General features: G+C 45.9%; 56 protein-coding genes, 1 tRNA gene and 1 pseudogene (1 of these 58 running past the window's edge). 27 read left to right on the top strand and 31 right to left on the bottom strand.

From position 1 onward, the window contains the following. Nucleotides 1-694: the 3' portion of a glycosyltransferase family 4 protein gene (locus H528_RS0106335; protein WP_022853499.1), read on the top strand. It extends 437 nt beyond the left edge of the window; 694 of the gene's 1,131 nt are visible here — the last part of the coding sequence; its start codon lies off the left edge, out of view; the stop codon is at nt 692-694. Here the strand turns inward: H528_RS0106335 and H528_RS0106330 are convergent. Together H528_RS0106330 and H528_RS0106325 are read right to left on the bottom strand one after the other, a co-directional pair. After that, a complete protein-coding gene (locus tag H528_RS0106330) occupies nt 658-1,455 on the bottom strand; it encodes a sugar phosphate isomerase/epimerase family protein (RefSeq protein ID WP_022853498.1) in 798 nt (265 codons plus the stop codon). The genes H528_RS0106335 and H528_RS0106330 overlap by 37 nt on opposite strands. Next, nucleotides 1,452-2,579: a DegT/DnrJ/EryC1/StrS family aminotransferase gene (locus H528_RS0106325; protein WP_028845822.1), complete on the bottom strand. Its 1,128-nt coding sequence runs from the start codon at nt 2,577-2,579 to the stop codon at nt 1,452-1,454. Before H528_RS0106325 ends, H528_RS0106330 begins: the two co-directional genes overlap by 4 nt. 84 nt (nt 2,580-2,663) lie before the next feature. On the opposite strand from H528_RS0106325, the gene H528_RS0106320 reads away from it, so the two are divergent. Both H528_RS0106320 and H528_RS0106315 read left to right on the top strand, forming a co-directional pair. Continuing rightward, a tRNA-Arg gene (locus H528_RS0106320) sits at nt 2,664-2,740 on the top strand. A gap of 218 nt (nt 2,741-2,958) precedes the next feature. After that, nucleotides 2,959-3,570 (top strand): ANTAR domain-containing response regulator, encoded by a 612-nt coding sequence (locus tag H528_RS0106315; RefSeq protein WP_022853496.1) that lies wholly within the window; start codon nt 2,959-2,961, stop codon nt 3,568-3,570. A gap of 57 nt (nt 3,571-3,627) precedes the next feature. On the opposite strand, the gene rgy is transcribed toward H528_RS0106315, so the two are convergent. After that, the gene (gene rgy, locus H528_RS12955; protein WP_022853495.1) at nt 3,628-7,137 is read right to left on the bottom strand and encodes a reverse gyrase; all 3,510 of its coding nucleotides are present in this window, start codon (nt 7,135-7,137) and stop codon (nt 3,628-3,630) included. Continuing rightward, nucleotides 7,137-7,934, bottom strand: coding sequence for a DUF3786 domain-containing protein (locus H528_RS0106305; protein ID WP_022853494.1), 798 nt, complete (start codon nt 7,932-7,934; stop codon nt 7,137-7,139). Before H528_RS0106305 ends, rgy begins: the two co-directional genes overlap by 1 nt. Before the next feature lie 50 nt (nt 7,935-7,984). Here H528_RS0106305 and H528_RS0106300 point away from each other — a divergent pair, with 50 nt between their 5' ends. Beyond that, the gene (locus H528_RS0106300) at nt 7,985-8,353 is read left to right on the top strand and encodes an FmdB family zinc ribbon protein (protein WP_022853493.1); all 369 of its coding nucleotides are present in this window, start codon (nt 7,985-7,987) and stop codon (nt 8,351-8,353) included. On the opposite strand, the gene H528_RS0106295 is transcribed toward H528_RS0106300, so the two are convergent. Further along, complete coding sequence (locus H528_RS0106295; RefSeq protein WP_022853492.1) at nt 8,334-10,742, bottom strand: hybrid sensor histidine kinase/response regulator; 2,409 nt, start codon at nt 10,740-10,742, stop codon at nt 8,334-8,336. The genes H528_RS0106300 and H528_RS0106295 overlap by 20 nt on opposite strands. A gap of 135 nt (nt 10,743-10,877) precedes the next feature. Between H528_RS0106295 and selD the strand changes: the two genes are divergently transcribed. Further along, nucleotides 10,878-11,918: a selenide, water dikinase SelD gene (gene selD / locus H528_RS0106290; protein WP_084677665.1), complete on the top strand. Its 1,041-nt coding sequence runs from the start codon at nt 10,878-10,880 to the stop codon at nt 11,916-11,918. On the opposite strand, the gene H528_RS0106285 is transcribed toward selD, so the two are convergent. Both H528_RS0106285 and H528_RS0106280 read right to left on the bottom strand, forming a co-directional pair. Beyond that, a complete protein-coding gene (locus H528_RS0106285; protein WP_022853490.1) occupies nt 11,915-12,409 on the bottom strand; it encodes a TlpA family protein disulfide reductase in 495 nt (164 codons plus the stop codon). The genes selD and H528_RS0106285 overlap by 4 nt on opposite strands. After that, nucleotides 12,409-13,143: a creatininase family protein gene (locus tag H528_RS0106280; RefSeq protein ID WP_022853489.1), complete on the bottom strand. Its 735-nt coding sequence runs from the start codon at nt 13,141-13,143 to the stop codon at nt 12,409-12,411. Before H528_RS0106280 ends, H528_RS0106285 begins: the two co-directional genes overlap by 1 nt. 204 nt (nt 13,144-13,347) lie before the next feature. Between H528_RS0106280 and H528_RS0106275 the strand changes: the two genes are divergently transcribed. The 4 genes and pseudogenes from H528_RS0106275 to H528_RS14035 all read left to right on the top strand — a co-directional run. After that, complete coding sequence (locus tag H528_RS0106275) at nt 13,348-14,892, top strand: sigma-54 interaction domain-containing protein (protein WP_022853488.1); 1,545 nt, start codon at nt 13,348-13,350, stop codon at nt 14,890-14,892. 131 nt (nt 14,893-15,023) lie between these two features. Then, on the top strand, nt 15,024-16,268 hold the full coding sequence (locus tag H528_RS14040; protein ID WP_022853487.1) for a tRNA nucleotidyltransferase/poly(A) polymerase-related protein: 1,245 nt from the start codon (nt 15,024-15,026) through the stop codon (nt 16,266-16,268). Continuing rightward, nucleotides 16,261-16,998 carry a SagB/ThcOx family dehydrogenase gene (locus tag H528_RS0106265; RefSeq protein WP_022853486.1) on the top strand — a complete coding sequence of 246 codons (738 nt, stop codon included), beginning with the start codon at nt 16,261-16,263 and terminating at the stop codon, nt 16,996-16,998. The genes H528_RS14040 and H528_RS0106265 overlap by 8 nt, the downstream gene beginning before the upstream one ends. Further along, nucleotides 16,995-17,738: pseudogene (locus H528_RS14035) on the top strand (glycosyltransferase family 9 protein); the annotation flags it as partial. The gene H528_RS0106265 and the pseudogene H528_RS14035, both read left to right, overlap by 4 nt. Before the next feature lie 121 nt (nt 17,739-17,859). On the opposite strand, the gene H528_RS14710 reads toward H528_RS14035, so the two are convergent. Genes H528_RS14710 through H528_RS0106245 form a run of 3 tightly spaced genes read right to left on the bottom strand, consistent with a single transcriptional unit; the run spans nt 17,860 to nt 21,354 of the window. Further along, nucleotides 17,860-18,855, bottom strand: coding sequence for a CsgG/HfaB family protein (locus H528_RS14710; RefSeq protein WP_033396345.1), 996 nt, complete (start codon nt 18,853-18,855; stop codon nt 17,860-17,862). Nucleotides 18,856-18,911: 56 nt separating this feature from the next. Next, complete coding sequence (locus H528_RS0106250) at nt 18,912-20,867, bottom strand: hydantoinase/oxoprolinase family protein (protein WP_022853483.1); 1,956 nt, start codon at nt 20,865-20,867, stop codon at nt 18,912-18,914. Next, nucleotides 20,851-21,354 (bottom strand): metallophosphoesterase, encoded by a 504-nt coding sequence (locus H528_RS0106245; protein ID WP_022853482.1) that lies wholly within the window; start codon nt 21,352-21,354, stop codon nt 20,851-20,853. Before H528_RS0106245 ends, H528_RS0106250 begins: the two co-directional genes overlap by 17 nt. A 158-nt stretch (nt 21,355-21,512) precedes the next feature. On the opposite strand from H528_RS0106245, the gene H528_RS0106240 reads away from it, so the two are divergent. The 7 genes from H528_RS0106240 (at nt 21,513) to mnmA (ending at nt 26,199) form a co-directional block, all read left to right on the top strand. Continuing rightward, on the top strand, nt 21,513-21,980 hold the full coding sequence (locus H528_RS0106240) for an Hsp20/alpha crystallin family protein (protein WP_022853481.1): 468 nt from the start codon (nt 21,513-21,515) through the stop codon (nt 21,978-21,980). A gap of 23 nt (nt 21,981-22,003) precedes the next feature. Further along, the gene (locus H528_RS0106235; RefSeq protein WP_022853480.1) at nt 22,004-22,399 is read left to right on the top strand and encodes an Hsp20/alpha crystallin family protein; all 396 of its coding nucleotides are present in this window, start codon (nt 22,004-22,006) and stop codon (nt 22,397-22,399) included. A gap of 96 nt (nt 22,400-22,495) precedes the next feature. Next, nucleotides 22,496-22,714 carry a hypothetical protein gene (locus H528_RS0106230; RefSeq protein ID WP_022853479.1) on the top strand — a complete coding sequence of 73 codons (219 nt, stop codon included), beginning with the start codon at nt 22,496-22,498 and terminating at the stop codon, nt 22,712-22,714. Beyond that, the gene (locus H528_RS0106225; protein WP_022853478.1) at nt 22,714-22,983 is read left to right on the top strand and encodes a type II toxin-antitoxin system RelE family toxin; all 270 of its coding nucleotides are present in this window, start codon (nt 22,714-22,716) and stop codon (nt 22,981-22,983) included. Before H528_RS0106230 ends, H528_RS0106225 begins: the two co-directional genes overlap by 1 nt. 26 nt (nt 22,984-23,009) lie before the next feature. After that, the gene (locus H528_RS0106220; RefSeq protein WP_022853477.1) at nt 23,010-24,728 is read left to right on the top strand and encodes a YcaO-like family protein; all 1,719 of its coding nucleotides are present in this window, start codon (nt 23,010-23,012) and stop codon (nt 24,726-24,728) included. Continuing rightward, nucleotides 24,721-25,152, top strand: coding sequence for an NIL domain-containing protein (locus tag H528_RS0106215; RefSeq protein ID WP_022853476.1), 432 nt, complete (start codon nt 24,721-24,723; stop codon nt 25,150-25,152). The genes H528_RS0106220 and H528_RS0106215 overlap by 8 nt, the downstream gene beginning before the upstream one ends. Beyond that, nucleotides 25,153-26,199, top strand: coding sequence for a tRNA 2-thiouridine(34) synthase MnmA (gene mnmA / locus H528_RS0106210; protein WP_022853475.1), 1,047 nt, complete (start codon nt 25,153-25,155; stop codon nt 26,197-26,199). Here the strand turns inward: mnmA and H528_RS0106205 are convergent. Continuing rightward, on the bottom strand, nt 26,196-26,420 hold the full coding sequence (locus H528_RS0106205) for a DUF2283 domain-containing protein (RefSeq protein ID WP_022853474.1): 225 nt from the start codon (nt 26,418-26,420) through the stop codon (nt 26,196-26,198). The genes mnmA and H528_RS0106205 overlap by 4 nt on opposite strands. Then, nucleotides 26,417-26,647: a hypothetical protein gene (locus H528_RS14840; protein WP_022853473.1), complete on the bottom strand. Its 231-nt coding sequence runs from the start codon at nt 26,645-26,647 to the stop codon at nt 26,417-26,419. Before H528_RS14840 ends, H528_RS0106205 begins: the two co-directional genes overlap by 4 nt. A gap of 162 nt (nt 26,648-26,809) precedes the next feature. Between H528_RS14840 and H528_RS0106195 the strand changes: the two genes are divergently transcribed. The 6 genes from H528_RS0106195 (at nt 26,810) to H528_RS0106170 (ending at nt 33,343) form a co-directional block, all read left to right on the top strand. Further along, entirely contained in the window at nt 26,810-27,178 is a 369-nt protein-coding gene (locus tag H528_RS0106195) for an Hpt domain-containing protein (protein WP_084677663.1), read from the top strand. Next, complete coding sequence (locus H528_RS0106190; protein ID WP_022853471.1) at nt 27,168-27,815, top strand: phosphatidylserine decarboxylase; 648 nt, start codon at nt 27,168-27,170, stop codon at nt 27,813-27,815. Before H528_RS0106195 ends, H528_RS0106190 begins: the two co-directional genes overlap by 11 nt. After that, entirely contained in the window at nt 27,800-28,564 is a 765-nt protein-coding gene (gene pssA / locus H528_RS0106185) for a CDP-diacylglycerol--serine O-phosphatidyltransferase (protein WP_022853470.1), read from the top strand. The genes H528_RS0106190 and pssA overlap by 16 nt, the downstream gene beginning before the upstream one ends. 84 nt (nt 28,565-28,648) lie before the next feature. Next, complete coding sequence (locus H528_RS0106180) at nt 28,649-30,304, top strand: 2-isopropylmalate synthase (RefSeq protein ID WP_022853469.1); 1,656 nt, start codon at nt 28,649-28,651, stop codon at nt 30,302-30,304. Nucleotides 30,305-30,324: 20 nt separating this feature from the next. Then, complete coding sequence (locus H528_RS0106175; RefSeq protein ID WP_022853468.1) at nt 30,325-33,075, top strand: hsp70 family protein; 2,751 nt, start codon at nt 30,325-30,327, stop codon at nt 33,073-33,075. Beyond that, nucleotides 33,068-33,343, top strand: coding sequence for an HU family DNA-binding protein (locus H528_RS0106170; protein WP_022853467.1), 276 nt, complete (start codon nt 33,068-33,070; stop codon nt 33,341-33,343). The genes H528_RS0106175 and H528_RS0106170 overlap by 8 nt, the downstream gene beginning before the upstream one ends. On the opposite strand, the gene H528_RS0106165 is transcribed toward H528_RS0106170, so the two are convergent. The 7 genes from H528_RS0106165 to rho all read right to left on the bottom strand — a co-directional run bounded on the left by H528_RS0106165 (nt 33,333) and on the right by rho (nt 37,250). Beyond that, complete coding sequence (locus H528_RS0106165; RefSeq protein WP_022853466.1) at nt 33,333-33,683, bottom strand: Mth938-like domain-containing protein; 351 nt, start codon at nt 33,681-33,683, stop codon at nt 33,333-33,335. The two genes, H528_RS0106170 and H528_RS0106165, sit on opposite strands and share 11 nt — an antisense overlap. Then, a complete protein-coding gene (gene prfA / locus H528_RS0106160) occupies nt 33,683-34,786 on the bottom strand; it encodes a peptide chain release factor 1 (protein ID WP_022853465.1) in 1,104 nt (367 codons plus the stop codon). Before prfA ends, H528_RS0106165 begins: the two co-directional genes overlap by 1 nt. Nucleotides 34,787-34,905: 119 nt before the next feature. Further along, entirely contained in the window at nt 34,906-35,079 is a 174-nt protein-coding gene (locus tag H528_RS14300; RefSeq protein WP_022853464.1) for a type II toxin-antitoxin system HicB family antitoxin, read from the bottom strand. A 5-nt stretch (nt 35,080-35,084) separates the two neighbouring features. Beyond that, a complete protein-coding gene (rpmE, locus tag H528_RS0106150) occupies nt 35,085-35,318 on the bottom strand; it encodes a 50S ribosomal protein L31 (protein WP_022853463.1) in 234 nt (77 codons plus the stop codon). 5 nt (nt 35,319-35,323) lie between these two features. Further along, complete coding sequence (locus H528_RS0106145; RefSeq protein ID WP_022853462.1) at nt 35,324-35,620, bottom strand: DUF2442 domain-containing protein; 297 nt, start codon at nt 35,618-35,620, stop codon at nt 35,324-35,326. A 4-nt stretch (nt 35,621-35,624) separates the two neighbouring features. Next, complete coding sequence (locus H528_RS0106140) at nt 35,625-35,882, bottom strand: DUF4160 domain-containing protein (RefSeq protein ID WP_022853461.1); 258 nt, start codon at nt 35,880-35,882, stop codon at nt 35,625-35,627. 9 nt (nt 35,883-35,891) lie between these two features. Then, nucleotides 35,892-37,250, bottom strand: a complete 1,359-nt coding sequence (rho, locus tag H528_RS0106135) for a transcription termination factor Rho (RefSeq protein ID WP_022853460.1) — start codon at nt 37,248-37,250, stop codon at nt 35,892-35,894. A 191-nt stretch (nt 37,251-37,441) separates the two neighbouring features. On the opposite strand from rho, the gene hisA reads away from it, so the two are divergent. Both hisA and H528_RS0106125 read left to right on the top strand, forming a co-directional pair. Beyond that, nucleotides 37,442-38,173, top strand: a complete 732-nt coding sequence (gene hisA, locus H528_RS0106130; protein ID WP_022853459.1) for a 1-(5-phosphoribosyl)-5-[(5-phosphoribosylamino)methylideneamino]imidazole-4-carboxamide isomerase — start codon at nt 37,442-37,444, stop codon at nt 38,171-38,173. Next, on the top strand, nt 38,170-40,155 hold the full coding sequence (locus tag H528_RS0106125) for a ribonuclease catalytic domain-containing protein (protein ID WP_022853458.1): 1,986 nt from the start codon (nt 38,170-38,172) through the stop codon (nt 40,153-40,155). Before hisA ends, H528_RS0106125 begins: the two co-directional genes overlap by 4 nt. Here the strand turns inward: H528_RS0106125 and H528_RS12935 are convergent. From H528_RS12935 to argJ, 8 genes are all read right to left on the bottom strand, one after another. Beyond that, a complete protein-coding gene (locus H528_RS12935; RefSeq protein WP_022853457.1) occupies nt 40,133-41,110 on the bottom strand; it encodes a GGDEF domain-containing response regulator in 978 nt (325 codons plus the stop codon). The genes H528_RS0106125 and H528_RS12935 overlap by 23 nt on opposite strands. Continuing rightward, complete coding sequence (locus tag H528_RS0106115; RefSeq protein WP_022853456.1) at nt 41,052-41,546, bottom strand: NUDIX domain-containing protein; 495 nt, start codon at nt 41,544-41,546, stop codon at nt 41,052-41,054. Before H528_RS0106115 ends, H528_RS12935 begins: the two co-directional genes overlap by 59 nt. After that, nucleotides 41,543-42,310 carry an inositol monophosphatase family protein gene (locus tag H528_RS0106110; protein WP_022853455.1) on the bottom strand — a complete coding sequence of 256 codons (768 nt, stop codon included), beginning with the start codon at nt 42,308-42,310 and terminating at the stop codon, nt 41,543-41,545. Before H528_RS0106110 ends, H528_RS0106115 begins: the two co-directional genes overlap by 4 nt. Nucleotides 42,311-42,312: 2 nt before the next feature. Then, nucleotides 42,313-43,344, bottom strand: a complete 1,032-nt coding sequence (mtnA, locus tag H528_RS0106105) for an S-methyl-5-thioribose-1-phosphate isomerase (RefSeq protein WP_028845813.1) — start codon at nt 43,342-43,344, stop codon at nt 42,313-42,315. Nucleotides 43,345-43,383: 39 nt separating this feature from the next. Then, nucleotides 43,384-44,811, bottom strand: a complete 1,428-nt coding sequence (gatB, locus tag H528_RS0106100; RefSeq protein ID WP_022853453.1) for an Asp-tRNA(Asn)/Glu-tRNA(Gln) amidotransferase subunit GatB — start codon at nt 44,809-44,811, stop codon at nt 43,384-43,386. A gap of 149 nt (nt 44,812-44,960) precedes the next feature. Next, a complete protein-coding gene (locus H528_RS0106090) occupies nt 44,961-45,197 on the bottom strand; it encodes an HTH domain-containing protein (RefSeq protein ID WP_022853452.1) in 237 nt (78 codons plus the stop codon). Nucleotides 45,198-45,279: 82 nt separating this feature from the next. Further along, entirely contained in the window at nt 45,280-46,035 is a 756-nt protein-coding gene (gene surE, locus H528_RS0106085) for a 5'/3'-nucleotidase SurE (RefSeq protein WP_022853451.1), read from the bottom strand. Between the two features lie 157 nt (nt 46,036-46,192). Then, nucleotides 46,193-47,368 carry a bifunctional glutamate N-acetyltransferase/amino-acid acetyltransferase ArgJ gene (gene argJ / locus H528_RS0106075; protein ID WP_022853449.1) on the bottom strand — a complete coding sequence of 392 codons (1,176 nt, stop codon included), beginning with the start codon at nt 47,366-47,368 and terminating at the stop codon, nt 46,193-46,195. A 230-nt stretch (nt 47,369-47,598) separates the two neighbouring features. Between argJ and H528_RS12930 the strand changes: the two genes are divergently transcribed. Genes H528_RS12930 through H528_RS12925 form a run of 3 tightly spaced genes read left to right on the top strand, consistent with a single transcriptional unit; the run spans nt 47,599 to nt 51,576 of the window. Further along, nucleotides 47,599-47,874 (top strand): hypothetical protein, encoded by a 276-nt coding sequence (locus H528_RS12930; protein ID WP_022853448.1) that lies wholly within the window; start codon nt 47,599-47,601, stop codon nt 47,872-47,874. Continuing rightward, entirely contained in the window at nt 47,874-49,562 is a 1,689-nt protein-coding gene (locus H528_RS0106065) for an ABC-ATPase domain-containing protein (RefSeq protein ID WP_022853447.1), read from the top strand. The genes H528_RS12930 and H528_RS0106065 overlap by 1 nt, the downstream gene beginning before the upstream one ends. Further along, nucleotides 49,555-51,576: a penicillin-binding protein 1A gene (locus H528_RS12925; RefSeq protein WP_022853446.1), complete on the top strand. Its 2,022-nt coding sequence runs from the start codon at nt 49,555-49,557 to the stop codon at nt 51,574-51,576. The genes H528_RS0106065 and H528_RS12925 overlap by 8 nt, the downstream gene beginning before the upstream one ends. Here the strand turns inward: H528_RS12925 and H528_RS12920 are convergent. The 4 genes from H528_RS12920 to H528_RS0106040 all read right to left on the bottom strand — a co-directional run. Then, a complete protein-coding gene (locus H528_RS12920; protein WP_022853445.1) occupies nt 51,542-52,261 on the bottom strand; it encodes a CBS and ACT domain-containing protein in 720 nt (239 codons plus the stop codon). The genes H528_RS12925 and H528_RS12920 overlap by 35 nt on opposite strands. A 68-nt stretch (nt 52,262-52,329) precedes the next feature. After that, nucleotides 52,330-53,079 (bottom strand): TlyA family RNA methyltransferase, encoded by a 750-nt coding sequence (locus H528_RS0106050; RefSeq protein ID WP_022853444.1) that lies wholly within the window; start codon nt 53,077-53,079, stop codon nt 52,330-52,332. A gap of 3 nt (nt 53,080-53,082) precedes the next feature. Continuing rightward, nucleotides 53,083-54,786 carry a proline--tRNA ligase gene (locus H528_RS0106045; RefSeq protein WP_022853443.1) on the bottom strand — a complete coding sequence of 568 codons (1,704 nt, stop codon included), beginning with the start codon at nt 54,784-54,786 and terminating at the stop codon, nt 53,083-53,085. A 476-nt stretch (nt 54,787-55,262) separates the two neighbouring features. After that, nucleotides 55,263-55,850 (bottom strand): PD-(D/E)XK nuclease domain-containing protein (locus H528_RS0106040; protein ID WP_022853442.1); only part of this gene is annotated, 588 nt, incomplete at its 5' end.

The following is a 55,850-nucleotide window of genomic DNA, read 5'->3' as shown; positions in this document are numbered from 1 at the left end:
TCTCTCACGAGAACTCTACCAGGGGCTTACCGGTATCCCGGGGCTTAAAAGAAAACTTCGCTTAATCGTAAACGCGGTGGATCTCGCAGAAATAGATGCGGTGAAAGAAGTCCCCGAAGTAGTGGCTAAAAAGCGTAAAGAGGGCTTTTTTATCCTGGGCTACATTGGCCAGCTTATCCACCGTAAAGGGCTTGATGTCTTGTTTAAAGCCCTTGCCAAACCCGGCCTTGAAGAATGCTTTCTTTTTATCGTAGGCGAAGGGCCCCTGCGTGCTCAGCTTGAACAAATGGCCAAAGACTTAGGGATTTTTGAAAGGGTAGTCTTTACTGGTTATCGGGCGGATAGGCTTAATTTTTTGCGGGGCTTTGATGTCTTTGTTTTGCCTTCGCGTTTAGAAGGCATCCCACGCTGTCTTATGGAAGCCATGGGCATGGGGAAACCTGTTGTTGCCTCTGATATCGAAGGTGTAAAGGATTTAATTCCAAAGGATGGTGAAGGGGGGCTTCTTTTCCCTGTGGAAGATAGCAACGCTCTTTCTGAAAAAATTTTGCTTCTCAAAGAAAATAAGCTTCTCGCAAAAAAGCTTTCGGAAAAGGCGCGCAAAATTGTGGCCCAAAATTTTTCTGCCGAAAGAATGGCGCAAGAATACCAGGCCCTCTACCAGGAGGTTTGGGAAAAGATCTCCTCAAGATAGACAAGCCCTGGGAGGACGTCTTCTTTCCGGTGGGCTTCGAAGGTTACCAAGGGTTTTATTCCTTTTCTTGCTAGGTAGGAAAAAATTTCCGCAAAGGGGATTTTCCCTTGTCCAGGAGGTAAGTGAAGGTCCCAGGAGCCGTCGTTATCGTGTACGTGGAGTTCAAAAAGGCGTGGGCCAAAGGCGTAAAGCCAGGGTTCCCAGGTAGTTTTGGCAAAGGCATAAGCATGGCCTGCATCAAAACAATACCCAAGGGCGGGGCTTTTTATCTCTTCCACGATAGGAGTAAGCCAGGAAGGGTCCGGCTCAGAGACATTTTCAAGGGCAAGCTTAAGCCCGAGTTTTTCAGCGTGTGTGGTAACTTCAGCAAAGCCCTCCCTGGCATAACCAAGCCAGGAGTCTTTTCTTTCCAGGTGATAAGGGGCATGAAATCCCGTGTGCAGGACAACTATTTCGGGGCTAAAGATAGCAGCTGTCTCAAGGGCTTGTTTCAAGCGGTTGACACTGGCCCTGCGTATGGCTGCATCAAGGGCCCCTGGTGATAAGTCACGAAAAGGGGCATGAACGCTTCTTTTTATGCCGTGTTCGTCAAGAGTACGGGCGAAGGCCTGGAAGTCCTTTTCGGTGAATTTGTCTAAGGCTTCGTCATCAAGGCCAACCTCAAGGCTAAAACCTTCTCGCAGGGCCAAGGGGAGATATCTGTCAAAAAATACTACCGGAAGTGCAAGGTGGACTTTTTTCTTTATCTCTTGGGAAATCACACCGCCTCCTTTTCGTTATAAAAAGCCGCTATGGCTGAGACGATTTTTTCTTGATCCGCCTGAGTCAAAAAAGGATGCATGGGAAGGGAAATGACCTCTTTGGCAAGGCTTTCTGCTTCTGGGAAATCGCCTTCCCGGTAGCCAAGCTCTTTAAAAGCGGGCTGAAGATGAAGAGGGCGTGGATAATGGATAGCAGTTGGAATACCGTGGGTGGCAAGATGAGCCACCAGTTTGTCTCTTTGGGGAACACGCAAGGTAAATTGTGCATAAACCGAGAGACAATTTTTCGGGATGTGCTGGAATGTCACCGGGAGCCCTGCTAAAAGCTTGCGGTATCTATTGGCTACTTCCTGGCGTAGCTCAATCTCTTCGGGATAATGCTTAAACTTTACCAAAAGAAGTGCTGCCTGCAGGGTGTCAAGCCGGGCGTTAAAACCTTGGTATTGGTGGAGGTAGCGCTGCGTTTGACCGTGGATGCGCAGGGCCTTTATCGTTTCGTAAAGCTCTGGGTCATTGGTGAAGACCATACCAGCGTCTCCGTAAGCCCCTAGGGGCTTGGCCGGGAAAAACGACGTGGCTGAAGCTTTGCCAAAACTTCCGGACTTTCTTCCATTGACCTCTGCGCCGAAGGATTGGCAGGCGTCTTCTATCAAAAAAAGCCCTTCCTTGCGGCAAAAAGCTTCTAGCTCGGGAAGATAAGCCGCAAGGCCAAAAAGGCTTACCGGCATAACAGCTTTTACCCGAAGGCCTTTTTGCCGGGCTTGAGCAAGAGATTTTGCTACCGAAGAGGGCGTGAGGAGGAAAGTTTGCGGGTCAATATCGGCAAAAACAACCTGAGCACCTGCACGGCGGATAACTTCTGCGGTGGCTACGAAGGTAAAAGGGGTGGTAATAACTGCGTCCCCTTTTCCTATGCCAAGGGCCTTCAGGATAAGAAGGAGAGCGTCTGTGCCGGAAGAAACACCAAGGGCGTATTTGGTTCCCACAAAAGTGGCAAGGGTTTCTTCAAGCTCTTTTACTTCCGGGCCTAAAATATAGCGGCCGCTTCTTAGCACCCGTAAAGCGGCTTTTTCTAGTTCGTTTTGATAACGCTGGTACTGGGTTTTAAGGTCTATAAATTCCATAGGGGCTAAGTTTAGCACAGGTTTCAAATTTTGCCTGACAAATCATTGCCAAAATGAGCGGCAACCAGGTAGAATGGGAATAGTGCGCCCGTAGCTCAACCGGATAGAGCGTTGGGCTTCGAACCCAAAGGCTGCAGGTTCGAGTCCTGCCGGGCGCGCCAATCTTTTTGTCCCCCAAGAGACCTTTGCCAACTGCCGCGACAAGTCGGCAAGCACAACCGCAAGGATCCCTGAAAACACGACCAAAAATGCTCCCAGTAATAGCGTAGCGAAGAATCCACGGTTAGCCCAAAAATAAATTGCCTTTTATTTAAAAATCCTTTAAAAAAACTAGAGGGGAACGAAATTTCTCAAATATCTTTGGCTTTTTTAAAGGGGCATGGCAGATCCCGACAAATATAGAGTCTTAATTGCAGAGGATGACCCCTATTTCAGCTCCTCGCTAGAGGAGGCCCTTAACCGGCGTGGTTATAAGCCCCTGGGTGTTGCTACTAATGGCAAAGAAGCCGTCAAGCTAGCCAGGGAGCTAAATCCCGACGTAATCATCATGGATATCCGCATGCCTGAGATGGATGGCCTTGAGGCTGCGCAAAAAATAAACGAAAAAGAATTTGTCCCGATAATCATTCTTACCGCTTACACGGATCCTTCTTTTTTAGAACGTGCCCGCCGGGCCAAGGTCCTGGGCTATCTCCTAAAACCCGTTTCTATAGACGAGCTTGTTTCGGCCATAGAAGTAGCCATGACCATTGGCCGAGAGCTTAATACTCTGGAAGATGAAATTCGCAACTTGCGAGAAGAACTTGAAGCACGCAAGCTCATAGAACGCGCCAAGGGCTTTCTTATGGATGCTTATGGCATGAAAGAAGGCGAGGCCATGCGTTTTATGCAAAAAGAAGCGCGCAAAAGGCGCATCAAATTAAAAGAAGTTGCTAAAGCCATTGTTGAACTCGGTGAAGAACTCCTGCGCCAGGGGGCAAACGCTAAGTAAATTGCCGCTATCAGCATAACAAACAGAACAACAGATCCTGGTGTTTTACAGAAGCTTCTAGGTGACTTCTTTTTTGTAAATGGCTAGGTTTTCATCTACAAAGTGGGCTTCCGCGTCTTCTTCAAGATATTTTTTGATAGCGTAAGCTTCGTTTAGGACCTGCTGGTAATCAAGCTCTCCTTCTTCAATAAGGTCCATGGCTTCTTCCAGCCTGCGGGTTAATTCTTCGTCGGTTTCTTTGGGAAAATGTTTGCGCAGGTAGGCATACACTTCCCGGCCAAGATTGGTGGGATAAAGCCTTCCCCCAGGAAGTACTTTTACGTAGCCCCTTTGGATAAGCGTGGTAACGATTTCGGCGTAGGTAGAAGGCCTTCCAAGGCCCCTTTGTTTCATTTCCTGCACTAGCGTTCCCTCGGTGAAAAGGGAAACTTTGGGAACAAGTTTATATTCGATTTTTTGGGGCCTTTCAGCCTCAGGAAGGCTGACTACCCTGAAAGTAGGATACATTTTTTCAAAACCTTCCCGCAGCACTTTGGTGATAAGGGTCTCTTCCCAGGTGAAAGAGGGTAACAAGAACCTGATGTTCGTTACTTCAACTTGCGCCGGACGCATCTGGCTTGCCATAAATCGCTTGAAAATAAGCTCGTAGAGTTTGATTGCTTTTTCCGGATTAGAAAGAGAAAGGAGTCCGTTTGCTATCATCAAGCGTATTTCATGGGCGTCTCTTGGCCGCGTGGGGCGTATGCCTTCATGAGCCCCGCCTTCCCCCCAGCCGCGGGGGTAAAAAAAATCTTCGCCAAACTTTTCGGTGATATATGGCCTGGCTACCTGATAGCGTCCGACTTCTGAAATTCGTGTGGAATCCGTGCGGTGGTATGTGATAAGACCGGCTTCAAAAAGCTCCTGAAGAAGACTCATGGTTTCTTTGGTTGAAAACCTAAGCTGCTGGCTGGCTTCTTGTAAAACCGTGTCCGTGGTAAATGGGGGAAGAGGGCCTTTTTCTTCGATTTTTCGTTCTGATACTTCCCAGGTTAAGTTTTCAAGCTCAGACAAAACCTTTTTAGCAAGCCCAAGGTCTTCAAGTTCAAGGAAAAATTTTTCTTCCCCGAGCTCAAAGGAAATACGGGCTTTTTTCTGCTTGGCTTCTTCTGCCCGGGCGATAACCCAACCAAGGACAGGTGTTTGCACCCTGCCGGCAGAAAGCCGCTTGCGACCAAAGGCCTGCCAGAGCTTACGTGAAAGCACAAATCCCACCCAGCGGTCAACCACCCGGCGGCAAAGCTGGGCCTTCACCCGGTTGAGGTTGAATTCTTCAGGATTATGCAGGGCTTCCCGAAAGGCCCGTGGGGTTACTTCATGGAACTCAAGGCGCTTAATCAAAGGATTAAAAGGCGCCATCTCAATCAGTAGGTCATAAGCGATTTTTTCCCCTTCAGCATCTGGGTCACTCCCGATAAAGACTTCCTGGGTTTCAAAGGAAAGCCGCCTAAGACTTTCTAAAAGGTCTTGTTTGTCGAAAACCGGGCCTTGAGGGCAGCGGATTTTTACTTCTTCGGGATCAACTAATTGTTCTCCGGTAGCACGGCAGATTTTGATGGTGTCAAAGAGAGGGATAAAGCGGCCATTTTCTCGAAAAACACCAAAGAAGCCCCGACGGCGCGAAAGATTAAACACGTGGCCTAAAGAAGCGGTAACCAGCAAAAGTTTATCTTCTGCAGGGATTTCATAGACAAAGGCCTCGCCAACCTTGCGCATGGTGGGCTTGCCAAAAAAACCGGCGATGGTCTTGGCCTTGTGTGGAGATTCAACCACCACCAAGGCAGTTTTCATAAAATCCCGACGCGCTGAGGCTTTGTCCCGGGCTTTTTGGCGCATTGCGGAAAGCTCCCGGCTTATGGCGGAAAGATCAAGCTCCCACACAGGCACAAAAGAAAAATCATCTCCCAGCTGAAGGCGAAGTTTTCTTTCAAGACTTCGCATGGCCCGGGCATCATCCACTAGGACCACCGAAAGTCCTTTAAGAAGCCCCTTAGCTGTTAGGCGTGAGACCCTGCCAGAGGCCTGGATATACGTGGCGGTGTCTCCCACAATGAGAAAAAGCTCATCGCCTTCTTTTTTCAGGAATACGTCTTCGCTTTGGGAGAGTTTTTTTAGAAACTCCGCGGTCTCAAATTTGGTCTCGATAAAGCTTTTAATCTTTTCAAGGCGTTCTAAGATGCGCGGATAGCGGGGAAGGGCTTCTTCGGTAAGGGTTAGATAACGCCTGAGATACTGAATATCAGAAAGGGCAGAGAGCCTTTCGTCTTCCTCAAGAAGCGAGACAATATTTACGAGCACGTTATAAAGACTTCGGGGCAAAAGAGTGACTTTGGTGGGAATGACGTGCCGGGGAACCCCTAAAAAAATCGCATACCGCAGTATGAAAGGTAGATCAATCCCCCGCACCAGAGGATTAGCAAGGTGTGCTAGACCTACCGCAACATCAAACTCGCCTTTTTCCATTTCAGCCATGAGTTCGTCAGGGGATTTTTCAAGATAGCTGAGGGCCTTAAGCCCTTGGGCACGCAGGAAGGAAACCGCCTGGGCTACGCCTTCTTTCCCGTAATCAAAGGCAACAAATAAAAGACCGCCTTTGCCAAGAGTCTTAATCAGGAAAGCAGCGCGGGCAAGAGATCGTTCAAAGTCTTTGGTAGTGTCATCGTAAGCATCTATGATGTTACGCAAGTTGCTAACAGCCTTTTGAATCTCAAAGCCAAGCAGGTACCTGAAGAGAAGGGCTCGAGAAGTGCGCGGTTTTAAAGTGGCCGAAGACATTAAGAGTATTTTGCGTCCTGCATGGCGTTTGCGTATGCCTTCAAGTTTTTCGAAATCTTTTTCTGTTTTTCGGGGCTTAAGGGCCAGGGCAATTTCTCTTTCACTAAAGCCAAGTAGCTTAAAAAGCTCTTCTATATGGGCTGAGCGTTTGAGAAAAGAATCTACGTCGTCAATAAAGACAAATTCAAAGTCTGTCGCGATAAGCTGTTCAAGGTGCTTATAAAAAAAAGCGGTAGTGCAGACCAAAATGTCAAAATTTTTGGCAGAAAAGGCTTCTTTGTCTTTCTTTTTGCCAAGATAAACGAGAATCTTTTTAGTAAGGCCGGATTTTTGGCTAAATTCTTCTAATTTCTCGCCAACTTGTTTGGCAAGAAGGCGCGTTGGCACAAGGATTAAGACTTTCCTGGCGAAATAAAGGGAAGCCAGCAGGCCAAAAGTGGTTTTGCCTGTCCCTGTAGGGGCAACTATGGCAAAAGATTCCCTGAAAAAAAGCCTTTTGGCCCAGGTTTCCTGGAGGGTGGATGGTTTAAAACCAACGGCTCTTTCAAAATAAGCTGCAAATTCTTTTATTTTTTCCCTGGCTTCACAATAAGGAGCAAGTTTCCTGAGATTCTCCCTTTTCTTTAGTTCCTGGCAGATTTCCTCTACCTGCGGAGAAGGTAAACATTTGGAACAAGGAAGACCTTTGGCCAGGCGTTCGTCACTTATGGTGCCGCCGCAGTTAGGGCAGGCATGTGCCACCAGAAAAAGCATTACCCTTCCTCCTCTGAGAGAGCTATCAGTCTTTCTACCAGGCGTTCTGCACAAAACACCAGAGATTCTAAATCTAGATAAGCAGTGGCGTGGGCGTCAAAAAGAATTTTTACCTCTGCAGGGAGATTTTCTTCGGGTTCTGCGTTGAAGAAATGAATTTTAAGAGGGACTTTGGGAAGCACCCAGACCACAGCGCAAAGATCTGCTGGGCAGGTAGAGGGTTTTTCATGCTTGAATTTTGCCAGTGCTTTCTCTAAAAGAGAAGGTTTTTCAGAAAAGGAAAGCGCAAGTTTTTCTTCGGCATATTTGCGTAAGGTAGCAGTTTTGGAAAGAGAGTTTGGAAAGCTTTCAAGCCCTACAAATTCGCCGCGAAGAGGAGTCTTGCCTGCGAAAATGACATAGTTGTAAAGAAGGATCTGGTCTCTGGGGTCAAGTTCTTTTTCGTCTTCTCGAAGGGCTTCCTCCCGGGAAAGAAAGGCATTGGTATCGAGGAACCGCAACTTAAGGCTCCCCTCTTCGTATTCAGCGCCGATCTGGGTGGCCACAGCGGCGAAATCTACTTTTGCGGCCTTCTTTTTTACTTCTTCAAGGATTTTCCAGGCAAAGTCTTCTTGAGGGGCCTTAGGAGCTGACACGTGAGCAGGCCAGTCTTTAGGGGCAAAGTAAGGGCACCTAGCAGGCTCACAAGCCCCGGTAATAAGTGCCATGGCAAATGCCAGGCAGGTAGGATACCCACACTCTTTACAATTGGTGCGCGGTAGTTTTTTAAGTATTTCTACAGGGTTTAATTGCGCCATGTTTCATAGCTTGACAAAATAAAAGCAAACAGGCAAGACGGAGGTGCCAGATGCCGATTTATGAATTTCGCTGTGAGGTTTGCGGGCACATTTTTGAGCGGATCCTCAAACTAAACGACCCCTGGCCAGCCTGTCCGTCCTGTGGGGCAGAAAAAGTCTTTAAATTGCCTTCGGTTTTTGGTTTTACCGATGCTTCTTCCTGGCGAACTGAGCGCGAAAGCGCCATTTTAAAAAGGGCAAGGGACTATTTGGTTGATGGCAAAGTAAAAGAAGCCAGACGTTTTCTTAATAAGGCCAAGCAATATGTGAGGACAGAGAACATCAAAAGACTTTCAGACAGCCTTGAAACGCGCAAACCCCTAAAAGGGGCCTATGTTAGCAGGACAGAGCTAGTGGTTACTAAAAAGAAATCCCGCTAAAGACTTTTTCTACTTCCTCGAGGAGTTGGCGAAAGGTAAAAGGCTTTTTGATGATGCGAAAGGCTTTTTCGTCAAAACCGTAGCGCTCAAGGATGTGTTCCGCATAACCTGAGATAAAAATTACCGGAACTTCAGGGATGACTTTTTGTACCTCCCGGTAAAGCCTTACGCCGTCCATCTTGGGCATGACCACATCCGTTACGATGAGGTTGATTTTGTAGTTTATTTCTTTGAGTTTGTTCAAGGCATCTTCGCCATTTTCTGCGGCTACTACTTCGAAGCCTTGCGCTTCAAGCATCTCCGCAAGCATTTCCCTAATATGGGGTTCGTCTTCTACGATTAAGATACTTTTTTTGGACACGGCTAAGTCCTGTTTTCCCTCTGAATGAGGAAAGTCTTTTTCTCCTGTCTTTTTTATATCAAGATACATTTTTAAGGGCAAAATAATCTCAAAAGTTGTACCTTGCCCTGGCTCGCTGTCTACTTTTATTTCCCCACCACAGCGGCGCACTAGGGACAGGATAACATTTAAACCTAAACCGGTACCCTCTCCTGAGGGTTTGGTAGTATAAAAGGGTTCGAAGATACGGGCAAGGTCTTTTTTGTCTATACCGCAGCCCGTATCCCTGATTTTAAGCAGTGCTGCAGGGCCTTTTAAAGTTTCTATTAGGCGCGTTATAATAAAAAACTTTCCCCCCTGGGGCATGGCATCGCGAGCATTGAGCAAGAGGTTGGTAAGGATATGTTGCATTTCTTCGAAAGAAAGCCCTACAGGCAAAGGTTCTTGGCATAGTTCCAGCTCAAGTTCGATATTTTCTCCTAAAATTTTGTGGAAAAGTTCTTTTTGTTCCCTCAGGAAAAAGTTCAAATCACAGGTTTCTTCTTTATTATCGACCTTCCCGCGGGACAAAATTAAAAATTGCTTGATAAGATTTGAACCGTTTTCTACGGCCGCAAGAATTTTGTCGATGTACCTCTTAAGCTTGGGGTCATCCCCTGCGTGTAAGCGAATCAAATCTAAATAACCGGTAATAACGGCCAGGATATTATTGAACTCGTGGGCCACGGTACCGGTCATTTTTCCAAGAACTTCTATTTTTTGGGCCTTGATAATGCCTTCTTCTTGTTGCTTAATTTCGCTGATGTCTTCCAGCATGCCCAGGCGCACAAGTTCCCGGTCAAGCCAGTGGATATAGACTTCGTTTAGCTTGAGCCAGCGGCCATGTTTTTCGTCGTAAATTTCTTTTTGCTCACGGAGCCCTTCTTTGGCTTTTTCTATGTGGCAAAATTCACAAACCTGCTTTTTTCCGTAAAGTAATTCGTAACAAGGTCCTTTGTTTACATAATCCTGGCCGAAGTATTCTTTAAAAAGGGTGTTGTGGTAAAGGATGGTCTTGGTTTTGGGATCAACCACATAGACCATGGCGGGGAGATTTTCCAAGATAGTAAGCAGTCTTTCCTGGGCAATTCTAAAAGAAGAAATATCTCGGCCAAGGATTAAAATGCGCTTTTCAGAATCGCATTTAAATGGGATTAACAGAAATTCCCACCATTGTATGCGATCTTTGGTCTTAATACGAAAGACTTCTTTTACCGGGGTGTCTTGCCCTGGAACCTGGGCAAGGAGCCTTTTTAAGCGCTCTAAAAGTCCTTGAAGTTGGGGTTTTATTTGAGCGATTTGTTCAAAGGTTTGGCCCTGGTAAATTTTCCGCTTAAAGCCAAAAATTTCGTTCGTTTTAGTGTTTGCCAGCAGCCACCGCCCCTGCATGTCCGTAAGGATTACGATATACGGGATATTGTTTAAAAGCTCTTGGAAAACACGGGTAATATCAAGGTATTCGCTTTCGCGCTTTTGCCTTTTTATGGCTAAGGAAAGGGCGGAAGCGAGTTCGTCAATAAGACCAAGTTCTTCGTCTGAAGGAGATCTCTTGCCAAAATCAACGATTAGTAGTCCTGTCCACCATTTTCCATCAAAAAGAGGGAACCCAAAGATTTTGTGGTCTTTACAATCAAGGAGCCCCAGGGCCTCTATTTCTTCTTCGGTGAACATCACCCGTTCACCTTCTGCGAATTTGGTTTCAAGCCCGGGCCATATATCCTGGTATTCAATCACATCAGGCAATGGCGGGGTTTTTTCATGGTGGGGATAACGTGCTACGAGATTGGCAACTAATTGCCAGCGATAATCTAATTGGTTGTAATAAACCGCTGCAGAGCAAAGATTTAATCCTTCCACAAGACCTTTTAAAAAATAGTCATAGGGGAGGTGATATTGGGAGGAAAAAAGCTTGTTTACAATTTGAATTAGTTTTTTAGCCGGGATTTTTTCGTCTTCGGAAACGAAATTTTTGGTAATTTTAAGATTTTTTTCTTGTTCTTCTAAGATCATTTGCCGCGCCCCTTTATGTAAAGACCTTTCGGCTCAAAATTCATATTTGTTGAATGTCTTACTTTACATTTATAACCCTTCCTCAAAATTTTTAGCATATTTCCCCACTAAAAATTTCTGTTATCATTACAAATTATGGAAAAGAAATCTCGTTTAACACAAAAAGTCCGGGCGGCGGGGTGAGCTTCTAAGCTTCCGCCAGCGGAGCTGGCAGAAATACTAAAAGATTTGCCTGCTTTTAAGCACCCTGATCTCTTAGTGGGCTTTGAGGCCGCGTCAGATGCTGCGATATATCGCTTGTCAGATGAGATAGCTATTATTTGTACCCTTGATTTTTTTACTCCCATAGTAGATGATCCCTATTGGTTTGGTCAAGTTGCTGCGGCTAATTCGCTTTCTGACGTGTACGCCATGGGAGGGCGTCCCGTTCTTGCCCTAAACATCGTTTGCTTCCCAAAAAAAGAAGACAAAGCCATCCTTAAAGAAATCCTCCGCGGAGGCATTGAAAAAATAAAAGAAGCAGAAGCTGTGCTAGCAGGGGGCCACAGCGTTGATGACCCCGAGATAAAATACGGACTTTCGGTGGTAGGGGTGGTCCATCCAGAAAAATACGTTACCAATGCCGGCGCAAAGCCAAAAGACGTGCTCTTTCTCACCAAACCCCTTGGCACAGGGATCCTTGCCACCGCGGTAAAAGGCGGCTTGGCAGACAAGACTGCGGAAAGACGCATGATCGAAGTCATGGCAGCGCTTAATAAAGCAGCCTCAGAGGCCATGATGGAAGTAGGGGTGTCCTCGGCCACAGATATTACCGGCTTTGGCCTGCTTGGACATGCCCTGGAAATGGCCCAGGCAAGCAACGTAAAGCTTGTTATTGAAGCAAGTAAGGTTCCTGTTATCAAAGAGGCCCTATCCTTTTTAAAAATGGGGCTTATCCCAGCAGGAGATTATGACAATATCCGTTTTTGTGAAAAGCACGTAAAAGTCGAAAAAGAAGTCGATAAAGACCTTCTTACTTTGCTTTATGACGCGCAAACCTCAGGCGGGCTTTTAATAAGCGTACCATCTGGAAAGAAAGAAGAATTTTTCCGTAAGCTGCTGGAAAAAGGTGTTTTTGAGGCAGCCCAGATTGGCTATGTGGAAGAAGGGCCGCCTCAAATAGTTGTCAAACCCTAATTTTTCTTCAGAAGATTCAGTATTTCTTTTTCTAATTCTTTTTTGCCTGCGTAGCCTACGTATTTTTTCACAATGTTTCCTTTTTGATCGATTATGAAGGTCGTAGGCAAAATGTCCGGCCAGTCAAAAGCAGAAAGTATTTCGTCATTGGCAATGGCCACGCAATATTTGATGTTTTTGGAATAAATCAAGTGGGGAAGCACTCTTTCGCCCCCTTGGTCAACCATGAAAGTGAGAATTTCAAGGCCCTGAGGGTTGAATTTGCGATAAAGATCAGAAAATTCAAGGAGTTCTACTTGGCAAGGTGGGCAATAAGTAGCAAAGAAGTTAACCAAAAGGACCTTGCCCTTGAAGTTCTCAAGCTTGGCAACCTGCTTTGAACAACTAAAGGTGTTTATTTTGGTGTCCCAGGGGATGTTTTGTTTGGCGGCAAGCACCTGGGCCCAGGCTAAAAAAGCAAGTGCCATGGTTAGGGTAATAAGTTTTTTCATTACGTATCCTCCTTAAAAGATTCGATTTCGTCGGCAATTTTGACGATAAGTTCGGCAATTTTTTCCGCAAAGCCTTTTCCCTTTTGGGCAGATGCTTTCTGAGGATCTCCCCACACCCCACTTGGCCAAAATTTTCTCTTGTTACGTACCAAAAAAGGCTTAGGGAAATGCGGATATTCTTCTTTAGCAGAGCCTTTGACCAGCTGAGGGTAAAAGTGGAGCATGATAGAGGTTTCAAATTCCCCGGCGTGAGAGTCTTTAGGGGTCTCAAGTAGGTCTTTGGCAGCCATCTCAAGCAGTTCAAGGATTGAAGCCACTGCTACTTTAGCCTCTTTTTGTTTTTCTAAGAATTCTTCAGCCGCATCAAGGATAAAAGCAAGATGTGTGCCTCCAGCATGCCCGGAAAAAAGCAAAAAATTTCTAAGCCCCTGGTCGTAATAAGAAGAAAGTAAGTCTAAAACCAGGCTGTGCAGGGTTTTTCCACTAATGCTAATGGTGCCAGGGTGCTCTTTAGTGCTACGGCACAGTCCATAAAACACCGGCGGCCCTACAAAAAGTGGGCGCTTTTTTGCTGCAAGCTTGGCTATTTCATACATTTGAAGCGTATCTGTGCCCAAGGGAAGGTGTGGTCCGTGTTCTTCGGTAGAGCCAAAGGGCAGGATAATAGTTTTCGTTGCCTCAAGGCCCTTTTCAAATTCGGGCATGGTAATCTCAGGAATAATTAACATGTTCATAAGTTTATCTTACCAATGGCTTTGGTCAATGTAGCTAAGCTTATTTTGTAAGAGACCTTTGCAAAATTATCGGGATCAGTATTGCAAGTACAAGCGCAGGGGCCTTAAAAGAAGGTATTTGCAAGGACCAGTGTTAAATATCTTTTGCAAGTTTCTATTTTGTGGTTAGACTGTTTGACAAAATTGTAAGAGGTGAGGAAGTCAATGCAGCCGCGAGAGGTTGAAGAGCTTAGCTGCCTTTATGAGATTGCAAAGACTCTATCGAGTTCGCTTAATATGCGTGAGGCTTTAGAGGAAGTTCTTGCTATTTTAGCAAAAAAACTCGACATGCGTAGGGGAACCATAACCATTTTTAATCCCCGCACTCAGGAGATCCAGATCGAAGTAGCCCATGGTCTTACGGCTGATGCCCGCAAACGTGGTCGTTATCGCCTGGGTGAAGGGATTACCGGCCAGGTAGTGGCCACTGGCCAGCCTATTGTGGTGCCAGCCATAGCAGAAGACCCGCGTTTTCTTAATCGTACGCGCAGCCGTAAGAAGGGCGAAAAAGAAAAAATTTCTTTTATATGCGTTCCTATTAAAAGCGGGGCGAAAATTTTGGGCACCCTTTCGGTTGACCGTATTTTTAGCGAAGAAATTTCTCTTGAAGAAGACGTGCGTTTTTTGACTATTATTTCCGGGCTTATTGCCCAGTCCGTGGCCAACATCCAGGCTATTCAGGAAGAAAAAGAAAAACTCCTCGAAGAAAACCTCAAGCTCAAACAGGAACTTAAGGGCAAATATCGTTTGGAGAACTTCATTGGCCTTAGTTCGCGCATGCAAGAAGTCCTACAGATGATCGAACGGGTCGCGCCAAGCTCGGCCACGGTGCTTCTAAGGGGCGAATCAGGAACGGGAAAGTCGTTGATTGCCAAGATAATCCATTTTAATAGCCCCCGGGCAAGTGGCCCTTTTATTACCGTGGCGTGTACTGCGCTTCCAGCAAACCTGATTGAATCAGAGCTTTTTGGCTATGAACGTGGGGCCTTCACCGGCGCCCTTGGCCGCAAAAAAGGCCTATTTGAAGAGGCAAACGGAGGTACGATTTTTCTTGATGAGATAGGTGATCTGCCACTTCCTCTTCAGGCCAAGCTTTTACACGTTATTCAGGAAAAAGAATTTTACCGGGTAGGCGGCACCAAGCCCATCAAAGTTGACGTGCGTATTATTACCGCTACTAATCGTAACCTGGAAGAGCTCGTAGAACAGGGTCTGTTTCGGGAAGATCTATATTACCGCTTAAATGTCTTTCCCATATATCTTCCGCCCCTTAGGGAAAGGGCCACTGATATTATTCCTCTTGCGGAGTTTTTCCTCGAAAAATATAGCAAAGAGTACGGCAAGAATATAAAACGCCTTTCTTCTCCGGCGATAGATCTTCTCGTGCAATACCACTGGCCAGGAAACGTACGCGAACTTGAAAATGTAATTGAACGGGCGGTGCTTGTTTGCGACGAGGAGGTCATCCGTAGCTATCACCTGCCCCAAAGCCTGCAAACTGCTGAAAGCTCAAGCACCAAAACCACTAAGAGTCTGGCGCAGGCAGTAAAAGAAGTAGAAGTTGAGCTTATAGTGGAAGCCTTAAAAGAGGCTCGGGGGAATCAGAGTAAAGCCGCAAGAATACTTGATACGAGCTTGAGAATCCTAAATTACAAAATAAAAAAATACGGCATTGATCCCAAGGTCTTTCGTAAAAGTGCTGCAAATTGAGTAAACTGAAGTGAGACCTTTGCAAACACTTTTTCTTAAGGTCAGTTTTAGGGTCCGTTCCTGATCTTGGCAATTTTGCAAAGGTCTTTTAAGGATGTATGCCATTTTACTTATGGGTCAGAAAATAGAAAATGTTGTTAAAGGAAAAGAACTTAAAGCAAGGCGAATTATTTGCCGAAAAAGATATTCCTCAGCCGGTTATTATTCCTCGTGGAGAGCATAATATCTCCCGTAAAGATATTTCGCCTGAGGCCTTAAAAGTCCTCTATCGTCTCAAAAAAGCAGGCTATCTTGCCTACTTGGTGGGTGGAAGCGTAAGAGATCTTCTCTTAGGAATTAAGCCCAAAGACTTCGACGTAGGCACAGACGCCCGCCCTGAGGAGATTCGCAAGCTTTTTCGCTGGAGCCGCATCATAGGCAGACGCTTTCGTCTGGTCCATGTGTATTTTCCTAAGGGAAAGTTTATTGAAGTGGTAACCTTTCGTGGGCCTGAAACTGCTGAAGAGGGGATAGAAGTCTTTGGCACTCCTTACCAAGATGCTTTTCGCCGAGACCTCACGATAAATGCCCTTTTTTACAATATTTCCGATTTCAGCATAATCGATTACGTGGGCGGCATGAAGGACTTGCGCGCGGGTATCATTCGGGTGATAGGGCCTCCTGACATACGTTTCATAAGGGATCCGGTGCGCATGATTCGGGCCATACGGCACGCAGCCCGCACAGGCTTTGTTATTGAAGAAAACACCTGGGAGGCCATTTTACGCCACCGCGAAAAGATAATGCTTTGCCCCGTGATGCGGATTCGCGATGAATGGCTAAAGGATGTTTTAGGCTTTTGGACAAGGCCCTGGGCAGAGCTCATGCTAAAAAGCGGCTTATTTAAAGAAATTTTTCCCTCTTACGGGAAATACCTTGAAAAGGCCCCTGCAGAAGAGAAAAAATTTTTCTTTAAGCTTCTTTCCTGGGGAGACAAAAAGGCCAAAAGAGAAGAACTAACCGAGGCCCAGAAACTTGCTCTGTTTCTTTATCCCTTTTTGGTGGGGGAAGGTCGCCTGGCCCGCTTTCCCGAAAGAACAGGGCGCCCCACCCAGCTCATCCGTGATTACATGAAAAAAGTCTTTTATCCTTTTGATTTCAAGAAAGAGCTTTTCGAAAATACGCTGCAGGTCCTGGCAGGCACTTGGCCTATCAAGTTTCATCTTTTACGCGGCAACAGAATGCCTACTCGCCTCGCCCGAAAAAGCTATTTTACCGAGGCCCTTTCCCTTGCCCAAATCATCATTAAATTAGAAAAAGAGATCTTGAGTTTAGAGATTCCTGGAAAAAGACGCAAAAGGCGCCGCCAAAAAACTCAGGGGAAACACCATGCCTGATTATAAAAAATCTCTCGGGTTTAAATTTATCCAGGCTACTAAACACGACCGCAAAGAACTTTTCTTGCGCAGGGAAGAAAATATTACTCCGGCTCCCTGGTTTAAGGTTTATCCGGATGCTCCCCGGCTGTCTTTACCAAGGCCACGTTTTGGGCCAGAGAACCTCTGGCAGGCCCTTGTTTCGCGCCGCTCAATCAGAAAATATCTCCCTCAGGCGTTGACCCTTGATGAGATTGCGCTTCTTTGTTTTGCAGCTCAGGGGATTACCGCAGAAGTTGGGCGCTATCTCTTGCGCACTGCTCCTTCGGCAGGGGCGCTATATCCTGTTGAGACTTATCTGTTTGTGAATCGTGCCGAAGAGCTCCCTGCGGGGATTTATCATCTTGAGGTGCAGGATTTTGCGCTTGAGCAGCTTGCCCAGGGTGAATTTGGCCAGGCCCTGGCAGAGGCCTCTCTTTCACAGTACATGTGTGCCAGAGCCCCGCTTGTTTTTGTCTGGTCAGTTATTCCGAGGCGTACCATGAGTAAGTATGGCTCTCGCGGGGTGCGATATATTTTTATGGATGTGGCTCATATTTGCCAGAATGTCCTTTTGGCAGCTTCAGCTATGGGGCTTGGGGCTTGCCCTATCGGCGCCTTTTTTGACGATGAGGTAAACGAACTCCTGGGCCTTGACGGTGAGGAAGAAACTGTAGTTTATCTTGCTTCTGTAGGCCATCCTGCGGAATGATAATTGTCTGGCATGAGGGAGCTTTGGGAGACCTTCTCCTGGCTCGTCTTGCTATCAGAAAAATAAAAAAATTGCATCCAGGTACTCCACTTATCCTTTTTGCCAGGAATGAAGTGCGTAAACTTTTTGAGCAAGCCAGGTTAGTGGAAAATTCTTTTCCCACAAGCCTACAGGTCTTGCCAAGTTTGGCCTCGGATGTGTCAAAAGCCTACGTTTTTGCAGCTTCATCGTCTCTTGAAGAAGTTATAAATAGTTTTTTACCTGTAAAGCCGGTTTTTTTGCCATCAAGGCCTTTTGAGAACAGGCATCTTGCCCTGACTCAGGTTGAGGGTCTTTTTTCGCAGGGTGGAAAAAAATTTAAGCTAGCTTCTATAAAAAAAGATGGTCTTTTTCTCTTCGGTGATAGCCCCATTGGGTCTAGGATTCTGCTACATCCTGGAAGTGGAAGCCCTCTTAAGAATCTCCCTCTGGCCTTCTGGCGAAAACTTTACGAGTTTCTTGAGGATTTGGGCTTTGCGCCGTTATTTTTGTTAGGCCCTGCGGAAATAGGCCTTAAGAAGGCTTCAGGCTTTTCCTGTATTTTTTGTGAAGAAGTCGAAACCTTACAAGGCGTAATGAAAAAGGCCTTTGCCTTTATTGGCCATGACTCAGGGGTGAGCCATTTGGCTTCAGCTCTTGGGCTTTATACCCTAGCTATTTTTGGGCCTACCTCCTGGCGCAACTGGGCGCCTTACGGCCGTGCGTTTGTTTGCGCGGTAAAATGTGATTGTGTCATCAATGGTGAAGACCCCAGAGACTGCCAGGCGAAGTGTCTTAAGGATTTCGAGTTTGATGAATTTGTCCCGGTGCTCTGGCGTTTTTTTAATACCATTCCCAGGTCTTACCTCCCTGAGAAGGTGCTTGAGCACCTGAGGCAGGCTGAGCGTCCCCTGGAGGCGGTGGAGGGGTACCAGGTGATTGAGGAGCCGTGGCTTGAGTACCTGGGGCTTGAGGTGGTGGAGGTGGTGGAGGCACGCTCCCCTTAGGGGCTATCACCTCTTCTTCGTCTCTACCGAACCAGTTCCAGGGAAGGAGCTTAGACCAAAAGCTCTTTTTCTTGGGCTTTTGTTGAACCTGATACTGTGGTGCTGGTGGAGCTTGAGGAGCCACTTCCTCTGGGCGATAATCAGGCCAGGAATCAACTTCAGAGTATTTGGGGGCACGGACCTCTGGGGCAGGAGGTGGGCCCTGTGGTGCTTGCACATTTGAAGCTTCGGGCTGTTCCATGCGAAAGACCCTTTCAGGGTGCATTTTGTTTACATCAGCAGGGGGAGGAGCTACAGGCCGTGCCAGGGCTTTGGGTTCTGCCACAGGAGTAGGTTCTATTGGCTTCTCGTTTGCAAGCGCATCAAAGGGCTTGCCTTCAAGGTAGGCAAGGCCGCGTTTGGCAAAATCATCAAGCTTTGGGACTAGGTCATCTAAATCGTTGGCATAGGTATATACGGCAAAAGGCGGTTTGTTTTCGTTTACAGGGATGATTTTGGCATCAAGGCTTACTTTTTGGCCGAAAGAGGTAAGGCTTCCGATAACCACGTAATCAGCCCCAAGTGTTTTCCCTAGTTCACGGGCCTTTTCAGAGGTAATTGGCTCTTTAATATCTTTTAGGGCTTCGTTTACTTTGGCTTGGTCAACAACGATGACTTTTCCGTCATCATAAAGTCTGGTGCTAAGCATATCTTGAATGCCTTGCTTAACATACGATAGATCTTCTTTGGCGTTTATTTTGAAAGGCAAAATGGCGACCGTTACCTGCTTGGCTAGGAGATTTGTTGCAAATATTAAAAGGAAAAGGATTACAAGGGACAGGAACCTTCTCATGACAAACTCCTGTGATTAAGCTTTGCTCTCTAGGCTAACAGTAGGGATAAAGGGCGTCAACGGGTAAGCCAAACGTTTCCATACTGGTCACAAAAAGCCCGCCAACCTGGCTCAACCCAGATAGTAGCAAACTCACCTACAATCAGTGCCGGGCCTTTGGTTTCATATCCTGCAGGGAGGTCTTCCCACACCAAAACTGCTGTTTTTTCTAATTGGCCGTTAGGGAGTAAAACTTCGGTAAAGACTTTACCTGGTAGCTTTTTGTTGGTTAAGCGCGGAAGTTCGATTTTAGGGGGATCAAGAGAGAGGTTGAGCCTTACCGCAGTGACTTCAAGCGGAGCAAGGGGCATGCTGTAGCCGTAAAGGCGTTGATGTAAGGCATGGAAACGTTCTTTGAAATCATAAGTAAAGGGGAGGGTTAGTTCATAGGACTGTCCTTGATAGCGCAGGTCAATTTCAGCCTCAGCGCGCAGTTCTTCGCGTTGGTATCCGTATCGTGCAAGTTCTTTTAAGGCAGAAGCAGCAAGTTCTTCAAGAAGTGGCAAAAGATATTCAAAGGCCACTTCGTAGTTACGCAGAAAAACAGCACGTGAAAAATCAAAGGAAGGGCGTGCCATCAAAAGGCCAAGTGCTGAAAGCACTCCGGAAAACCTGGGCACCAAGACTTCCTTGATGCGCAATCTTTCTGCCAGCGCTGTGGCATGAAGCCCCCCTGCCCCTCCAAAACACACCAATGTAAAGTCCTGCGGATCAAGGCCTCTTTCTACAGAGACCTTTTTTACAGCCTGTTCCATATTGGTGTTCACTATTTCTATGGCACCCAAAGCGAGTTCATAAAGGGAAAGAGAAGATTCTTTAGCCAACTTGGCAAAGGCTTTTTGCGCAAGTTCCATGTGCAGTTTTAAGCGGCCACCGAGAAAAAAGTCCGGCAAAAGGCGGCCAAGTAGGAGATTAGCGTCGGTAACGGTGGGTCTTTGGCCCCCGCGACCGTAACACGCTGGCCCTGGCATAGCGCCAGCGCTTTCCGGCCCGACTTTTAAAGCCCTGCCCCGGTCAAAATAAATTAAAGAGCCTCCGCCTGCGCCAATGGTATGGATGTCGATTTGTTTTAAATGCACTGGATAGCCTTCTAGGCTGTATTGTCGGGTAAAGGTGGGAGCGCCGTCACACAGGGAAACATCAGTGGAGGTTCCCCCCATGTCAAAGGTGATGATTCGTGGCCGTCCCAGCGCCCTTGCCAAGGAAAAGGCCCCGTAAACGCCTGCAGCGGGGCCGGAAAGAAGAGTGGCCGCAGCCCATTTCCCCACGGCTTCTGCGGGCATAAGCCCCCCACTTGATTGCATTAGAAAAAGCTTTGTCTCTTCTAGGTTGCGTTTTAAATTGCTTACGTAAGAGGCCATTACCGGAGCAAGATAGGCATTTACCAGGGTGGTAGAGGTCCGCTCAAACTCACGAAACTCAGGCAAAATTTCAGAAGAAAGCGAAATAAAAAGGCCTGTGTCTTTAAGGGCTTCTTTTACTAGTTGTTCGTGTTTGGGATTGGCATAGGAGTGCAAAAAGCTCACCGCAACCGCCTCAAACTTTTTCTTTTCTAGAAGTTTTTTTAGTAACGAAAGCTCTTCTTTGGATAGGGCCTTCAAAATTTCTCCTTTGGCATTTACGCGTTCGTTTAATCCCACTATTTGGCTTGCGGAAATAATGGGTTTTGGTTTTTCCACAAAAAAGTCGAAGAGCTTGGGTCTGTTTTGCCGACCAATAAAGATTACGTCTTCAAAACCCCTGGTGGTAACCAAAAGAACCTTGGCTCCTTTGCGTGTTAAAAAGGCGTTGGTGCCAACGGTTGTTCCATGGAGTAGCACTTCCGGGGAAGGGCACCCCATTTGTTTTAAGCCGGTTAATACGGCCCGGGATGGATCTTCCGGTGTGGAGGATACTTTGTGCGTGATAAGTTTTCCTTCTATTTCAGCAACAAAATCCGTAAAAGTGCCGCCGGTATCAACAGCAACCCGCATCAATGGTCACCTTTTCTACGTTTTTGGTCTCGGTGTCAAAAATAATCATAGTTGGAGGCCCTTCTTTGCCTAATATTTCTCCAGGATTAAGAAGAAGGGTATTGCCCACCTTTTGAACATCATATTCGTGGGAATGGCCATAACAGACTACGTCGTATTTACCTGTGGCAGCTAGCCCCTCCGCCATGGCAGGGAAATGACACACTGCGATTTTTAGCCCGGCAATTTCTAAAAAGGCATGTTGTCCGTGGAAGTGGATGTTTTTAAAGTCCGCGATTCTTTGGGTAAGAAGCCAGACATCTCCGGGATTGTTTCCCAGGATTAAGTGGACTTCACCTTTAAACTTGGCAAGCTCAAGTACCATAAAGGGCGAAATCAAATCGCCACAATGGATTAAAACCTGGGCTTTTTTTTCATTGGCAAGATTTACCGCCTGGCGCAAGTTAGGAATAGCATCGTGGCTATCACTCATTACGGCAATAATCATTGCAACCTCCTTAATTGGACTTAACTTATAAGGCTAGTTTTCATCATAAAACAGATTTTTTAACAGACTAACCCTTCCCTTGCATCAAGAAAAGCAGTGCTTATTTTCTCAGCTAGGAAGAGAAATTGAAAGCAAAATCCTAAAAGGAGGTGGCAATTATGCCTATTGGTTGGGGAATAGATTTTTTTGATCCATTCCGTGAATTTGAACGTTTGCAAGAAGAAGTTGACAGACTTTTTGAGTTTACTAGCCCTTTTGTGCCCATGCGTACGATAGCGCGTGGGACTTTTCCGGTAATTAACATTGGAGAGACAAACGATGCAGTATATGTGTATCTTTTTGCACCAGGCATAGAGATTGACAAGATAGACTTAACCATCGAAGACAATATCCTTTCCATTAGTGGCGAAAGGGATGCTACCAAAGCGCTTAAAGTAGAAAAAGTTGATCCTGCCCGTTACTACCGTCAGGAACGTTTTAACGGACGGTTTACCAGGGCGGTTTCTTTGCCCGAGTCCATAGATCCTTCTCAGGTAGAGGCGACCTATCAAAACGGCATCATTAAAGTGCGCATTGCTAAGCGCGAAGAAAAGAAAGCCAAGAAAATCGAAGTAAAAACCAGCTAATTTCAAGAAAGGAGGGATGAGTTATGGCTGAAAAGGAAACCAAAGAACTTGCTACCCGTGAAGAGCAGGCTCCGGCGGTGCGTAAAGAACGTCCCATGATTCCGCCGGTGGATATATACGAAACCGATGACGGATTGATTTTAGTGGCTGATATGCCAGGAGTTACCAAAGATAGCGTAGAAGTAAAAATTGAAGAAAATGTGCTTCAAATGAAAGGGGAAATTGTTGATCTTCCCGCAGAGGATGTTCAGCCTCTTTATGCAGAGCTAAGAGGCACAGAGTATTTCAGGGCCTTTACCATTGGACCAGAGTTTGATCTGGACAAAGTAGAGGCTTCTATGGATGCTGGTGTTTTGCGCATTTTCCTTCCCAAGGTAGAGACTCAGAAGCCTAAGAAGATTGAAATCAAGGTTGCCTAAATTTTTAGGGGGAGATTCCTCTCCCCCTTCTCGCCCTTTTCTTTCCTACCTTTTTACTTTAAAATAGACTTCAATCAACCACAGGAGTTTTAGGTAATGGCAGAACTAGAATACCTAACAGATGCTAAGGGCCGTGTGAAAGGTGTGTTCATACCCATTGAATTATGGCAGCGAATTTTTCCAGATTCACCTACTTCTTTAGCAGAAATGATAGAAACCATAGAAGATTATTGTCTTAATAAGGCTATGGATGAAGCCAAAAAAACTCCTCTCTATTCAAAGGAGGAAGCCCTTAAATATTTGGAAGATGAGTAGTGAAAGTAACTTACCGAAAGCTCTTTCTTAAAGAGTTGAAAAAACTTAAATCTGCAAAGATCTACGAAGAAATTTTTGATTTGGTTTTTCATAAGCTACCTACCGCCAGAAGTCTTCGAGAAATCCCAAACATTAAGCCCTTAAAAGGCTATCCTTATAGATTCCGCATTAGGGTTGGTGACTATCGTATTGGGATTGAAGTTCATGGTGAAAATGTGGAAGTAATGAGGGTGTTGCATAGAAAAGATTTTTACAAATACTTTCCTTAAAAATTAATTTTTGTAAGGAGATTTTGATGCTAGCAGGTAAATTTTTGGCTCCATCACCTAAAAAGATAGCTGATAAAAGCCGCTCGCCGGAGGAGACAATTTCTCTGGTTGAAGAACGGCTAAAAAATTTTGGTGCTGAGGTTTTTAGCGAATTAAAACGCATTGACAAGGGACGTCTTGGTATTCCTGTTTATATCAGCGTCTATGGGGCAGATGGGCTAAAGATTACGGGAAATGTTAAGCAAATGGGGAAAGGTTCAAACGAAAGCCTAGCCCGCGCTAGTGCACTGATGGAGTTAGTGGAGCGCTTTTCTCTTTTTTGGACGGTAAAGAATAACGACTTTCCCCTCGAAGTGTATAGCGAGACGCAGAATGTCATTCCTGGGGAAGTACTGCTTTCTTCGGTTATTGATCCAGATGACGACAAAAAGGCAACAGAAATATGCGCTAAGGTATTGCCCAAGGTCCCTTTTCACATGGCAAAGGCCTTTGACGTGTATCAAGAGCGAGAAGTCAAGCTCCCTTTTTATTGGTTTTGGCTTCTTTACGAATATAACGGCTCTGCTGCGGGCAATACCTATGCCGAAGCCGGGGTACAGGCTACCTGCGAACTTATAGAAAGACACACCTCCGCCCTGGCAAGTCGTGCTAAAGAACCTTTTAAAGAGATAGATCTTGACAGGATTTCTCAAGAGGCCAAAAATCTCCTGGCTTGCTTTGAAAGGCTTGGCGCCAAACTTTTCCTACGGGATATCACCTACGATATGCCTGTTCCTACTATAGCTGCTATGGCCTATGATCCTTCAACTTTCCCTCATCATTCTGAGTTAGTCTATACCGCAGGCACTGCCACAAGCCCTGATAGGGCTTTGATTCGGGCTTTAACAGAGGTTGCCCAGCTTGCTGGTGATTTTGACACCGACGGCAAATATCTTGAAAGTGGGCTTCCAAAATATCAAACCCTTGAAGAGGCTGAAATCATCGTGAAAGCACAAGGTAAGATCAAGCTTAGTGAGCTTCCTGATGTTTCTTTTGAGGATCACGCTTTAGAGCTGAAAGTTTTTGCCCAAAAACTTGCGGAAAAGGGCTATCATCTGTTTTTGCTGGACATAGCCTGCCCTGGTATCGATATCCCTGCGGTCTATGCTGTTGTCCCGGGGATCTATTTCCGGGAAAGAATTTTCTTGAACCCCCTTTATCAGCTAGTACGCACTGTTTCGCTTTATCTTCCTCCTGAAAAGGCTTTTTCTATTCTTAAAGAAATTTACAAAGAAATAGATCGCTATTATGTGGCCGCTTACTTGGGAAGGATTCTGATGGCCCTTGGCCATTATCATGAGGCGGCAGAAACCCTGGAAAGGGCTCTTTCGCTTAAGCCCAAATTCGATGACATTCCGGCAATTTATTGTCATCTTGCTTATGTTTTCTTACAGGCTGAAGAGTACCAAAAGGCAGAGAAGGCTGCGGAAAAGGGGCTTACGTACGGAACTTTTCCTGAGCTTTTGAATATCCTTGGAACGGCGCGTTTTAAGCAGGGTAAGCCTGATGCGGCCCTTGAGTCCTATTTACAAGCGGTGGCTCTTAACCCACAAGAACCAAGAGAGTATGCTAATATTGGTGCTTGTCTGGCAGCTTTGGGCTTGAAAGAAGAGGCCTTTGAATATTTCGAAAAGGCGCGTACCTTAGACCCAGCTTTTGACCTTGCGCCTTATACCGCGTATTTGCAAGGAGGAACCAATGTATAAAAAGATCCTTGTTTTGCGTTTTCCTGCAGACGTAGTGGATCAGCCCATTGTGTATCGTCTAGTAAAGGATTTTGATCTTTCTTTTAACATTCTCAAGGCCACCATTCTTCCTGGCAAAGAGGGCTTGATGGTGATGGAGCTTTCAGGCCATCCCGCCCAGTTCAACAAGGGCCTTGCATTTCTGCGTGAACTCGGCGTGGAGATAAAGACCATCAGCCAGGAAATTCGTAAAAACGAAGAAAAATGCATTCACTGTGGCTTTTGCACCGCAGTTTGTCCTACCCAGGCCCTTTATGTGGACCGTGAGACCATGGAAGTGAAGTTCAATCCTGAGCGCTGTACAGGTTGTGAACTTTGTATGCCCGCCTGTATTGTCCGCGCCATGGAGGCCTATTTCCACCGGGAGCTAGCAGAACTTGGCTAAATGATTGCCGTAGCTTTGAGCGGGGGGGTAGATAGCACTTTTTGTGCTTATCTGTTGCGAAGGTCAGGCAAAGATATTTTTGGCCTTTTTGCCTTGCTTTCCCAAAATGACCCCGAAAAAGAAATTGCGCGGATAAAAGAAATTTGTCGCGCTTTAAAAATCGATTTGAAAATAGCTGACCTGCGCAAGCCTTTTCAGGAAAAAATAATCGCTTATTTCAAAGATTCTTACCGCAAAGGTTTAACCCCTAATCCATGTATTATCTGCAATCGAGAGATTAAGTTTGGTCTTTTACTTGAAAAGGCTAAAGAACTTGGTGCTGAAAAACTTGCCACGGGTCATTATGCTCGCGTGCTCTTCAATGAAAAAAATGGCTGCTACGAACTTTATAAAGGTAAAGACCCAAGCAAAGAACAATCTTATTTTTTGGCTATTTTACGGCAAGACCAATTAGCCCAAAGCATTTTTCCTCTAGGGGATTGGCGGAAAGAGGACGTAATTAAAGAAGTTGTAAAATTGGGTCTTTTTAATCTTACTTCTCCTGAAAGTCAGGAAATTTGTTTTGTGAAGGGCGATTACCGGGAACTCTTTAAAGCAGAGGATTTTCCTCCGGGAGAGATTGTCACGGTGGATGGCCGGATAGTTGGCAGACACAAAGGCTTATTTGCCTATACCATTGGCCAACGAAGAGGCCTTGGGGTGCGTTTGGGTAGGCCTTACTATGTAGTGGCCCTTGATCCTGAAAAGAATCGTGTCATTATCGGCCCGAAAAAAGCCTTAAAAAAACAAGCGCTAAAAATAGAAAAAGTACACTTCATTTGTGAGGCATATCGCCAAAGCGAATTTGATGCCTTGGTGCGCATTCGCTACCGTCACAAAGAGACTCCTGCTAAGGTCTTTCTTCGGGATAACGATGCTGCTGAAGTTGTCTTCAAAACTCCCCAGCAGGCCATCACCCCTGGGCAGTTTGCGGTGTTTTATCAAGGAGACAAGGTTTTAGGCGGCGGTGAAATCGTTTCTGCTTATGAAACTAAGTCTGAAAATTAAGCGGCTTTTTTCAAAATTAGATCGGCAAGAGGGAAGTTTGATATTTCAAGTTGTTCGAGGCTGATAATCTTGCTCGCATTGCTAATTTCAATACCTACTGGAAAGCCGTTTTCATCAAAATCAACCACGATTCCAGAGGCAACTTCTTCTGATTCAACGCTATTTTTTTCTGCCAAATCTATGTACAAAATATCGTCTTCCGGGAAATATTGAATTTTCATTTCTTAAACCCCCTATCAAAAAAGGCATTGTGTACGGTTTCTCCATCTGGTTCAACAACAACGCGAAGATACTTTTGGGCTTCCTCAATGTAACTCCAAAGACGTATTCGTCCGTCAGGCTGTTTTTTCACTTTGATCGGATTATTTAGAGTTTTTTCGATCCACTCTGCTTTCAAATAGGGTCTTTTTAACAAGACCTTATTTTTGAAATAAGGAGTAAATTGCATTTTATCTTAGCTTACTAGTTCTTTAACGCTTTGTCAGCTTGAAAAGATTGGTGGTAAATATGCTTTTTTATATTTTGATAGACCTTTGCAAAATGACGAGACCAGCGTGGCAAGGACTACCACAAGGGATCCAAGACTTTTAGGTCTTTAAACTTTACAGAAATGTTCTATTTTTCCGATTACAGGATTATGGAAAAGAAGCTAGTATGGGATAAAGAAAGTTTTTTTGAAGAGCTTGAGCATGACAGGGGAGAAATAAAAGACCTCCTGGAAGTATATCTTTCTTCCTCAAAAAAACTCCTTGCAGATATTGAAAGGGCTTTAGCTTCAGGGGATCTTGATTTGGCACGGAGAAGTGCCCACGCTTTAAAAGGAGCAAGTGCAACGATTTTTCTTGAAAGTGTTAGGGTTTTGGCTTTAAATCTAGAGAAGGCTTCAGACCTTGAAGAAGCAAATGATTTGTTATTTGAACTAAAAGAACAACTAAATGAATTTTGGCAAAAGATAACCTCAGGAGATTATGGTGATTAATAAAGAGGGGCTACCTTACGTATTTGGGCCAGGGCTTTTAGGCGCTGTAGTCGGGCACTTTACCAAAAGAAAAGACTTACTTTACGGAGGCCTTTTAGCTTCTTTGGCGTGTGCCTGGTTTTTCCGTGATCCTGATCGCTATCCGCCCTTTGACCGGGAGCTGGTTATCTCTCCGGCAGACGGGCGCATCGTGGCCATCAAAAAAGTAAAAGAAGAAAAATTTCTGGAACAAGAAGCCTATCAAATCGGCATTTTTATGAATGTCTTTGACGTTCACGTAAACCGTGCGCCGGTTACCGGACGCATTGTCAAAACCTGGCATGAACCCGGGAAGTTTCTTCCTGCTGATAAAGACGAAGCCTTTGAACAGAACGAAAAGCGCTATTTTGCTATTGAGCGCCTTGATGGTACACCTTTGCTGGTGGTACAGGTGGCAGGGCTTCTTGCCAGGCGAACGGTTCCTTTTGTGCGCGAGGGGGACGAAGTCCTTGCCAGCGAGCGCATTGGTATGATTAAGTTTGGCTCCCGAGTTGATATCTTCATCCCGGAAGATAAAGCACGTGTGTTGGTAAATATGGGTCATAAAGTACGGGCAGGGGAATCACCTTTGGTGTTATATCCATGGCAGAAAAAATAAACAAGCGCAAAAAAAAGAAGGATAAAAGAAATCGCATTTATCTTTTGCCCAACCTTTTTACCACGGGCAATCTGTTTTGCGGTTTTTTTGGCCTTATAGCCGCCATTGAAGGCCATTATGCCAAAGCGGCCATTGCTATTCTTTTTGCCATGATTTTTGATATTTTAGACGGGCGTATTGCCCGCTTTACCGGAGCTACCAGCCGCTTTGGCATAGAGTATGACTCCCTTTGTGATCTGGTATCTTTTGGAGTTGCACCAGCCATTCTGGTTTTTACGTTTGCTTTAGAAAGCTACGGCCGATATGGATGGCTGGCGGCCTTTTTGTACGTGGCTTGTGCTGCGCTTAGGCTTGCCAAATTTAATGTCCAGGCCGCCAGGGAGCCCAATTATTTTTCAGGGCTTCCCAGCCCAGGAGCAGCGGGCCTTATGGCCTCTACCGTGCTTTTTTCTCTGTGGATAGGGCTTGAACAGCCGGTGAAGCATATTGCTATTTTGCTCATGGTGTATATAGTTTCATATTTGATGGTCAGTAACGCACCGTATCCCTCATTTAAAAAACTTACTTTTGCCGAGCGGCATCCTTTTTATTCGCTGGTGTTTTTTGTATTGTTCTTAACAGTGATTGCCGCAGAACCCCACGTAACCCTTTTTGTGGGCTTCTTACTATACGCCACCTCTGGCCCCTTCCTCCTTGCCCTCCGCGCTAGGCGGGGGCAGAAGGTTCCAGTATCATCAGAAATTCAATAAATTTTTTCTTTCCAAGACCAAAAAGACCTAATAAATTGCCCTTTGGGTTTTCAAACATTAAGCTTGGAAGAGAAGGAGGTGCTTATGATTTCCCGTGTTTATATATTTGATACAACCTTGCGTGACGGAGAACAGTCTCCAGGCGTATCGTTGACCGTAGAGGATAAAAAAGAAATAGCGCGCGCCCTTGAACGCCTGCAAGTTGATGTTATTGAAGCGGGCTTTCCTGTGGCCTCACCAGGAGACTTTGAGGGTGTCAAAGCAATAGCAGAGACTGTGAGAGATGTTCAGGTGGCCGCCCTTGCTCGCGCCAATGAAAAAGACATCGACACCGCCTGGGAAGCCATTAAAAATGCAGCGGCACCACGAATTCATACTTTTATCGCAACCTCTGATATTCATCTTCAATACAAATTGCGCAAAACCCGTGAGCAGGTTCTTGAGCTTGCAGTCCAGGCGGTAAAACATGCCAAAAAATACACCCCTTTTGTTGAATTTTCCGCAGAAGACGCCACCAGAAGCAACTGGGATTATCTGGCCCAGGTGGTTGTCGAGGTGATAAAGGCAGGGGCTGTTACGGTCAATATCCCGGATACCGTGGGATATACCGTGCCCCAGGAGTATTATGAACTTATTTCTTATCTGGTAGAAGCCCTTAAACAGGCAGATCTTTACGATCGCTTTGCAAGCGGCGAGGTTTGTTTTAGCGTGCACTGTCACAATGATTTGGGTCTGGCTGTGGCAAATTCCCTTTCAGCGCTGCTTGCCGGGGCACGCCAGGTGGAATGCACCATAAACGGCATCGGAGAAAGAGCAGGCAATGCAGCCCTTGAAGAAATTGTCATGGCCCTTAAGATAAGGCGCGACTTTTTTGAAAAAACACTCGGCACCCCCCTTGAAACCAGAATAGACACCACGCAAATAGTGCCTACCAGCCAGTTAGTTTCAAAGCTCACGGGCATGATGGTGCAGCCTAACAAGGCTATCGTGGGGGCTAACGCCTTTGCTCATGAATCAGGTATCCACCAGCACGGTGTCATTATGCATCGGGGCACTTACGAAATCATGGACCCCAAAGAAGTCGGCTGGACAGGAAGCGCCATTGTGCTTGGCAAACACTCCGGGCGTCATGCGGTGAAATTCAAGCTGGAAAGCCGCGGCTGGAAGCTTTCTCCCGAAGACCTGGCCAAAATTTTTGAACGTTTCCGTCAGGAAATAAAAGACGTTTTGCGCACGGTTCATGATGAATACTTAGAAGGAGTGGTGCTTGATGAATTTCTTGAGGAGCAATACCGCTACAAAGTAAGAGCAGCATACGTCTCAAGTCTGTATGGCGCTCCTTTAAAACCCCTGGCCCAGGTAGAAATCCTTGACCAGGAAAAAGACACGCGCACGGCCTTTACCGTAGGCGTTGGTTCAATCGATGCTGCTTTCAAGGCGATAGCCAAAGCATTAGGCTACAATTTTATGGGTACCGCTGAAAATAAACCCTCTACCGAAAAAGACTTGCGGCTCATCGATTTTCACATAGATGCCGTGGGCAAGGGCACGGAATCCCTGGGGGTTTGTGGCGTGGTGCTTGAGGATTATCAGGGCAAACGTGTGGCAGGCCTTGGAAAAGATTATGACATTGTCGCCGCTGGCCTAAAAGCTCTGGTGAACGCCTTAAACCGGCTGGAAGCATATCGCACCAAGGGTGAAGAACTTAAGGCCGAGCTAGCTAAAAAAGCGGTTACCTAAAAAGGAGCTCATAGAGGTAAATGGCACGCTACGTAATCGGGATTGACTTAGGGACCACCAATTGTGCGCTGGCCTATGTTGATCTTAAAGACACAGGGCCAGCGCTTAAGGTAAACATATTTCAGATACCCCAATTGGTAGGGGCCGGGCGGCTTGGAAAAAGAGAAACGCTGCCCTCGTTTCTTTATTTGCCAGGAAAATTTGAAGCAGACGAGGACTTAAGCCTTCCGTGGGCTCCTGGCCGACGTTTCGCCGTAGGCACCTATGCGCGGGATCACGGGGCTCTTGTCCCTTCTCATCTTGTTTCTTCAGCCAAAAGCTGGCTTTGCCATGGTGGGGTGGACCGTACCGCTAAAATTCTTCCCTGGGGTGCAGGAGATGAAATTGAAAAGGTCTCCCCGGTGGAGGCCTCTGCCCGGTATCTTGAGCACCTCAAAGAGGCCTGGAATTACGAAATGGCTAAGGATGATCCCGAAGCGCGGCTTGAGAACCAAATCATTATTCTCACGGTGCCGGCCTCTTTTGACGAGGTAGCCCGTGAGCTCACCCTTAAGGCTGCGGAAATGGCGGGCCTTGAAGTCATCCTTCTTGAGGAACCAACTGCTGCGCTTTATGCCTGGCTTTCCCAGCACGAAAAAGACTGGGACCAGCACCTAAAAGCAGGAGAACGGCTCCTGGTTGTTGATGTTGGCGGCGGTACCAGCGATTTTACCGTGGTGGAAGTAAGAGAGGGCCCTATGGAGCTTGAGCTTGAGCGCATTGCTGTGGGAGACCACATCCTCCTTGGGGGAGACAATATCGACCTTGCTCTTGCGCGTTTGGTTGAGCGCAGGCTTCCAGTAAAACGCCTTGATTTTGCTCGCTTTCAGACCCTTACTTTCCTTTGCCGTGAGCTCAAAGAACGCCTGCTTTCACCAGATGCCCCAGAGGAAGACGCCATAAGGCTTCCAGGGCGTGGGCGCGCCCTTATTGCTGACACTTTAGTTGCCAAAGTAAAACGCGAAGAAGTGCTGGCGTTGATTGAAAAAGAATTTTTCCCAGAGGTTTCCTATAACCAGAGTTTAAAACGTGTTGAGTCAGTGCCAAGGGGCATGAGAGAATGGGGGCTCCCTTATGCCCGAGAATCCGCCATTACCAAACACCTGGCAGCATTTCTTTTTAAGCAGGGAATAGAAAAAATAGACGTGGTTCTTTTTAACGGTGGCGCGCTAAAGCCCGAAGTTTTACGCAAGCGTATTTGCCAGGAGCTTTCCCGCTGGTTTGAGCACACGAATCTGAAAACCCTTGAAACCGTCTCCCTTGACCTTGCGGTAGCAGTAGGCGCAGCGTATTACGGCTTGGTAAAACAAGGTCTTGGTATACGGGTGGGAGGCGGGCTTCCGCGGGCTTATTACCTTGGGATAGAAGAAAACAAGTCCTCAAAGGCGGTTTGCATTGCCCCCAAGGGCACCAAAGAAGGCGAACATTTAGTTCTGCCGCGGACTTTTCGGGTGCTAACCAATCGTCCGGTTAAGTTCCCCCTTTATACCTCTTCGCTGCGAGATGACGCTTTGGGAGACATAGTGAGCCTTAACGAGGACTTTGCCTCTTTGCCTCCCCTTACCACTCTTCTTAAATTTGGGCGTAAAAGCGGCGTTAAGGAGATTCCTGTCAACATCGAAGTGCATCTTTCCGAGGTGGGGGTGCTTGAAACTTATTGCGCAAGTCTTGAGAGCCCCCATCGCTGGCGCCTTCAATTTAACCTGCGCGGGGAAGAGAAAAAAATCTCAGAAACTCCTGAAGGCGTTTTAATAGCGCAAGAAAAGAAAGAAGAAATATCACCTGTTGAGGAAGAGCGCCTTAGTAAGGCAAGAGACTTTTTGCTTGAGGCCTTCAATAATCAAATCCTTTTGCCCAAGGTAATGAATCGCTTAGAAGAAATTTTTGAGATGGAAAGGGATCGTTTTCCGCTCTTAGTGCTCAGGCATCTTGCAGACTTTCTCATCGAAAACCAGCATCTGCGTTTAAAATCAGCAGCACATGAAGCCCGGTGGTTTAATTTGGTAGGTTTTTTCCTGCGCCCGGGATATGGTGAAGCCTCTGATCCTTTTCGGATAAGGCAAATATGGGGGCTATATTTTTCGGGGATTGAACACCGCACTGATAAAGCTGTAAATCTTGAATGGTGGATCTTCTGGCGCCGGGTAGCTGGCGGGCTAAACCGTGGCAAGCAGGAACAACTCTTTGCCAAGCTCAGGCCGTATGTCTTGCCGGCCAAGGGGAAAAAGCCCGAGAAGACCTCTCCTCAGGAGCGCCGCGAGATCTGGCTTTGTGTGGCAAACCTTGAAAGAATCCCTGTGGAAATAAAAATAAAACTTGCCGAAGTTGCCTTGCCCCAGGCCCTTAAGAAGGGTGACCGGCTTTTTATTTTTGTGCTGTCAAGGCTTTTGGCAAGAGAGTTACTGTATGGTCCGGCAGATCGGGTGATCCCATCGTCAGTAGTAAATAGAATACTTAAAGAAATTCTTTCCTTTTTACGGAAAAAATCTCCCAAGGCAAAGATTGCCAACCTCTGGGTGGAGGCTCTTGTAAACATTGCGAGACTTACGGGAGACAGGGTGCGTGATCTTCCCGAAGAGATACGCCAGGAAGTTTTTGATTTTTGTCGCGAAGTTTTAGATATTTCAGAAGAGTTTTTGCGTCCGCTAAAAGAGGCCATGCCCGTGGCAAGCCAAGAACGAACCAGGCTTTTTGGCGAAACCCTACCTCTAGGGCTTAAGCTTGATGCGTAAAAGTGATTTAGTTGAAAAGCTTTCCCAGGAACTAAAGATAAGCAAACGCAAAGCCAAGCTGTATGTGGATGCCTTTTTTGAAACCCTTGAAAGTGAACTTCTACGGGGAGAAAAAGTTGTTTTTCAAAATTTTGGCAGTTTTGAAGTAAAAGAATATCACGAGCGAAATTTTTTTAATCCGCGCACAGGAGAGAAAAAGATTCTTTCTGGTAAAGTGCGCCTGCGTTTTAAGCCAAGCAAGAAGCTACTCGAAAGGATTAACAGGTAAGATGAAAGGCCCCGGCGACTTTTACTCCTGAGGCAGAAAGCTTGTTGAAACGTTTTACCGCCTCTTCCGTTTTATATGCTTCAAGCTTAATCCCCTTTTGAGCGCAGGCATCTTTGACCGCCTGGTCTATTTTCATTACGCCATAAGCTCCGGTGCCAACGACAAGTACTTCACAGTCTGAAGAAAGGATGTCTTTTATGTCTTCGGGGTAAAGGTGATGGCCATCCTTGCGCCACCAATTGGGCACAACCTGGCCGTTTATTATTTTCAAATCGCTGGTGTAGGTCTTTCCGTTTATTTCTGTGCGCCCAAAGCTATAAGAGTTGATCTGCAGCGTCATTAGGCGGCCTTTTCCACGTCGTCTTCGTGTTCTTTTAGGGCTTCTGTCTGGTAGTAAGTAATGAGGCTGTCGATAATATCGTCAAGTTCGCCATCAAGAACCTGTTCAAGCCTATAAAGCGTAAGACCGATGCGGTGGTCTGTGATGCGGTTTTGCGGGTAATTGTACGTGCGGATGCGTTCACTCCGATCGCCACTGCCAACTTGGCTGCGCCTTTCCGCCTGAATTTTTTCTTCTTGCTCGCGCAATTTTATTTCATAAAGGCGGGTACGTAGAATTTGCATGGCCTTGGCGCGGTTCTGGTGCTGTGAGCGTTCGTTAGCACAATAAACCACGATGCCCGTGGGGATGTGGGTTATGCGCACCGCGCTTTCGGTCTTATTGACGTGCTGGCCACCTGCGCCACTTGCCCGCATGGTGTCAATTTTGAGATCTTCAGGACGAATCTCAACATCGACTTCTTCTGCCTCAGGGAGCACAGCCACCGTAACCGCAGAAGTATGAATACGTCCGCCGCTTTCTGTTTCAGGGATGCGCTGTACACGATGTACGCCGCTTTCGTATTTCAGACGGCTATAAGCGCCTTTTCCTTTAATCATGGCAACGATCTCTTTGAAACCACCCAGGCCTGTGGGATTAACATCAAGGATTTCAACCTTCCAGCCTTTGCGTTCAGCATAGCGGCTGTACATGCGGAAAAGGTCTGCAGCAAAAAGGGCAGCTTCTTCTCCGCCTGTGCCTGCCCGGATTTCAAGCATGATATTCTTTTCGTCGTTAGGATCTTTGGGCACCAAAAGAAGCATAAGGCGCTTTTCAAGCTCTTCGCGACGGGCTTCAAGCTCTTTGAGTTCTTCTCGGGCAAGCTTGGCCAGCTCTTCGTCCTGGTCTTCAGCAAGTTCTTTATTATCTGCGATGTTTTGGAGAACTTTTTTATATTCCCGGTAAGTTTCAACGATCTCGGAGAGATCAGCGTGTTCACGGGCAATTTGGGTGTATTTTTCCCTGTCGTTTACCACCGCTGGGTCAGCCAGCTGGGTGGTAAGCTCTTCAAAACGCTTTTCTACAGCGTCTAGTTTTTTAAGGTAATGTGTTGCAAATCCCATATTTTATTTTTTTAAGCTATTTTTTGAATTTTTGCCAAAGTAAAACAAATTCTTCTAAACTCAGGTCTAAATCTTCCCTAATTATTTTTCTTAATAAACCCTTTGGTATATCGCATCCTTTATGTAACTTCTTTTTCTTCTTCCAGACAAAGTTCAATAACTTCTCTAATATTTTTTAGGGCTTCGTCTATTGTTTTTCCATAAGAATGACATCCTTTAAAAACAGGACAACTGACTATGTAATAACCATCTTCGTCCTGTTCTATAATAATTGGCAAATGTAGTTTTTTCATGATTTTTATTTTTTGTTTTCTTTCTCGAGTTTCTTATAAAAATCAGCGTATTTTTTCTTAAACTTATCTACCCGCCCGGAGGTATCCAGAATGCGCTGCTCTCCGGTATAAAAAGGATGGCACTTAGAGCAAACTTCCACTTTGATTTCAGCCAAAGTGCTTCCCACGATGATTTCGTTGCCGCAGGCGCAACGAACAACCGCTTTTTTGTGATACTCCGGATGAATTCCCTTTTTCATTTTATTTAACCCTCCTTATTTTCAAAATGCCACTGTCTAATTTTTTTCTGTAAGTCTTCCCGATCCTTAAAGGCCAAATAATAAAGGTATTCAGGGGCAAAATCTGCCCCGTTTTCCCAGACAACCGTACCCAACTCTTCGTCTAGCTTGAACCTCGCAAAAAAGTTTTTGTCTTTTAGAGATTCAAATATTTTGCCTTCAAGGCTGTTTGAAAGATCTACTATGCCTTCGTTTCCGTCTTCGAAAAGAAGCTTTATTTTATAATCTCCGATATATTGAGCTTTTTTTATCTTTGTGAACATTTTTCTACTCTAACGGCGGAATTGGTTCGGGAACTTCTCCTTTTTGAATTTTTTCCCAGTTTTTTAGCAGTGCTTCTTTATTTAATTCATACCACTCAAGTACTAATCGTAAAGCCCTTTTGGGAAACTTTCCCTCTACAACTCCTGTGTTTATATCCACGATAATCTCGTACTCACCATATTTAGCATGAAAATGTGGCGGCAAATGGTCTCGATAGTACATAAAAATAATAATTCCTAAAAATCTACTTATTATCGGCATATGTTGAACTTACCTGTTCATAGCCGCCAGGAATTCTGCATTGTTTTTGGTATCTTTCATTTTGTCAAGGAGAAATTCCATGCAATCTACCGGGTTAAGGGGTGAAAGAAGTTTTCGTAATATCCAGACCCGGTTAAGCACTTCCTGCGGAAGCAGGAGTTCTTCTTTACGGGTGCCGCTTTTGTGAATATCAATGGCAGGCCAGATGCGGCGATCAGCAAGCTTGCGGTCAAGATGAATTTCCATGTTACCAGTGCCTTTGAATTCCTCAAAAATGACCTCGTCCATACGACTTCCGGTATCAACCAGGCATGTGGCGATAATGGTAAGGCTTCCGCCTTCTTCGATGTTTCTGGCGGCCCCAAAGAATCTTTTAGGCTTATGTAGCGCGTTGGCATCAATACCGCCTGAGAGCAACTTACCGCTTGAAGGGACTACGGTGTTATAGGCGCGAGCCAGACGGGTTAAGCTGTCGAGCAAAATAACTACGTCGCGGCCGTGTTCCACGAGCCTTTTGGCCTTCTCTACTACCATCTCTGCGACCTGGGTGTGGCGCTGAGGGGGTTCGTCAAAAGTTGAGCTCACCACCTCAGCGTTAGGAACGCTTCTTTCCATATCTGTTACTTCTTCAGGGCGTTCGTCTATCAAGAGAATGATGAGATAGACTTCTGGGTGATTGCGCACGATCCCGTTGGCTATGTTTTGAAGGAGCATGGTTTTTCCGGTGCGTGGGGGTGCCACAATGAGCCCACGCTGGCCTTTGCCAATGGGTACAAAAAGATCAATGATGCGTGTTGAGAAATTATCAGGGTCTGTTTCAAGGCGTAGCCATTCGTTAGGATAAATCGGTGTCAGGTTGTCAAAAGGGATTTTAAAACGCGCTTTTTCTGGGTCTTCAAAGTTGATTTTTTCTACTTTGAGCAAGGCAAAGTATCTTTCACCTTCTTTGGGTGGGCGGATAAGCCCAAAAATAGTATCTCCGGTGCGCAGGTTAAAACGTCTGATCTGAGAAGGAGATACGTATATGTCGTCTGGGCCAGGAAGATAGCTGTAGTCCGGAAAACGTAAGAAACCAAATCCCTCAGGCAAAACTTCGAGCACCCCTTCACCTCTAACTTCACCGCCAAGTTCCAGGTGTGCCTGGATGATAGCGTAGATAATTTCTTGCTTGCGCATGGAAAGCGGGCCTTCAACTCCATATTCCTTGGCAAGTTCCTGCAACTCAGAAAGGGTCTTTTTGCGAAGCTCTGTAAGGCTAAGTGGCGGAGGGGGTTCTTTGGGCTCTTCCTGTTCTTCCTGGGCCTCTATTTCTTCTGGTTTTTCTTCGACAACTTCAGCTTCTTTAATTGTTTCTTGTGTTTCAGACATTGCTAGTCACCTCTTTTGGAATTTGACTTTGACGCCTGCCCAAAGGGAGGCTCATTCGGAGAGCAATAAAGAATATTCAGCAGGCGAATTTAAAAATAAAACCTCTCAGAATGATGTCAAGCAAAAGCTTTCATAATTTATCTTCTCTGCTATTTTACTGGTTAAATTCCTAAAAGAAAAGGAGAAAACTCATGCTGGTGGTTCCTGCGATTGATTTAAAAGATGGTCGCTGCGTGCGTCTTTACCAGGGAGACTATCAGAAAGAAACTGTTTATAGCGAAGATCCCGTTGCCATAGCAAAAGAATTTGAAAAGGCCGGAGCAGAACTGATTCACATTGTAGATCTTTCTGGGGCCAAAGAAGGCAAAGCCGTGCATCGCAATTTGATTGCTCAGATCGCAAAAAGCATTTCTGTGCCAGTGGAAGTAGGTGGTGGAGTGAGAGATTTAGCCACTATTGAAGATTATGTTTCTCTCGGGGTTGACCGGGTGATTCTCGGTACCATTGCTTGTAGGGAGCCTGAGCTTGTCCGGGAAGCAGCCCGTCTTTTCCCGGGTCGCGTAGTGGTAAGTATTGACGTGCGTGGTGACTATGTTGCCGTTGAAGGCTGGACCAGTGAAAGCTCCATTCACTACCTTGAATTAGCCAAGCTTTTAGAAGATGCTGGTCTCAGGGCCATTATTTTTACAGACATAACGCGAGATGGTACTGAAGAAGGTGTAAATCTCAAGAGAGTTTTGCCTCTTCTTGAGACGGTCTCCCTCCCGGTATATCTTGCCGGTGGGGTTTCAAGCATTGAAGACATAAAAAAGCTTCTCCCTCTTGAAGAAAAAGGCCTTGAAGGAGTTATCACCGGGCGGGCCATCTACACCGGAGCACTTGATTTGCGCGAAGCCATTAAAATTGCTAAGGGTATGGCGTGAAGGAAAAAGACCTAACTGGACACCTTATCGAATTTGCAGAGCAAGGGCGCACGCAAACGGCTTACTGCCTTGGCCATAAAGATCGGCGCTTGCGGGTGCTTTTGGCCTCCGGGCGCGAGGAGTTACTTCCGCGCACGCGTATTCTGCATGTTTCCAAAAGGACATTCCGGGCTCCTCACCGCCAGGAACAATTAGAAATCATAAAAAGTGCCGATGCCAGAAGGGAGAAACTAAAAGACGAAATAGACCTTGAGACCCTCTGGGAGTTAATCGTAGATGATACCGAAGAAATTTCACCAGATGAATTAGCAGAAGTTTATTTTGGCGAGGGCGCTGATGACGATCACGCAGCTGCTCTGATTCGCAAGGTCCTTGAAGACCGCCTTTATTTTCGTTTTCGCGAAGGAAATATCGTCGTCCACTCGCGAGAAGAAGTTTCCCGCTTAAAAGAAGCCCGTCGTAAGGAAGAGGAACGCCTGGCCCGCCGCGAAAAAGGGGCCTTGTGGCTAAGGTCTCTTTTAGAGGGGAAGGAGGTTCCTCTCTCAGATGAAATTAAAGATTTTTGGCTAAGATCTCTTAAAGAGTTTTTGCTTTTTGGCGATGAGGCAAATCATGCCAAAGAGACCAAGGATTTGCTAAAAAGCCTAGGGGCTGAACGGCCAGGGAAAGTCTTTAAAATTTTGGTCTCTGCAGGGGTTTTTTCCGAAGACGAGAACCTTGAACTTTTGCGCTTTGATATCAAAGAAGACTTCCCCGAAGAGGTAGAACGAGAAGCCCAAGAAATAGTCGCCAAAGGTTTTGATCGCGAAGGCCGCGAGGATCTAACTCATCTCTTCCCTATAACCATTGATGGCCCAGAGACAAGAGATTTCGACGATGCCATTCACTTTTGCGAAAGGGAAGATGGTCTGGAAATCGGGATCCACATTGCTGATGTTTCTGCTTTTGTGCCACCAGGATCGCGTCTTTTTAAAGAGGCTTTAAACCGTGGGGCTACGATTTATCTTCCTGATCGCATCATTCCCATGCTTCCACGGATAATTTCCGAAGAAGCAGCAAGCCTTATTGCTGGTAAAGAACGTCCTGCCCTTTCCTTTCTGGCAACACTATCACCTGACGGGGAACTTAAGGGCTTTCGTATTGTCCGTTCGGTGGTCAAAGTAGCCCAAAGACTCACCTATGATGAAGCCGATACCTTGCTCGATAAAGAACTTGCGCCACTTTATGAGTTTTCACAAAAGCTTTTTAAAAGGCGCCTTAAGGCCGGGGCCCTCCCGGTTTATTTGCCAGAAATTTCTCTTCGGGTAGAAGACGGGCACATAATACTTGAGCGTATTGAAATAACAGGGGCAAGATTCTTGGTCTCAGAGTACATGATTCTTGCGAATTTTATCGCGGCGAAGTTTTTAAAAGATAAACAGGTGCCTGCCATCTATCGCAGCCAACCTAAACCCAAAGAGCGCATTATTTCCGGGCACGAGCAAGACCTTTATCTCAATTTTCTCCAGCTAAGGCATATGTCCCGGGGGGAGATGCATCTTTCTCCAGAGTTTCATCATGGACTGGGGCTTCCCTGCTATACCACGGTTACTTCGCCTATTCGAAGAGCGGTAGATCTAATTATGGAGCACCAGCTTTGCCATTTTCTCAGGACAGGAAAGCTGCTTTTTAGCGTAGAAGAGATCGAAGAATTTTTGAAAGAGCTTTCGCGTGCCCTTGAAGTGGTAAACACCGTTAAAAACAGAACTTATCGCTATTGGTTGCTCAAATATCTCAAAGAAAACGCTCGCAATCAAAAATTAGACGCGTTAGTAATAGACATCCACCAGCGTAAGGCCAAGGTTTTAATTCTTGATTACATGATCACCGTTGATATTCCCTTGCCCCCCACCTTGAAGCTTGAACCGGGAACAAAAGTCCAGGTAGTGCTCAAGGGTATAAACCCCAGGGAAGACAATATCAAGGCCTTTCTAGCCCATTAGTTATTGTTTTTTGTCTTGTTTTTTTGTCTTTTTTAGAAAGGGGATCTACGACGAATATGTGCCCACCCTTTCTTTTGGCTTCGTAGAGGGCTTCATCTGCACGCAGGATCAGATCGTCAACGTCTTCGCTGATAGGGCGTTCTTCCCGGCGGATAAACTTGGCAATTCCTGCCGAAAGACTTGCGGGAGAGAAATCTTCCAGCGAAAAACGGTTAATGATACGTTTAACTATTTTACAAGCCGCATCGGTATCACACTGGGGCAAAATAAGGGCGAATTCATCGCCTCCGTAGCGAAAGGGCAGGTCAACGTATTTTCTAGTAGAAGAAACAAGGATTTCTGCTAAGCGTTTTAGCAGGCGGTCTCCGGCTTGGTGCCCAAAAGAATCATTAAATTGCTTAAATTTGTCAATATCAAACATCACCAGGTGGAGGGGATATTTTTGCCGCCAGGCTTTGTAGCATTCTTCGGTGAGTTTTTCTTCAAAATAGCGACGGTTGTAAATACCTGTAAGGGGATCTTGTTGCACCATAAGTTTTAATTTGTCGCGTAGTTCTTTTTCGCGCAAAATACGCGCTATTTTGGCCTCAAGCTCATCAATTTCAAAAGGCTTTCTGATGAAGTCGCCTGCACCTGCCTCAATTACGTCCCGGTATTTTACCTTTTGGCCGTGGGCGGTGATAGCAATTATCTCTAGCTCAGGCCATTTCTCTTTGGCCTTTTTGATAAGGGTGAGCCCGTCCATCTCGGGCATAAAGATATCAGTAATCAGGATGGTATAGGGGCCGTTTTTGTTAAGTAGCTCAAGGGCCTCTTTGCCATTTAAGGCAACGTCACACTGGCATCCCTTGGTGCCAAGATGGGTCTTGATGAACTCGGTAATAAGCGGCTCATCATCAACAACGAGAAATTTTAGTCTTTGTTCTGTTTTCGGGCAAATTAATTGATTTTCCATATCGCCATTTTACATAATCGGCAATAATGCGGTTATGGTCAAACACAAGTTCTTCAAAAGGTATTTCTTGCAGCGAAAAAAGTCTTGCCTCTGCGGCATCATCAGCCCCTTGCGGTGCACCATGTGCCTTGGCAATGTAAACCGTGGTTATCGTGTGAAACCGCGGGTCACGGTCTGGTTCAGAATAGGTATAAAATTGGCAGATAAGCTCTACGTCCAGGCCGGTTTCTTCTTGGGCCTCCCGCTTAGCAGCATCTTCTAACGACTCGCCATAGTCTACAAATCCGCCAGGTATGGCCCAACCGTATGGTGGATTTTTGCGGCGGATAAGGCAAATTTTATCTTCTACTTCGATAATGATATCCACCGTGGGAAAGGGATTGCGATAAGTTTCTATGGTTTTGCCACAATGCGGGCATTTTCTTTCTTTTTTCATGGCACGTACTTAGACGCAATGGGAATCATCTCTTCGTGAATCAAGCCGTTGCTTGCCAGAATATTGTTCTGAAAGGGATCGTAAGCTTCCCCTCGATAATTGGTAACACGGCCACCTGCTTCTTTTACCAGAAGGATTCCGGCAGCAGTATCCCAGGGCTTAAGAAGTGGCTCCCAGAACCCATCAAAACGCCCGCAGGCAACGTAAGCAAGATCAAGGGCCGCTGCCCCTGCCCGACGCACCCCCTGGGCCTTTATCAGAAAGTCGTGGAAAGCACCTACGACTTTTTCAGGCTGGTCATGGACTCCATAAGGGAAGCCAGTGGCCAAAACTGCGTCGTTGAGCTTAGCTACTTGAGAGACGTTTATTTGACGCCCGTTTAAAAAAGCGCCTTTTTCTTTCTCCGCCCAAAAGAGCTCATCAAGCATAACGTGATAAATCACCCCGAGGACAGGTTCTTTGTCTTCCATGAGGGCAATACTTGGGGCAAACCAGGGAAAATGATGGGCATAGTTAGTGGTGCCGTCTAATGGATCCACCAGCCAGTAGCGGCCTTTGGGTTCTGTTTTGGCCTGTTCTTCGGCAAGAATGGGGATGCCAGAGGTTTTTAGCAAGGAGACAATAAGGGCCTCGCTTTTTATGTCAACTTCTGTTACCAGGTCAATTTCTCCTTTGCGCTTTACTTCAATGTTTTTGTCAAAGTATTCGCGCTGAAGTCTTCCTGCAGCAAGGGCCGCGGCTTTGGCCAAAGCTAAAAGCTCCATGGTTATGCCTCCACCGCTTTGGCAAGATTTTCTTCATAAGGCGCTTTCACCACTTGCCTTTCGGTTATGATGGCAGAGATATATGAGTTTGGTGTCACGTCAAAAGCAGGATTTAGGGCCGAGACCCCACGCGGGGCAATGCGTTTTTTAACACAACAGAGCACTTCTTTTTCATCACGCCATTCAATGGGAATGTCTTTGCCGGTAGAGGTAGCAAGGTCTATCGTGGAACAAGGAGCGGCCACGTAAAACGGCACCTGGTTTTCACGCGCAAGTACGGCTAGGGAATAAGTGCCGATTTTATTGGCTACGTCGCCATTTGCTGCGATGCGGTCTGCACCAACCACTATGGCCTGGACCTTTCCCTGGGCCATGAGGCTTCCTGCCGCCCCATCAGGGCTTATCTTTACAGGGATGCCGACTTTTTTTAGCTCCCAGGCCGTAAGCCGCGCTCCCTGAAGCCAAGGCCTGGTCTCGTCTGCAATGACTTCTATTTCTTTGCCAGCCTCAAAAGCCGCCCTGATTACCCCAATGGCTGTGCCGTAGCCTCCTGTTGCCAGGGCTCCAGCATTGCAATGGGTAAGAACGGAAGCCTTGGCAGGAATGAGTTTTGCGCCTAAGCGGCCCATGGCTTTGTTGGCTTCGATATCTTCTTCCCAGATTTTTAAAGCTTCCTGGCGCAGACGAGAAACTATATCGTCAACAGATAAATCTTCGCTTTGGGCTACTTTTATAAGCCTATCAACCGCCCAGGCAAGGTTTACGGCTGTGGGGCGGGCACTTTTAAGGCTTTCGCCAATACGTTTTAGTTTGGCAAGAAAGTCCTTTTTGCTGCGGGCTTTGATGCGTTCTGCCCCTAAAACCAGCCCGATGGCAGCGGTAATCCCTATGGCAGGGGCCCCGCGTACTACCATTTTTTTAATGGCTTGCTTCACCTGGGCTGGGGTTTTAAAGCGCAGGTATTTCTCTTTCCAGGGTAAAAGCCGCTGGTCAAGCAAGAGAAGGCCCTTTTGATCCCAAAGGATAGGCCTGATGACGTCCAAGTTTGAAGGCAAAAACTCCACAGTCCCTCCTTAGGCTTCAAGCAGTTCTGTAAGGATTTTATTGACAAGCTTGGGATTGGCCTTGCCTCTGGTTTCACGCATCACCTGGCCTACGAAAAAGCCAATGACATTCTTTTTGCCCTGGCGGTATTTTTCCACCTCTTTGGGATGGGCTTCGACGATCTTCTGGCAGATAGCCCGCAAGGCATCTTCGTCGTTTTCCTGTTTAAGGCCTTTTTCTTCGACGATTTCTTTGGGTGAACGACCCTGATAGACCTCTGGGAAGATCTGTTTGGCAATAGTTGAGCTGATAACGCCTTCATCAAGGAGTTTAAGCAACTCAACAAAATGCTCAGGGGTAAGCTTTGTTTCGTGGATTTCTTTTCCTTCTTTATTGAGCTCACGAAGGACTTCGGTCATTATCCAGTTGCTAACAAGTTTGGGCTTGGGAAAATTTTTGCAACAAGCTTCAAAAAATTCCGCAAGCTTACGAGAAGAGGTTATTATCTCTGCATCATAAGCAGGAAGGCCAAATTCCTCCATAAAGCGCTTTTTCTTAGCATCGGGTAACTCTGGAAGGGTGTCGGCGATTTCCCTTATCCAATGTTCAGAAATTTCAACAGGGACAAGATCCGGATCTGGGAAATAGCGGTAATCATGGGCTTCTTCTTTGCCGCGCATAGACTGGGTAACCCCGCGGGCAACGTCAAAAAGCCGCGTTTCCTGGATTACCTCTTTTCCGTCTAAGATGAGGGCGATTTGCCGTTTTATTTCGTATTCAAGGGCTTTTTGTACGTGTTTAAATGAGTTCATGTTTTTCAGTTCTACTTTGGTGCCGAACTTTTCACTTCCCCGCGGACGCACAGAAATGTTGGCATCGCAACGAAGGCTGCCTTCTTCCATATTACCGTCGCATATTTCTAGGTAGCGAAGGATAGAACGAAGCTTTTTAAGGTAAGCAACAGCCTCTTCAGGGGAACGCATATCCGGTTCGCTTACAATTTCAAGAAGGGGGACCCCGGTGCGGTTTAAGTCAACGTATGATACAGGACGTGCTTCGTCGTGGATGAGTTTTCCAGCGTCCTCTTCCATGTGTATGCGCACCAGGCCTACTTTTTTCTTCTGGCCATCGACTTCTATTTCAATATAGCCACCTTCTGCTAAAGGGAGTTCGTACTGCGAGATTTGATAACCTTTGGGTAGGTCTGGATAAAAGTAGTTTTTTCGTGCAAAGACAGAAACAGGGTTTATACGAGCATTGGTAGCTAAGGCGAGTTTGATGGCGAATTCCACGACCCTTTTGTTGAGCACCGGAAGGCTTCCTGGCATGCCACAACAAACCGGACACACATGAGAATTGGGGGCAGCGCCAAATTCCGTGGAACAAGAACAAAAAATTTTGCTTTTGGTGAGAAGCTGGGCGTGTACTTCCAGCCCAATGACTGCTTCAAAGTCCATAACTTCCTCCTTGTTAAAGGATAACAAGAGCTTATCTCTTGGAGATTAATTGTCAACGAGAAAGATGGGAAGGAAGTTTGACAAAATAAAGAAGGGTGCCCGCAGGCACCCTGAAATAAAACAGTGGGGAATGGTGTCTTTAGAAAGACTTAAAGTTTGCCTTGTTCTTTTAATTCTTTGACAAAGGCATCAATAGGATTTTCTCTTTTTCCAACTTTCTTTGGAATTGGTACTCCGCGTTTGCGCAATTCAGTGACGATTTTCATTACTTGGAACTTGCTGATACCGAGTTTTTCGGCAATTTCCGCTGCTGACATGTTAAGATAGTTTTCATAAACAAACTTAACATCTTCTTTGGTAACGGGTCTGCTGCGCTTTCTAGCCATGTTCTCCCTCCCTTAAAATTTTTTCTTTTATTAAGGCTAACTATTTGTATGTTGTCAAGACTTTTTTGCTAAAATCTTCTTTTTAGAATTCAATATTCCATGATTTAATTTTAGCTAAAATTTCAAAAGACGTGAGATTATGATAAAGAGGTGTAATGGTAATAAAGCCTTCTTTTAAGGCAACTACGTCAGTGTCGGGATCTTCTTCGATGAATTTTTCACTGCACTGCCAATAATAAATATTTCCATGAGGGTCAATTCTTTTTTCGAATTTTTCAATAAGAGGTTTTGTGCTTTGGCGCACGCATTTTATGCCTTTAATTTGATGGGCAGGAATAGCGGGAATATTTACGTTTAAACATATATTTTTGGGGAATTCATTTTTAGCCAGAAATTCAATTAAGCAACTGGTAAAATAAGCGGCAAAACAATAATCTGGCTCTAGATATTCGTTTAAAGAAACAGCTATGCTAGGATATCCAAGAATTGCTCCTTCTGTGGCAGCAGAGACCGTTCCCGAATAAAGAACATTTATTCCCACGTTTGCACCTCTGTTGATTCCAGATAAAACTAGATCAACTTTCCCGTTTACTATTTCGTATAATGCCAGTTTTACACAATCAGCAGGAGTGCCACTTACAGCGTATCCAAAAAATATGTTGTTTCTTTTTATTTTCCTAACCCGCAAAGGATCGGCGATAGTGATAGCATGTCCTACTGCGCTTCTTTCTGCTTCCGGGGCTACAATAATAACCTGATGCTCACCACACAGGGCATCATGAAGGGCACACAGTCCCTCTGCAAAAATGCCATCATCGTTAGTTAGTAATATCCTCATCTAAAAGTCATCTCCTTTGCTCAGAAAATGGATTAGACATGCTTTTCGATGAGGACAATAATCTTTGGGATGTGGACAGCCCTTTTTAAGAGGACGATATTCTCCGTCCTTGGCACAATATCCTTTTTCTTCTTGATCGCTTTTGTTTTTTTGGGATTTATGTTCTGTATTCGGCATTTATTTTCACGTAATCATAGCTTAAGTCACATGTTAGATATTCCGCAGAAGCATTACCTTCTTTGAGGTCAATTGTCAAAGTAAATTCGTTTTTTGTCATTTCCTGATGAGCTAACTTTTCTTGTTCTTTCCCCTGTCCTAATCCATTGGCAACTATTTTTATTTGGTTAATGTAAATGTCAGTTTTTTCAGGGTTAAAGCTTACTCCTGCTCGCCCCATGGCTGCTAAGAATCGCCCCCAATTAGGATCTTCTCCGAAGAAAGCAGTTTTTGACAACAAAGAATTGGCAATAGTTTTAGCAATTATAAGAGCTTTTTCTTCATTGTCAGCATTGATCACCTTTATTTGTACTAATTTTGTGGCCCCTTCGCCATCTTTTACGATAAATTTAGCAAGTTCATAGCATATCTCATAACAGGCCTGGTCAAATAATTTTTGGTCTTCTTGGGTATCTATTTTCCCAGAAATAGCATTAGCCATCATGTAAACCGTATCGTTAGTGCTGGTATCTCCATCTACTGAGATTCTATTGAAAGTAAGAGCGACGTTTTTTTTGAGCGTTTCTTTTAGAAAAACAGGAGAAAGCTCGGCGTCAGTTAAGATAAAGGCAAGCATGGTGGCCATATTGGGGCAAATCATGCCTGCCCCCTTAGCGATTCCTAAGATAGTTATTTCTCCTGAGGGAATGTTTATCTTACGGCTAGCTATTTTGGGAAAGGCATCTGTTGTCATAATAGCCCGAGCAAATTGTTCCACACCATCGGTAGAGAGATTTGCACAAAGGTTTGGCAAGGAATTTATGATTTTGTCTTTTGGGAGTCTTTCTCCAATAACCCCTGTGGAAGCAGGGAGAATATTTGTCAGGTTGCAGCCCAAATTTTTGGCCAGGGCCTCTAAAATTTCTTGCGCGTCTTTAAGCCCCGCTTCTCCGGTGCACGCGTTTGCACAGCCGCTATTTACCAGGATAGCTTTGATTCCCTCGGTCTTGCTCAAAATTTCTTTTCCGAGCAGCACCGGGGCGGCTTTTACCAAATTTTGGGTAAAAACTCCGGCTGCCAGGGCTTTTGCTTCGGTATAAATCAGTCCAAGATCAAGGCCTTCTTTTTTTATGCCGCTGGCACAGGCGGCAAATTGAAACCCTCGGGGAACAAACATTTTTTCCTCCTTCTTTTTTGCTATTTCATGGAGCGTTTTACCAACAAAGCGGCAGCTCGAGAAGGCCTATTACCTTTTCCTTCGCTATGCCTTTGCTCACCCTTCGCTGGTCAGAGACTTTCCCTGCGACGCTTTTTTCATATTTTCGGTGTGAGCAATCACAAATGACGGTTGATATGCTCTTAGCAATATCTTGTTTAGTTTGATTTTTAGCCTAAAATGTAGCGAACATGGCGCGTATTGCTATAGAAAAAGCCCTTTGGTGGTCTCTTGAACAAAGCAAGCGCTTAAAACAAGGAGAATGTCTGGATCTTCTTTGTAAGAAACGCAATCGTCTTTTGCGTGTAAAAAAGATAGCTTCAGGGTTTGCCATAGAAGAACGAGGCTTTTTCAAGGAAGACCACCAGGCAGAAAGTTTAAAAGAGCTTCAAAAGATTCTTGAAAGGCTTATTGCGCGGGAGTTTCCTCGCAGCCACATGTTATGGGCTCATAAGCGGCGGTTTTGATGGATAGCAAAGACCTACTTAACAAATTAAAAAAACTAGAAGGTAAAAGTTACGGAGCGTATAAAGAGCTCAAGGGCACTTACCAGTTCTCTGAATTCTTGCTTTGTATAGATAAGGTGCAATCAGATCCCTTTGCTCCTCCAAGCCTTATGCGCGTCAAAATCCCATCTGCCTCAGCGGGTTATCCTGCCCATTTTTATAGTAACGATTCCCGACGCCTTGGGCTGGAAAACTTTTTAGCCAAGTGCGCTAAAGATCTCAGCAAGGGGCTTTCCCGCAAAATAGGCACCGGGAAAGGGGGCTTAATCAAAGTGCACGGCCCAGGGCAAGAAATTTTGCCGCGCACCGGGGTAGAGGTCTTTCCTGATGGAAGTGTTGAGTTGCGTTTTTTTGTGGGGCTTCCTGCAGCAGGACGTCGCATCCTGGCTAAAGAAGCCCAAAAAATCCTATTTGATTCCTTACCCCAGCTTGCCAAGGGGCTTTTTTTTCAAAATGTAGCCAAGGACTTGCTACAGAAATACGTAGAAACAAACGAAGACGCTGATTTTTTGCGCAAAAAGTTAAACGAGCTTGGGTTAGTGGCTTTTGTAGCTGATGGAAGTATCTTGCCAAGGGCCTCTGGCGTTGATCCCAGGCCTGCTAAAAACGCTATCCCTTTTGTCGCCCCGGAAACCCTTGCCCTTGAGCTTGAACTCCCTAATCAGGGGAAGATTAGAGGCCTGGCCATAAGGCCAGGTGTTACGTTGATTGCAGGAGGTGGCTTTCACGGAAAATCCACCCTTTTGCGTGCCATTGAGCAGGGCATTTATAACCATGTGCCAGGTGACGGACGAGAATTTGTGGTGACTATCACAGAGGCAATTAAAATAAGGGCGGAGGATGGCCGCAAAATTACCGGAGTGAACATCTCTCCTTTTATTAATAATCTTCCCTTTGGCCAGGATACGCATGCCTTTACTACAGACTGTGCGTCAGGCTCTACCAGCCAGGCGGCCAATATCATGGAAGCCTTAGAAATCGGGTCAAAGCTTTTGCTAATAGACGAAGACACATCCGCTACCAACTTTATGATTCGTGATATGCGCATGCAGGCGTTGGTTTCTAAAGAAAAGGAACCCATAACGCCTTTTCTTGATAGGGTCAGGGAGATTTATGAAATTTTCGGTATTTCGAGTATCCTGGTTGTAGGCGGCTGTGGTGACTATCTTGACGTGGCTGATACCGTAATTGTGATGGAAGAATATCTACCCAAAGATGCTACCCTTGAGGCCAAAAAAATTGTTCAAGAATTTCCTTTGAGGCGCAGAAAAGAAGCTGCTTTCCCTTTTGTTTTGCCCAGGCCCCGATCTTTTAGGGAAGATAGCTTCCCTCGAGTCCCAAAACCCCCAAAGCCCAAAGGCAGACATATTATCGTCTGGGGTAAGGAACTAATAGATCTTCAGGCGGTGGAACAATTAGTTTCTGAGGACCAAACACGTGCTATAGCACTTGCTCTTCCCCTGCTTGCCCAGCATCTTAAAAAGGGCCTTTCTTTGCCAGAGGCTCTTGATGTTTTACAACAAGACCTCAAGGAAAAAGGGCTTTTAATGTTGAGCAGTCTTCCCAGGGGAGATTTGGCAGGGTTTAGGGCCTTTGAATTGGCCGCAGCCCTTAATCGTTTGCGGACCTTAAAGGTGAGAAATGCCTAGACGCCGCAAAAAGGCTCCCAGAAAGCTTTCCCATTTTCATCTGGCGGTGCTTTTCTTTTCAGCAGCCGCCTTCGCTTTAATCTTTGTTCTTTTAGTGGTTTATTTTTACCTTTCGCTTGGGCTTCCTAGCATTTCAAAGCTTATCAATTATGAGCCTCCTGCGGCAACGGTAGTTCTTGACCATCGCGGCGAGACTTTGGCTTATTGGTACAAAGAGCGCAGGTTTCCCGTTCCTCTTTCTCAGGTGCCCCCCTATTTGATTCAGGCCTTTGTCTCTGCGGAAGATGCCAGGTTCTATGAGCACAAAGGACTTGACTTCCTGAGTATTTTAAGGGCGGCCCTAAGGGATATTAAGGCCCGTCGTATTGTTCAAGGGGGAAGTACAATTACCCAACAGGTAGCCCGTGCCCTGCTCCTTTCAAATGAAAGAACTCTAAAACGCAAGCTCAAAGAAGCTATCTTGGCCTGGCAAATTGATGCGGCCCTTACCAAAGACGAAATTCTCACTATTTATCTAAATCAAATTTATCTGGGGGCGGGGGCTTACGGAGTAGAAGCTGCAGCAAGGACGTATTTTAACAAGCACGTATGGGAACTAACCCTTCCTGAGGCAGCTCTCATCGCGGGCCTAACTCCTGCACCCAGTAAATATAACCCTTTACGGAATCCAAAGCTTGCTCTTAAACGCAGGGCCTACGTGTTGCGTCGCATGGCAGAAGAGGGCTATATCAGCTGGGAAACAGCAGAAAAGGCCATGAAAGCCCCTCTTAAACTCAACCCTGGAGATTTTTCCCCTAAAAAAGAAGCGCTTTATTTTCTATCGGTCTTGCGCCAAAGGCTTGAGAGAAAATTTGGCCCAGAGCTTTATACCGGTGGTTATACTATTTACGCCTCATTAGATCTTCTCTGGCAACAGGAAGTTGAAAAACGCTTGCAAGAGCACCTGAAAATCATTGCCAAGCGGAACAAGCGTAAAGATATCCCTGAGGGGGCAGTTATTTGTCTTGACAACCAAAGCGGGGCGGTTCGTGTGCTGGTGGGAGGAAGGGACTTTCGCAACACACAATTTAACCGTGCCATCCAGGCGAGGCGTCAGCCGGGTTCAGCTTTTAAGCCCATTATTTGGGCTACTGTCCTTGAGAAGGGCTTTGCCAACGTAGCGAGTCAGGTGGTGGATGAGCCTATTGTTTTGCCCGGGGCCAAAGCAGGTTCTTTCTGGCAGCCTAAGAATTTTGACAAAGGCTACCTGGGCCCTATCAGCTTGCGTACTGCTCTGGTGCATTCGCGCAATACCGTGGCAGTTAAGCTTGCCTATGCCACGGGACTCCCTGATCTCATTACCACCGCGCAGATGCTGGGCATAAAAAGTCCGCTTGCGCGTAATTATTCTCTAGCCCTTGGAAGCTCTGGTATTTCACTTTTGGAGTTAACCAGGGCCTATACTGTTTTTATCAACCAGGGTGTGCTGAAAGACACCCGGTGGGTGGAAAGTATTTTTGATCGCCACGGCAAGGCTATCCCCCTTGAAACTAAAAGCAAGCAGGTTATTTCCCCTGAAACCGCTTATTTTATGAGTTTTCTTTTGCACGAAGTGGTAAGAGACGGCACAGGACGGTGTGCTAAAGCCTTGGGTGTTTGGGCAGGAGGAAAAACAGGTACCACGGATAATTATAAAGATGCCTGGTTCATTGGTTTTACTAAAGAAATTACCTGCGGGGTATGGATAGGTTACGATAAGGTCGTTTCTTTAGGGAGACTTGAGACCGGAGGCCGAGCAGCCTGCCCCATGTGGGTTAAGGCCATGGAAAGCAGGCCAGAAAGTTATTTAGACGAAGCGCCTTCTCCTCCTGAAGACATTGTATTCCTTGAGATTCAAGATTTTGATCCTCTTAGAGGCAGAGAAACAATTCTTATGCCTTTTAGGGAAAAAGATGTCCCAGAACTAAAAAATAGCCTTCCGCGCCAGGGTATTCAGAGATTTATAAGAGAGCTTCTTTCGCCTCTTGGATTTTAGAAGTCTGCTTTTTACGAGGAATCTTAGAGAGATCGTCTCGAATCCAGTAAAGCACGTTGTATTTCTTTTTGAGATGATCAACCATTTCTTTGAACTTGTCTTCAGGCATATCCATAACGCGAAAATATACACGACGCCTTTCAAGTTCTAGGCCTTCATAAGAAGTTAGCACCGTAACAATGCGAGCGCCGTGTCTGCGGATTTCTTGGGCGATTTCGGAGATAAGCCCTGGCTGGGCCTTGAGAAGAAAAGCAATCTGATAAGGACCATAGTAAATTCCGGTGATGTGGATAAGGACTTTGAATACGTCTGTTTGGGTGATGATGCCGATTACGTGGTTTTCTTCGTCAACCACAGGGAGACCTGAAATGCGATTTTCAAGCATGACCACCGCGGCAAATTCTACGGTAACATCAGGGGTTATGGTGATAGGGTCAGGGGTCATGACGTCTTTTACCCTGATTTCAGAAAGAAGATAGTAGAGCTCATGAACATCTAGGGCCGTGGCTTTTGATGGGGTTGCCTCTCTGATATCACGGTCAGTGATAATCCCTACCAGTTTGCCGTCTTTCACCACCGGTATGCGGCGCATGTTGTGTTCTTTCATTATCTGAACTGCTTTCATAATGGAAGCATTTTCATCGAGTACGATAGGGTCTTCAGTCATCCATTCTTTGACAAGCATAAAAGCCCCCTCTTTTCTCAAATTTGGCCATTTATACCATTATCGTGTAAATAAGCAAACACTTAAACTTAATAGGGCTTCTTTTTTAGAAGAATCAAAAATTCTTTATTTCCTGCCGGGCCAAGGATTGGACTTTCAGTTATTCCCTCTGTTTTGAGATTAAGTTCTTTTTCGGAAAAAGTTTTTATTTTCTCAATAACTTCTTGGTGGAGTTTTGGATCCTTTACTACACCACCTTTGCCGACTTTTCCTTTTCCAACTTCAAACTGAGGCTTAATGAGGGCGATGATGAGACCTTCTGGTTTTAGAATTTTTACGGCCGCAGGTAAAATTTTGGTAAGAGAAATGAAAGAGCAATCAATGGTAACAAGGCCAACCTTTTCGGGAAGGCTTTCTTCAGTAAGATAGCGAGCATTGATTCCTTCGAGCACCACCACCCGCGGGTCGTTCCGTAGTTTGTAATGCAACTGTCCCTTACCTACATCAATGGCATAGACTTTGGCAGCGCCTTCTTGTAAAAGACAGTCTGTAAAGCCACCGGTAGAGGCCCCTATATCAGCGCAAACAAGCCCAGCTACATCAATGCCGAAATGCTTAAGGGCATGGGCAAGTTTAAGCCCCCCGCGAGAAACAAAAGGAAGCCCCTTGCCTTTAATCTCAATTTGGGCGTCAAAGGGGATTTTCTGGCCGGCTTTTTCAATTCTTTTTCCATTAACGTAGACTTCCCCAGCCATTATTAAGGCTTGTGCCTTTTCCCTTGTTTCGCAAAGCCCTTTTTGCACCAAAAGTTTATCAAGGCGTTCTTTAGTTTGTGCCAATTTTTATCCCTTTACCTTCTCGCTTAAAAAATTGACAGCTTCTTCAGGGGTAAAGGAGTGTTCCTCATCGCCGCGTCTTGATTTCAGTTCCACCTTTCCTTCTTTCTGAAACTTTTTGCCAATGACGATTTTATAGGGAATCCCTATTAAATCGGCATCTTTAAATTTGACCCCGGGGCGCTCGTCTCTTTCATCCCAGAGCACTTCTACCTGCTTTTCCTGAAGTGCTTGGTAAATATTTTCAGAAGCTTCCATAAGCTTGGTATCTTTGGGGCTCAAGGTTAGCAGGATGGCGTGAAACGGGGCCAAAGGCATAGGCCAGATGATGCCATTTTCGTCGTGATTTTGTTCAATGGCAGCGGCCATGGTCCTGGAAACTCCTATGCCGTAGCAGCCCATCACAAACGGACGCTCTTTACCCTCGGCATCAAGAAAGGTAGCCCCCATGGCTTCGCTATAAGTGGTGCCTAACTTGAAAACATGGCCAACTTCGATCCCTTTGGTGAGTTCAAGGGGGCTGCTGCATCTTGGGCAAAGATCGCCTTCGGTTACGTTACGCAGGTCATAAAAAGCTTCAATGTCAAAATCACGGGGGTAGTTTGCGTTAACGTAATGGGCGTCGCTTTCATTTGCGCCAACCACAAAGTTTTTAAGACCTTTTACCGCGTTATCTGCGATGATTGTAAGGCCTGAAAGCCCTATAGGGCCAGCAAAACCCACCGGGGCGCTAGTAAGCTTTGCTACGGTTGCGGCATCTGCCATGACGATACTTTCCGCACCAAGGGCGCGTTTTAGTTTTACTTCGTTTAATTCGTGATCTCCCCTGATGAGTATGGCATAAGGTTTTCCGTCTATCAGGTAAATGAGAGTCTTTACCAGTTTGGCAGGAGACACACCCAGAAACCTGGCTACGTCTTCAACGCGTTTAACATCAGGGGTGGAAACCTTCTCAAGGGGTTTTTCTTCTTCGTCAGCATACTGGAAGTCTCTCACAGCTTCTGCCATTTCTAAGTTTGCGGCGTATCCGCAAGAAGGGCAACTGGCAATGGTATCCTCACCGGTCTCAGCAAGCACCATAAATTCATGGGATTCTTTTCCGCCAATGGCCCCTGTGTCTGCAAGAACTGCTTTGAAGCGCAAGCCGCAGCGGGTAAAAATGCGTTCGTATGTTTCGTACATAAGCTGATAGCTCTTATCAAGGCCTTTTTCATCGGCATCAAAACTGTAGGCATCTTTCATGATAAATTCGCGGCCCCGCATAAGGCCAAATCGCGGTCTGATCTCATCGCGGAACTTGGTGGCAATCTGATAGAGAATAAGGGGAAGCTGGCGGTAGGAGCGAATTTCGCCTCGTACAAGATCTGTGATTACTTCTTCGTGGGTGGGGCCCAGGCAAAAATCGTGGTCTTTGCGGTCTTTGAAACGCAAAAGTTCTTTGCCAAACTTGTCCCAGCGTCCGGTTTCCTGCCAGAGTTCCGCTGGTTGTACCAAAGGCATGAGTACTTCCAGGGCCCCGGCACGATTCATTTCTTCACGCACAATTTGTTCGACCTTTCTTAAAGTGCGCAGCCCAAGGGGTAAAAAAGTATATATGCCAGAGGCAACACGGCGGATCATCCCTGCGCGGAGCATCAACTTATGGCTTATGACCTCGGCTTCTTTAGGGTCTTCCCTTAATGTGGGCAAGAAGTAGCGGCTAAGGCGCATAAAAAAACCTCCTCATTAGATGTCTTTTCAAGCTTAAACATTTTCGTGTGACCTTTGCAATATTGCGGAAGATCAGTGTTGTAAGCTGACTACACGGGATCCGTTCCCATTTTGCCGAACGAAAAATAGGAACGTTTGCTGAAACGGGACTTAAAAAAGTTTTGCAAAGGTCTTTCATTCAATATTAAAGCGTTCTTCGTAGAATAGAAGCAAAAAACCGATGATATTTTGAACAGTATCTTGCGAGGCGACTTGGACGCCCGTGCGATATCAACTACACCGTCATCACGAAGCTATCGCACGCCGAAGTGATCTCATTGGATTGTTTCGCTTCGCTAGCAAGACCGTAAAAGAGGTGTTAGCTCGCAATTGCTGACAAAAATGGTGCTTTTCGATATCCATTCCATCCAAACCTCTAGAACTTAACGATCACAGATTGCCCTTCGCCCATCGCGATTGGATCCGCCGTGGCAATCTCAGGAAATTTCTTCCACTTCAAAAGAAACGATGTTCCGCTCACGCTTGCTGAACTCAACCCCGATGAGCCAGATCTTTTTGCACTCGCCCTTATACTTCTCCCAGTAACGCTTCTCTTTTAGCTGCAAAAGCGCCTTGCCCTCGGGTTCATCTTCTACCACCTTGAATTCAAAGAGATAACACCTGCCCTCGAAAAGCACCGCCATGTCCAGGCGGCCCTGGTTAGTAGCCTCTTCCACCCGCACGTCCAGACCAAGCGCCGCAAAATAGCAGTAAAAAATGCTCGCGTAAAAGCCCTCATAGCCCGCAAGCTCTGTCTTTCGATACCAATCGTGGGGTATGGAAGCAAAAAACGCGCGAAATACCTCCATCATCTCAGAAACTCTTCCTGCCTTGAGAACCCGTGCCATACGTATCTTGTTTGCTGTTTTCTTTGAAAGGTCCTCCAGAAAGTAATTCAAAAGGTGGTCAGAGAAGGCCTTTCTCACTTCGATATTTGGGAAGCGTAAGACGTAAACTGCCTCACCTGGCATGATTTCGTATCTTTTTTCTATGGTGAGATAACCCGTCTGAAAAAGAATCGTCTC

The organism is Thermodesulfatator atlanticus DSM 21156, from assembly GCF_000421585.1.
Classification (GTDB): Bacteria; Desulfobacterota; Thermodesulfobacteria; order Thermodesulfobacteriales; family Thermodesulfatatoraceae; genus Thermodesulfatator; species Thermodesulfatator atlanticus.
Note: the sequence above shows the minus strand (reverse complement) of the source record. Positions and strands in the feature narration are given on the sequence as shown.

Excerpts from the sequence above, each read along its gene's own strand:
- H528_RS0106325 (WP_028845822.1), bottom strand. The coding sequence starts at position 2,579 with ATGGAATTTATAGACCTTAAAACCCAGTACCAGCGTTATCAAAACGAA.
- H528_RS0106315 (WP_022853496.1), top strand. The coding sequence starts at position 2,959 with ATGGCAGATCCCGACAAATATAGAGTCTTAATTGCAGAGGATGACCCC.
- rgy (WP_022853495.1), bottom strand. The coding sequence starts at position 7,137 with ATGCTTTTTCTGGTGGCACATGCCTGCCCTAACTGCGGCGGCACCATA.
- H528_RS0106305 (WP_022853494.1), bottom strand. The coding sequence starts at position 7,934 with ATGGCGCAATTAAACCCTGTAGAAATACTTAAAAAACTACCGCGCACC.
- H528_RS0106300 (WP_022853493.1), top strand. The coding sequence starts at position 7,985 with ATGCCGATTTATGAATTTCGCTGTGAGGTTTGCGGGCACATTTTTGAG.
- H528_RS0106295 (WP_022853492.1), bottom strand. The coding sequence starts at position 10,742 with ATGATCTTAGAAGAACAAGAAAAAAATCTTAAAATTACCAAAAATTTC.
- H528_RS0106285 (WP_022853490.1), bottom strand. The coding sequence starts at position 12,409 with ATGAAAAAACTTATTACCCTAACCATGGCACTTGCTTTTTTAGCCTGG.
- H528_RS0106280 (WP_022853489.1), bottom strand. The coding sequence starts at position 13,143 with ATGAACATGTTAATTATTCCTGAGATTACCATGCCCGAATTTGAAAAG.
- H528_RS0106275 (WP_022853488.1), top strand. The coding sequence starts at position 13,348 with ATGCAGCCGCGAGAGGTTGAAGAGCTTAGCTGCCTTTATGAGATTGCA.
- H528_RS14040 (WP_022853487.1), top strand. The coding sequence starts at position 15,024 with ATGTTGTTAAAGGAAAAGAACTTAAAGCAAGGCGAATTATTTGCCGAA.
- H528_RS0106265 (WP_022853486.1), top strand. The coding sequence starts at position 16,261 with ATGCCTGATTATAAAAAATCTCTCGGGTTTAAATTTATCCAGGCTACT.
- H528_RS14710 (WP_033396345.1), bottom strand. The coding sequence starts at position 18,855 with ATGAGAAGGTTCCTGTCCCTTGTAATCCTTTTCCTTTTAATATTTGCA.
- H528_RS0106250 (WP_022853483.1), bottom strand. The coding sequence starts at position 20,867 with ATGCGGGTTGCTGTTGATACCGGCGGCACTTTTACGGATTTTGTTGCT.
- H528_RS0106245 (WP_022853482.1), bottom strand. The coding sequence starts at position 21,354 with ATGATTATTGCCGTAATGAGTGATAGCCACGATGCTATTCCTAACTTG.
- H528_RS0106240 (WP_022853481.1), top strand. The coding sequence starts at position 21,513 with ATGCCTATTGGTTGGGGAATAGATTTTTTTGATCCATTCCGTGAATTT.
- H528_RS0106235 (WP_022853480.1), top strand. The coding sequence starts at position 22,004 with ATGGCTGAAAAGGAAACCAAAGAACTTGCTACCCGTGAAGAGCAGGCT.
- H528_RS0106230 (WP_022853479.1), top strand. The coding sequence starts at position 22,496 with ATGGCAGAACTAGAATACCTAACAGATGCTAAGGGCCGTGTGAAAGGT.
- H528_RS0106220 (WP_022853477.1), top strand. The coding sequence starts at position 23,010 with ATGCTAGCAGGTAAATTTTTGGCTCCATCACCTAAAAAGATAGCTGAT.
- H528_RS0106215 (WP_022853476.1), top strand. The coding sequence starts at position 24,721 with ATGTATAAAAAGATCCTTGTTTTGCGTTTTCCTGCAGACGTAGTGGAT.
- mnmA (WP_022853475.1), top strand. The coding sequence starts at position 25,153 with ATGATTGCCGTAGCTTTGAGCGGGGGGGTAGATAGCACTTTTTGTGCT.
- H528_RS0106205 (WP_022853474.1), bottom strand. The coding sequence starts at position 26,420 with ATGAAAATTCAATATTTCCCGGAAGACGATATTTTGTACATAGATTTG.
- H528_RS14840 (WP_022853473.1), bottom strand. The coding sequence starts at position 26,647 with ATGCAATTTACTCCTTATTTCAAAAATAAGGTCTTGTTAAAAAGACCC.
- H528_RS0106195 (WP_084677663.1), top strand. The coding sequence starts at position 26,810 with ATGTTCTATTTTTCCGATTACAGGATTATGGAAAAGAAGCTAGTATGG.
- H528_RS0106190 (WP_022853471.1), top strand. The coding sequence starts at position 27,168 with ATGGTGATTAATAAAGAGGGGCTACCTTACGTATTTGGGCCAGGGCTT.
- pssA (WP_022853470.1), top strand. The coding sequence starts at position 27,800 with ATGGCAGAAAAAATAAACAAGCGCAAAAAAAAGAAGGATAAAAGAAAT.
- H528_RS0106180 (WP_022853469.1), top strand. The coding sequence starts at position 28,649 with ATGATTTCCCGTGTTTATATATTTGATACAACCTTGCGTGACGGAGAA.
- H528_RS0106175 (WP_022853468.1), top strand. The coding sequence starts at position 30,325 with ATGGCACGCTACGTAATCGGGATTGACTTAGGGACCACCAATTGTGCG.
- H528_RS0106170 (WP_022853467.1), top strand. The coding sequence starts at position 33,068 with ATGCGTAAAAGTGATTTAGTTGAAAAGCTTTCCCAGGAACTAAAGATA.
- H528_RS0106165 (WP_022853466.1), bottom strand. The coding sequence starts at position 33,683 with ATGACGCTGCAGATCAACTCTTATAGCTTTGGGCGCACAGAAATAAAC.
- prfA (WP_022853465.1), bottom strand. The coding sequence starts at position 34,786 with ATGGGATTTGCAACACATTACCTTAAAAAACTAGACGCTGTAGAAAAG.
- H528_RS14300 (WP_022853464.1), bottom strand. The coding sequence starts at position 35,079 with ATGAAAAAACTACATTTGCCAATTATTATAGAACAGGACGAAGATGGT.
- rpmE (WP_022853463.1), bottom strand. The coding sequence starts at position 35,318 with ATGAAAAAGGGAATTCATCCGGAGTATCACAAAAAAGCGGTTGTTCGT.
- H528_RS0106145 (WP_022853462.1), bottom strand. The coding sequence starts at position 35,620 with ATGTTCACAAAGATAAAAAAAGCTCAATATATCGGAGATTATAAAATA.
- H528_RS0106140 (WP_022853461.1), bottom strand. The coding sequence starts at position 35,882 with ATGCCGATAATAAGTAGATTTTTAGGAATTATTATTTTTATGTACTAT.
- rho (WP_022853460.1), bottom strand. The coding sequence starts at position 37,250 with ATGTCTGAAACACAAGAAACAATTAAAGAAGCTGAAGTTGTCGAAGAA.
- hisA (WP_022853459.1), top strand. The coding sequence starts at position 37,442 with ATGCTGGTGGTTCCTGCGATTGATTTAAAAGATGGTCGCTGCGTGCGT.
- H528_RS12935 (WP_022853457.1), bottom strand. The coding sequence starts at position 41,110 with ATGGAAAATCAATTAATTTGCCCGAAAACAGAACAAAGACTAAAATTT.
- H528_RS0106115 (WP_022853456.1), bottom strand. The coding sequence starts at position 41,546 with ATGAAAAAAGAAAGAAAATGCCCGCATTGTGGCAAAACCATAGAAACT.
- H528_RS0106110 (WP_022853455.1), bottom strand. The coding sequence starts at position 42,310 with ATGGAGCTTTTAGCTTTGGCCAAAGCCGCGGCCCTTGCTGCAGGAAGA.
- gatB (WP_022853453.1), bottom strand. The coding sequence starts at position 44,811 with ATGGACTTTGAAGCAGTCATTGGGCTGGAAGTACACGCCCAGCTTCTC.
- H528_RS0106090 (WP_022853452.1), bottom strand. The coding sequence starts at position 45,197 with ATGGCTAGAAAGCGCAGCAGACCCGTTACCAAAGAAGATGTTAAGTTT.
- surE (WP_022853451.1), bottom strand. The coding sequence starts at position 46,035 with ATGAGGATATTACTAACTAACGATGATGGCATTTTTGCAGAGGGACTG.
- argJ (WP_022853449.1), bottom strand. The coding sequence starts at position 47,368 with ATGTTTGTTCCCCGAGGGTTTCAATTTGCCGCCTGTGCCAGCGGCATA.
- H528_RS12930 (WP_022853448.1), top strand. The coding sequence starts at position 47,599 with ATGGCGCGTATTGCTATAGAAAAAGCCCTTTGGTGGTCTCTTGAACAA.
- H528_RS0106065 (WP_022853447.1), top strand. The coding sequence starts at position 47,874 with ATGGATAGCAAAGACCTACTTAACAAATTAAAAAAACTAGAAGGTAAA.
- H528_RS12925 (WP_022853446.1), top strand. The coding sequence starts at position 49,555 with ATGCCTAGACGCCGCAAAAAGGCTCCCAGAAAGCTTTCCCATTTTCAT.
- H528_RS12920 (WP_022853445.1), bottom strand. The coding sequence starts at position 52,261 with ATGCTTGTCAAAGAATGGATGACTGAAGACCCTATCGTACTCGATGAA.
- H528_RS0106045 (WP_022853443.1), bottom strand. The coding sequence starts at position 54,786 with ATGCGCCTTAGCCGCTACTTCTTGCCCACATTAAGGGAAGACCCTAAA.